Annotated in this window: 38 protein-coding genes and 4 pseudogenes; 20 read left to right on the top strand and 22 right to left on the bottom strand. The window is 62.1% G+C overall.

The features are described 5' to 3' along the window. Positions 1 to 119: 119 nt before the first annotated feature. A pseudogene (locus GR328_RS23355) lies at positions 120 to 419 on the top strand (IS5/IS1182 family transposase); the annotation flags it as partial. 233 nt (positions 420 to 652) lie between these two features. On the opposite strand, the gene GR328_RS23360 reads toward GR328_RS23355, so the two are convergent. From GR328_RS23360 to GR328_RS23370, 3 genes are all read right to left on the bottom strand, one after another. Beyond that, entirely contained in the window at positions 653 to 2167 is a 1515-nt protein-coding gene (locus GR328_RS23360; RefSeq protein WP_160888073.1) for a tripartite tricarboxylate transporter permease, read from the bottom strand. Between the two features lie 13 nt (positions 2168 to 2180). After that, positions 2181 to 2678: a tripartite tricarboxylate transporter TctB family protein gene (locus tag GR328_RS23365; protein WP_160888074.1), complete on the bottom strand. Its 498-nt coding sequence runs from the start codon at positions 2676 to 2678 to the stop codon at positions 2181 to 2183. An 81-nt stretch (positions 2679 to 2759) separates the two neighbouring features. Then, the gene (locus GR328_RS23370) at positions 2760 to 3773 is read right to left on the bottom strand and encodes a Bug family tripartite tricarboxylate transporter substrate binding protein (RefSeq protein WP_160888075.1); all 1014 of its coding nucleotides are present in this window, start codon (positions 3771 to 3773) and stop codon (positions 2760 to 2762) included. A 268-nt stretch (positions 3774 to 4041) separates the two neighbouring features. Here GR328_RS23370 and GR328_RS23375 point away from each other — a divergent pair, with 268 nt between their 5' ends. From GR328_RS23375 to GR328_RS23400, 6 genes are all read left to right on the top strand, one after another. Next, complete coding sequence (locus GR328_RS23375; RefSeq protein WP_160888076.1) at positions 4042 to 4716, top strand: FCD domain-containing protein; 675 nt, start codon at positions 4042 to 4044, stop codon at positions 4714 to 4716. Between the two features lie 123 nt (positions 4717 to 4839). Then, on the top strand, positions 4840 to 6249 hold the full coding sequence (locus tag GR328_RS23380; RefSeq protein ID WP_160888077.1) for an MmgE/PrpD family protein: 1410 nt from the start codon (positions 4840 to 4842) through the stop codon (positions 6247 to 6249). Positions 6250 to 6306: 57 nt separating this feature from the next. Further along, positions 6307 to 7395, top strand: a complete 1089-nt coding sequence (locus tag GR328_RS23385; protein ID WP_246216057.1) for an AbrB family transcriptional regulator — start codon at positions 6307 to 6309, stop codon at positions 7393 to 7395. Beyond that, positions 7379 to 8170 (top strand): SDR family oxidoreductase, encoded by a 792-nt coding sequence (locus GR328_RS23390; protein ID WP_160888078.1) that lies wholly within the window; start codon positions 7379 to 7381, stop codon positions 8168 to 8170. The genes GR328_RS23385 and GR328_RS23390 overlap by 17 nt, the downstream gene beginning before the upstream one ends. An 11-nt stretch (positions 8171 to 8181) precedes the next feature. Next, entirely contained in the window at positions 8182 to 9546 is a 1365-nt protein-coding gene (locus tag GR328_RS23395; protein WP_160888079.1) for an MmgE/PrpD family protein, read from the top strand. A gap of 10 nt (positions 9547 to 9556) precedes the next feature. Then, positions 9557 to 10636, top strand: coding sequence for an isocitrate/isopropylmalate dehydrogenase family protein (locus GR328_RS23400; protein ID WP_246216058.1), 1080 nt, complete (start codon positions 9557 to 9559; stop codon positions 10634 to 10636). 44 nt (positions 10637 to 10680) lie between these two features. Here the strand turns inward: GR328_RS23400 and GR328_RS23405 are convergent, their stop codons facing one another. The 11 genes from GR328_RS23405 to GR328_RS23455 all read right to left on the bottom strand — a co-directional run bounded on the left by GR328_RS23405 (position 10681) and on the right by GR328_RS23455 (position 23544). Continuing rightward, positions 10681 to 12273, bottom strand: a complete 1593-nt coding sequence (locus tag GR328_RS23405) for a rhodanese-like domain-containing protein (protein ID WP_160888081.1) — start codon at positions 12271 to 12273, stop codon at positions 10681 to 10683. Further along, positions 12270 to 13232 carry an alpha/beta fold hydrolase gene (locus GR328_RS23410; protein ID WP_246216059.1) on the bottom strand — a complete coding sequence of 321 codons (963 nt, stop codon included), beginning with the start codon at positions 13230 to 13232 and terminating at the stop codon, positions 12270 to 12272. The genes GR328_RS23405 and GR328_RS23410 overlap by 4 nt, the downstream gene beginning before the upstream one ends. Before the next feature lie 34 nt (positions 13233 to 13266). Further along, positions 13267 to 14316 (bottom strand): PdxA family dehydrogenase, encoded by a 1050-nt coding sequence (locus GR328_RS23415; protein WP_160888082.1) that lies wholly within the window; start codon positions 14314 to 14316, stop codon positions 13267 to 13269. Between the two features lie 161 nt (positions 14317 to 14477). Continuing rightward, positions 14478 to 15173 carry an FCD domain-containing protein gene (locus GR328_RS23420; RefSeq protein WP_160888083.1) on the bottom strand — a complete coding sequence of 232 codons (696 nt, stop codon included), beginning with the start codon at positions 15171 to 15173 and terminating at the stop codon, positions 14478 to 14480. Between the two features lie 172 nt (positions 15174 to 15345). Continuing rightward, positions 15346 to 16737: an MmgE/PrpD family protein gene (locus tag GR328_RS23425; protein WP_160888084.1), complete on the bottom strand. Its 1392-nt coding sequence runs from the start codon at positions 16735 to 16737 to the stop codon at positions 15346 to 15348. 77 nt (positions 16738 to 16814) lie between these two features. Beyond that, complete coding sequence (locus tag GR328_RS23430; protein WP_160888085.1) at positions 16815 to 18329, bottom strand: tripartite tricarboxylate transporter permease; 1515 nt, start codon at positions 18327 to 18329, stop codon at positions 16815 to 16817. 52 nt (positions 18330 to 18381) lie between these two features. Beyond that, positions 18382 to 18867 (bottom strand): tripartite tricarboxylate transporter TctB family protein, encoded by a 486-nt coding sequence (locus GR328_RS23435; RefSeq protein ID WP_160888086.1) that lies wholly within the window; start codon positions 18865 to 18867, stop codon positions 18382 to 18384. Between the two features lie 27 nt (positions 18868 to 18894). Beyond that, complete coding sequence (locus GR328_RS23440; RefSeq protein ID WP_160888087.1) at positions 18895 to 19863, bottom strand: tripartite tricarboxylate transporter substrate binding protein; 969 nt, start codon at positions 19861 to 19863, stop codon at positions 18895 to 18897. 147 nt (positions 19864 to 20010) lie between these two features. Next, complete coding sequence (locus tag GR328_RS23445; protein WP_343039465.1) at positions 20011 to 20769, bottom strand: SDR family NAD(P)-dependent oxidoreductase; 759 nt, start codon at positions 20767 to 20769, stop codon at positions 20011 to 20013. A 307-nt stretch (positions 20770 to 21076) separates the two neighbouring features. Beyond that, positions 21077 to 22174, bottom strand: coding sequence for an AbrB family transcriptional regulator (locus GR328_RS23450; protein WP_160888089.1), 1098 nt, complete (start codon positions 22172 to 22174; stop codon positions 21077 to 21079). Next, on the bottom strand, positions 22165 to 23544 hold the full coding sequence (locus tag GR328_RS23455) for an MmgE/PrpD family protein (RefSeq protein WP_160888090.1): 1380 nt from the start codon (positions 23542 to 23544) through the stop codon (positions 22165 to 22167). Before GR328_RS23455 ends, GR328_RS23450 begins: the two co-directional genes overlap by 10 nt. A 186-nt stretch (positions 23545 to 23730) precedes the next feature. Between GR328_RS23455 and GR328_RS23460 the strand changes: the two genes are divergently transcribed. Further along, a complete protein-coding gene (locus tag GR328_RS23460; RefSeq protein WP_160888091.1) occupies positions 23731 to 25107 on the top strand; it encodes an MmgE/PrpD family protein in 1377 nt (458 codons plus the stop codon). A gap of 335 nt (positions 25108 to 25442) precedes the next feature. Here the strand turns inward: GR328_RS23460 and GR328_RS23465 are convergent, their stop codons facing one another. Together GR328_RS23465 and GR328_RS23470 are read right to left on the bottom strand one after the other, a co-directional pair. Further along, complete coding sequence (locus tag GR328_RS23465) at positions 25443 to 25655, bottom strand: tripartite tricarboxylate transporter substrate-binding protein (RefSeq protein ID WP_160888092.1); 213 nt, start codon at positions 25653 to 25655, stop codon at positions 25443 to 25445. A gap of 120 nt (positions 25656 to 25775) precedes the next feature. Continuing rightward, positions 25776 to 26231, bottom strand: a pseudogene (locus GR328_RS23470) (FAD-binding protein); the annotation flags it as partial. A 420-nt stretch (positions 26232 to 26651) separates the two neighbouring features. On the opposite strand from GR328_RS23470, the gene GR328_RS23475 reads away from it, so the two are divergent. The 6 genes and pseudogenes from GR328_RS23475 to GR328_RS23500 all read left to right on the top strand — a co-directional run bounded on the left by GR328_RS23475 (position 26652) and on the right by GR328_RS23500 (position 31142). Next, positions 26652 to 27332: a GntR family transcriptional regulator gene (locus GR328_RS23475; RefSeq protein WP_160888093.1), complete on the top strand. Its 681-nt coding sequence runs from the start codon at positions 26652 to 26654 to the stop codon at positions 27330 to 27332. Between the two features lie 562 nt (positions 27333 to 27894). Continuing rightward, positions 27895 to 28153, top strand: a pseudogene (locus GR328_RS23480) (transposase); the annotation flags it as partial. 10 nt (positions 28154 to 28163) lie between these two features. Further along, the gene (locus tag GR328_RS23485) at positions 28164 to 28760 is read left to right on the top strand and encodes a substrate-binding domain-containing protein (protein ID WP_246216060.1); all 597 of its coding nucleotides are present in this window, start codon (positions 28164 to 28166) and stop codon (positions 28758 to 28760) included. 226 nt (positions 28761 to 28986) lie between these two features. Further along, positions 28987 to 29388, top strand: a complete 402-nt coding sequence (locus GR328_RS23490) for a DoxX family protein (protein WP_160888108.1) — start codon at positions 28987 to 28989, stop codon at positions 29386 to 29388. Between the two features lie 80 nt (positions 29389 to 29468). Next, on the top strand, positions 29469 to 30086 hold the full coding sequence (gene gstA, locus GR328_RS23495) for a glutathione transferase GstA (protein ID WP_160888095.1): 618 nt from the start codon (positions 29469 to 29471) through the stop codon (positions 30084 to 30086). Between the two features lie 75 nt (positions 30087 to 30161). After that, positions 30162 to 31142 (top strand): VOC family protein, encoded by a 981-nt coding sequence (locus GR328_RS23500; RefSeq protein ID WP_160888096.1) that lies wholly within the window; start codon positions 30162 to 30164, stop codon positions 31140 to 31142. A 226-nt stretch (positions 31143 to 31368) separates the two neighbouring features. Here the strand turns inward: GR328_RS23500 and GR328_RS23505 are convergent, their stop codons facing one another. The 4 genes from GR328_RS23505 to GR328_RS23520 form a co-directional block, all read right to left on the bottom strand. Continuing rightward, a complete protein-coding gene (locus GR328_RS23505) occupies positions 31369 to 31842 on the bottom strand; it encodes a nuclear transport factor 2 family protein (RefSeq protein ID WP_343039466.1) in 474 nt (157 codons plus the stop codon). Positions 31843 to 32017: 175 nt separating this feature from the next. Next, positions 32018 to 33529, bottom strand: a complete 1512-nt coding sequence (locus tag GR328_RS23510) for a tripartite tricarboxylate transporter permease (protein ID WP_160888097.1) — start codon at positions 33527 to 33529, stop codon at positions 32018 to 32020. Between the two features lie 17 nt (positions 33530 to 33546). Then, on the bottom strand, positions 33547 to 34014 hold the full coding sequence (locus GR328_RS23515; RefSeq protein WP_160888098.1) for a tripartite tricarboxylate transporter TctB family protein: 468 nt from the start codon (positions 34012 to 34014) through the stop codon (positions 33547 to 33549). Between the two features lie 57 nt (positions 34015 to 34071). Then, positions 34072 to 35040 (bottom strand): Bug family tripartite tricarboxylate transporter substrate binding protein, encoded by a 969-nt coding sequence (locus tag GR328_RS23520; protein ID WP_160888099.1) that lies wholly within the window; start codon positions 35038 to 35040, stop codon positions 34072 to 34074. Positions 35041 to 35149: 109 nt separating this feature from the next. Between GR328_RS23520 and GR328_RS23525 the strand changes: the two genes are divergently transcribed. From GR328_RS23525 to GR328_RS23535, 3 genes are read left to right on the top strand one after another with little or no spacing between them, the layout of a single operon-like run. After that, a complete protein-coding gene (locus GR328_RS23525; RefSeq protein WP_160888100.1) occupies positions 35150 to 35827 on the top strand; it encodes a response regulator transcription factor in 678 nt (225 codons plus the stop codon). Continuing rightward, positions 35814 to 37196, top strand: a complete 1383-nt coding sequence (locus GR328_RS23530) for a sensor histidine kinase (protein WP_160888101.1) — start codon at positions 35814 to 35816, stop codon at positions 37194 to 37196. Before GR328_RS23525 ends, GR328_RS23530 begins: the two co-directional genes overlap by 14 nt. Further along, positions 37193 to 38302, top strand: a complete 1110-nt coding sequence (locus GR328_RS23535; RefSeq protein WP_160888102.1) for an ABC transporter substrate-binding protein — start codon at positions 37193 to 37195, stop codon at positions 38300 to 38302. The genes GR328_RS23530 and GR328_RS23535 overlap by 4 nt, the downstream gene beginning before the upstream one ends. Before the next feature lie 315 nt (positions 38303 to 38617). On the opposite strand, the gene GR328_RS23540 is transcribed toward GR328_RS23535, so the two are convergent. After that, positions 38618 to 39061 (bottom strand): nuclear transport factor 2 family protein, encoded by a 444-nt coding sequence (locus tag GR328_RS23540; protein WP_160888103.1) that lies wholly within the window; start codon positions 39059 to 39061, stop codon positions 38618 to 38620. Between the two features lie 285 nt (positions 39062 to 39346). On the opposite strand from GR328_RS23540, the pseudogene GR328_RS23545 reads away from it, so the two are divergent. Then, positions 39347 to 39624: pseudogene (locus tag GR328_RS23545) on the top strand (CmlA/FloR family chloramphenicol efflux MFS transporter); the annotation flags it as partial. A 61-nt stretch (positions 39625 to 39685) separates the two neighbouring features. Here the strand turns inward: GR328_RS23545 and GR328_RS23550 are convergent. Then, on the bottom strand, positions 39686 to 40567 hold the full coding sequence (locus tag GR328_RS23550) for a LysR family transcriptional regulator (RefSeq protein WP_160888104.1): 882 nt from the start codon (positions 40565 to 40567) through the stop codon (positions 39686 to 39688). A gap of 100 nt (positions 40568 to 40667) precedes the next feature. Between GR328_RS23550 and ampC the strand changes: the two genes are divergently transcribed. Together ampC and GR328_RS26965 are read left to right on the top strand one after the other, a co-directional pair. Next, positions 40668 to 41852, top strand: coding sequence for a class C beta-lactamase (gene ampC, locus GR328_RS23555; protein WP_160888105.1), 1185 nt, complete (start codon positions 40668 to 40670; stop codon positions 41850 to 41852). 121 nt (positions 41853 to 41973) lie between these two features. Beyond that, positions 41974 to 42177 (top strand): hypothetical protein (locus tag GR328_RS26965; RefSeq protein WP_205790249.1); only part of this gene is annotated, 204 nt, incomplete at its 3' end.

Genomic DNA, 42177 nt, shown 5'->3' on the forward strand with positions numbered 1-42177 from the left:
CACGAGAATACGCGCGAGATCGCCGTGCCGCTACAGCGTCCAACCCGCCCTCCTCCCGCAGGCCGAGTTCGAGCCTGGCGATCAGCGACCGGATCAGCTCAATCGCTTCGTTCTTAGTGGTTCTGCGCCTGTCGCGGCGAGCATTCCCGTTCATCGCCACAGCGTCTGCCGACAGCGGCTATGCCGGAGAGGCTCCCGCTCAGGCGAGCTCGATCCGCATCGAGATTGTCAGAAAGCCACCCGATCAAGTCGGGTTTGCGGTGAACCCACGCCGCTGGGTAGTTGAAAGATTCTTCGCGTGGGTCAGTCGATACCGAGGGCTGTGGAAGGATCCTGAGGCCACGCTCACGTCAGCCCGCGCGTTCCTCTACGCCGCTTCCGTTATGCTCCTCGTCCGCCGCTTGGGACGAGGCTCATGATTTACGAGACGGACTCTTAGGATCGTCACGATGACCGCACCGTCACCTGACGGATTTTCGCCGATCCGCCGAGATCGGGAGTATGCGCCATCCATCACAGTACCAAAGTAAGTAGCTGCCAAGTGCCTGGGGCGCAGTTTGGTCAAAGACCTCCGTTAGAAGGTAGGGTTCAGCAACATTCTATTCCGGCGTCGATCGTCTCCGGATAAAATGTTCATCAAACGCCAATATCATCAAGCTGCCGTTTGCGCTGCGACGAGCTTCCTTCGCCTGGACTTCCGCCAGGCCGTAAAACCGATCGAGGCGAACATCACCACAACCACGCCCATCGCAACAGGACGCTCCAGGAAATAGAATGGGTTGCCGATGCTCAGCTGATAGGAGCGCAAAGCCTCCGTCTCGATGATGCGTCCCAAAAGAAGCCCGACCACGACCGCGGCGACAGGATACTCATACCGCGACATGCCCCATCCGATGATCGAGAAGATGAACAGCGTGATCGGTCCTGCGCTCGTGCCGTCGATGGCGAAGGCTCCCATGGTGGCCACCAGAAGCACGGTCGGGATCAGGAAGCGGAGCGGAACCCGAACCAGGGTGCTGGCGGCGAACACGAACGCCGTTCCGATAAACAGGAGCATAAAGGCCTGCGCGAAATTGCTGAGGATGATCGCGTAGACGATGTCCTTGTTCTGATCGATGAAGCTTGGCCCGCCGACCACGTTGTGCATCGCGAACGCAGCGAGAAGAATGGCCGTCGCGCCGCCACCGGGAATTCCGAGCGCCAGCATCGTTGCCATCGAACCGCCCTCGGAACTCGAGTTCGCGGCCTCAGCCGCGACAACCCCTTTTGGATTTCCCTGCCCGAAGGTGTCTCCATCATCGGCGCCACGCTTGGTCATTGCGTAGGAAAGCAGATTGGAGATTGAGGAGCCGACGCCCGGCACTGCGCCAACCAGCGACCCGATGATCGAGCCCCGTAGCACCACTCCCGGGCTGCGCAGCGCAAACGCCCCACCCGCCAGGATCCTGCGCAGGCTGATCTTGCGGTCAGACTCGTCCTCCACGAGGAAGCGGGCATTGACCAGATTGAAGAGCTGACTGGCGGCAAGAAGGCCCATCATTGCGGGAATGGTGGGAATGCCATCGAGCAGCCACGGAATCCCCATCGTGCCACGCATATAGCCCGCCGTGTTCATCCCGATGGTGCCGAGCAGGGTGCCAAAGGCCGCAGCGAGAAGACCGCGAGTCACATAGCGGCTTCCGAGTGATCCGAGCAGGATCATGCCCCAGATTGCGACGGCGACCATCTCCACAGGGCCGATGCGCAGGACTGCATCGGCCATCGGTGCGATCAGGACAAACAGGACGATGTAGCTGAACAGAACTCCCAGGCACGAGGCGAAGAGCGCAACGCCCAGAGCTTCGTTATGCTTCCCCTGACGCGCCATCGGATAGCCATCGAAGGTCGTAGCGACGGCGGACGAGGTGCCAGGAATGTTCATGAGCACAGCCGGGACGGAGCCGCCGAAGCCGGCGCCTGTATAGACGGAGGTTAAAAAGATGATCGCCGGCAGAAAGTCCATGTAGAGAGATGGCGGGAGGGCCAGCGCCATCGCCATGGAGACGGAAATGCCAGGCATCGCGCCGAAGAAGAGCCCGATCAGAAGGCCGGGAACGACCCACAGCCACGCATCCATGTTCGAGCCAAGGAGATCGAAGGCGGAACCCAATGCAGGAAAGTCGATCATGATTGAGCTTTCCTCAGAGGAAGAGTGTCGTCATCGGATACGGCACCATCATCTTGAAGCCGAGCACGACGATGATTGCGAAAATGGCTGGAAATATTGCAAGCACCCATATGCGCCGCTCGCCGCAGATCCAGAGCCCCACAACGGTGAAAACCCAGCCCGCGACATCATAGCCGATGTCTTCGACCGTGAAGGCGAAAACGCCGAAGACTGCGATCAACGCCGCAATGCGGCCGAGTCCCTTGCGCTCCTCGTCTCGCGCGGCGCGCTCATCGGGTTCAGGAGAGCGGCTAGGGACCAACGCCCCCTCGGCAACGCTGATACATTGCCGGAGAACCAGCAGATACATCAGCAGCACGAACAGAGCCGTAGGCTGGACGAGCAAGAGGTTCTGTATGTTGAGCGACGTCGCTCGGGCATCCAGAAGATATGCGATGCTGAATGCCGCGATGGAAGTGGCGACGAGAAAGTGCCCCCAATCCACCTTGTATGTTCGGTTTCCTATGCGCATTGGCCACTGCCTTGCTGAAGCCGAAGGGCGATGTGGTGGAAGCAGACCGGCTGCGGCGACGCAGCCGGTCTGTCATGTGCCTTATTGGGGCTTAAGCAGATCCCGGTGCTTCTGCATCGCCTCGAAGGTGCTCTTGTAGGCGGCGTTTGATGCCTCAGGACCGTACCAGCGGGTCGCGAGCTGCTGAGCCTGCAGCTTCGCGACGCATTCCGGATTCTTCGTAGCCCGCTCGATGGCGCTGGCAAGCTTCTGGTAGCGGTCCGGATGCTTCTCCTTGAAGCTCGTATGCACGGCCCAGCCGCGCTGGGACCCTTCGACGAACTCCCCTTGGAAGCCATTCTTCCTCCCGAACTCGACTACGTTCGTGGCATTGGGGAATTCCTCCGTCTTCTCATCGGAGAAGACCAGCAGAGGCCTGATCTTTTCCTTGATCGGCAGGAAGCCCTCACCTCCGACGAAGCCTACGTCGACGTGACCGCCAGCCGTGCCGTTCCGAGCCGGGCCGCCACCGCTATAAGTCACGATGCGCAGCTTCGAACGGTCGATACCGGCGGCATCCATGAGCAGCGCGAGATTCACGAAGTCCGCGGACGCCGGCTGCACGCCGATGCTGAGGCTCGTGGGATCCTTTTTCAGCTGCTCGATGACCTGCTCCATGCTCTGGATGTTCTTCTCGGCGGAAGTCGCCACCAGCGTGAAGTCGCGCGAGGGCAGGTTAATCATGTGGAAGTCTTCGGCCTTGTAAGGCGCATTCTGCAGCAGGATCGTTAGCGGAATGTATGGCGCTGCCGAGGTCGCCATGATGGTGTAGCCATCATCCGGCTGCTGAAGGAAGTACCTGTTTCCGAGCATCGTCCCGGCTCCAGGCTTGTTCACGATCGCGAGCGGCTGTCCAAGCTCTTTCTCGAGACATGGCGCAAAGGCTCGCGCCAGACGATCATTATAGCCCCCCGTGTCGAACGGGATCACCACGTTGACCGGACGCTCCGGATAGTTCTGTGCCTGAGCCATAGACGACAGGCCGAGGATGGCCGCACCAGCCAGCAGTGAGACGCGAAGGGCGCCGCGCCGCGTGATATTGCTTCTGCGCTTCATACACTTCCTCCATGAGATTGGTCGCCGCTCATTGGCGGCGCTTTTTTTGGGCAGAAGCCTCTTGCTCCTTACCTGCAGATCAGCCTAGTTGTGACCACAGTTAACTGTCAACAATTTTCCCAAAGTTTGTTTTTCCATGCTAGACTGCCCGTTGATCTGCAGTGAATGCCGCCTGCGGACCGCCTGACGAGAGTCCAAACCATAGTCGAGCGCTTGAAAAATGCCTGACAGTTCAGATGCCTCGCACGTCATTTCGCCTATTGAATTTTTGCGGACCCGTTCTCTGACGAACGTCGTGCAGGCCGAGATCGAGCGCATGATCGTCTCCGGCGAGCTCAAGCCGACGCAGCGGATCAACGAGAACGCGCTCGCCCAGCGGCTTGGCGTCAGCCGCGGCCCCATTCGAGAAGCCTGCAGCGCCCTCGCCGCCATGAAGCTTGTGGACGTGATCCCAAACCGTGGTTTCTTTGTCCGCTCCCTCAGCGAAGAGGAAGCCGCAGCGGTGATCGATGCCCATGCCGGCATATTCGCTTATGCCGGCGTCTCCCTGGCCGAGCGCATCACGGACAATCAGATTGCCCGCTTATGGGACATCCTGGAGCTCATGGAGCAGGCGGCCGAGACGGGAGACGTCACGAAGTACTACCCAGTCAATCTCGAGTTCCACGACGCCATTGTGGAGATGTGCGGAAATCAAAGAATCGGGGAGATCTACAGGGCGCTCGTCAGGGAATTGCACATCCACCGCTACAGAGGAGTCAGCGGCGGCGCATCCGCCCTCAAGATCTCGAATGCGGAGCACAGGGAGATCGTGGAAGCCCTAGCAGCCCGTGACCCCATGCGCACCTTCGCTGCCATGCGCCACCACATTTATCAGGGCCGAGAGCGCAATCTGGTCGCGCGCCGTGGAGAGCCTCACCAGAAAGCGAGCGTCACGAGCTAGCGTATCCCGGTTACGACGTGCGAGTGGTTGTTCACTGATAACTGTTGACAATTTTCGATCGGGCGGGCCATGTTGCGCAAAGACCGGCTGGACCGGTGAGGAACAGGAAGAGGGAACGGTTCAATGAACGAGCAAAGCGCCGCCGGGCTCACGAAGTACGTTTCGGAATTCATCTGCGACACGCAGGCTCAGGACCTCCCGGAGGATGTCGTCAGGCTCGGGAAGAAGTCCATTCTCGATGGAATTGGCCTTGCCCTCTCCGGCTCGGTCGCCAAGAGCGGCGAACTCGTTCGCCAGCACCTTGACGATCTCAACCTTGGCGAAGGCACGGCGACCGTCATCGGCAGCAATCGGCGCGTCGCCCCGCGTTTCGCCGCCTTCGCAAACGGCGTCGGCATCCATGCGGACGATTATGACGACACCCAGCTTGCCGTCGCGACGGACCGCGTCTACGGACTGCTGACGCACCCCACCGCCCCTGCCCTTCCGGCGGCGCTCGCCATGGGCGAGGCTACGCGCGCAGGCGGACAGGCCGTGATGCTTGCCTACCATCTCGGCGTGGAAGTCGAGTGCAAGATATCCGAGGCCATCAATCCGCGCCACTATCAGACGGGTTTCCATTCGACTGCGACCTGCGGCACCTTTGCGGCGGCTGCAGCGGCGGCGAAGCTCATGGGCCTCAATGTCGAGACCACGCAGCGCGCCCTCTCCATTGCCGGCAGCCAATCAGCGGGGCTTCGCGAAAACTTTGGCACGATGACCAAGCCGTTCCATGCCGGGCGTTCATCCGAAAGCGGTGTCGCGGCAGCGCAATTCGCTCAGTATGGCTGGACGGCGACCGACAAGATCCTCGAAGCTCCGCGTGGCTTCTTCAGCGCGGCGGGCGGCGGCTACGATGCGTCGGCGATCGAAGGCAAGCTCGGCGCGCCCTGGACGTTTGCAGAGCCCGGCATCTCCATCAAACCCCATCCGTCAGGCTCGCTGACGCATCCTGGCATGACCGAGATGATGCGCCTCATCCGCGAGAACGACATCCGGTCCGAGGACGTGGAGCGCGTTCGCGTGGGCACAAATTCCAACATGCCCAATGCGCTGATCCACCACCGCCCCCGCAATGAGCTCCAGGCCAAGTTCTCCATGGAATTCTGCATGGCCATCCTGCTCCTCGAGCGCCGGGCCGGCCTGAACGAGTTCGTCGATGAAGTGGTTCTGCGTCCTGACGTGCAGGCGATGATCGAACGGGTTGACTTCGTCGTGGACGAGGACGCCGAGCGTGCAGGTTATCACAAGATGACCACCATCATCGACATTGAGATGAAGGATGGCCGCAAGATTTCCGGGCGGGCCGATTTCGGCAGGGGCAGCCCCATGATCCCGATGTCCTACGACGAGGTTGCCGACAAGTTCCGGGAATGCATCGAGTACGCCCGGTTTCCGAAGGCGCGCGGCGAGGACATCATCGCAATGGTCCGAGATCTGGAGTCTCTCCCCTCGATCGGCCGGCTGACCAGCGCTCTGCTCCGCGACGCCTAACAGGGACCATTCGCCTTGCGCCCCGCCCAGGAAACGAGCCCCGCAGGCTCGCCGAAGTTGGAACGGCTGAGCAGACTTGATCCAAGGCTGCCCCGTCACCCGCTCGTGCAGCTTGCGACGGCTCTTGTCATGGGCACGGCCGGCGGCTTCGCCGCCGATGCGCTGAACGTTCCGCTGGCATGGATGCTGGGGCCGCTGGCCCTCTGCGCCATTGCGGCGATGACGGGCATCAAGCTGCGGCCCATGCCCTGGGCCCGAGAGGCGGGACAGGCCGTTGTCGGCCTCGCCATTGGACTGCGCTTCATCCCGTCGGTGCTGATCGCCACGATGGCTCTCCTGCCCGCCATGCTGGTTGCGACAATCTTCGTAATCGTCGTCACGATGATATCGGCCTTTGTCCTGCGCCCTCTGGCGCGGGTTGAACGCACGACGGCCTTCTTCGCCACGGCGGCGGCAGGGATGGCGGACATGGCGATTGTCGCCCGCGAGCGCGGCGGCGATGCGGACGCGGTGGCGGTTGTGCATGCAATCAGGATGACGGCTGTCGTCTTCGTCGTGCCGCTGCTCGTGGTGGCGTTCGGCGACGACGGCGGTATCGTGATCGCCGATGCGGCAGTACAAAGCAGCTACCTTGTCCTGGCTCTGGTTCTGATCCTTTGCGCCGGCGCCGCCCTCCTGCTCAAGCCCTTCAAATTTCCCAATCCCTGGCTCGTGGGACCGATGCTTCTTGGTGCGACCATCGGGGGCACGGAGGTTGTCACGGTCACCGTGCCGCCGGTCCTCATCATTCTGGCGCAGCTGATGATCGGCATCGCTCTCGGGAGCCGCTTCCAGAGGGACCTGATTTTCCGTCTGCCCCGGGTCGTCATGGCCGCCACCGTCACGACCGGCCTTCTGATCGGCGCGGCGGCTCTCGGCGCGGCGGTCCTGTCGCATGCGACAGGCCTTTCCTATGCCACAAGCTTTCTCGCCCTCGCCCCGGCAGGGGTGACGGAGATGGTCATCACCGCCAAGGCCATGCACCTCGACACCGCAGCGGTCACGGCCTTCCACATGATGCGGATCGCGGTGATCGCCGCGACTATCCTTCTGACCTTCGGCATTTACGAGCGCATTACGAGGTGGATCCATGGATCTCGAGCTTGAAGGCCGCCGCACGCTGGTTATCGGAGCGAGCTATGGAATTGGCTTGGCCTCCGCCCGAATGATGGCGGCGGAGGGAGCGGACCTGATCCTCTCCTCGCGCAGCGCCGACAAGCTCGACGCCGCAGCATCCGACATCGGCGCAGCCTGCGGCCGCACTCCCCGAACTGCGACCGTGGACCTGACTGTTCCTGGCGATGCGGAGCGCCTGCTGAATGAAGTCGGCGCCCAATGGGAAGGCCTCGATTGCCTCGTCACCGCTGTCGGCGGATCCATTCGTTCAGGGTTCGAGGGTCTCTCAGACGAGGACTGGCTCGGGAACTACACCTTCAACGTGCTCTCGACCGTGCGCGCGGTCAGGGCCGCCCTGCCCCTTCTCAGAAAAGGGCGTACGCCAGCGGTCGTTCTTCTCGGCGCGGCAGCGGCCAAGATGCCTTATGCCCACCAGATCGTCTCCAACGTTCACAAGGCCGGTCTTCTGGGCCTTTCGAAGACGCTCGCCGGTGAGTTCGCCTCTGATGGCATCCGCGTCAATCTCGTCGGGCCCGGCCGCACTCTGACCCCGCTGTGGATCAATCGCGCGGACAAGCTAGCCGCGGAGCGGGGTGTCACGCGCGACGAGGTGATCGACGAGTTCTCAAAGGATATTCCGCTCGGCCGCTTCGCCGGGCCGGAAGAGGTCGCGGTCATGGTCACGTGGCTTGCCAGCCCTCGGGCTGCATACGTCACGGGCCAGGCCATCAATGTCGACGGCGGCATCGCCCGCGGTTTGTTATGAGGTAAACGATAATGTCAGATCAAGGTGTTACACGGACGCTCGCCCGCTGGGCGGTGGAGTGCAGGCTCGCGGACATCCCGCAGGATGTCCGCGATCAGGGCGTGCGGACATTCGTCAACTGGCTCGGCTGCGCCGTCGGCGGCGTTTCGCATGAGACGGTGGATCGTGCGCTTGATGCGGTCCGGCTCTTTTCGGGCCCGGCGCAGGCGACCGTGATCGGACGAGGCGACCGGCTCGATGCGCTTCACGCCGCACTTATAAACGGCGTCAGCTCGCACGTCCTCGATTACGACGACACACACCTCAAGACGATCATCCACCCTGCCGGTCCGGTAGCTTCGGCTGCTCTCGCCGTGGCGGAGATGCAGCCCGTGTCCGGCGCGGATCTTCTGGCCGCGATGATCGTCGGAGTGGAGGTGGAGTGCCGGATCGGCAACGCCGTCTATCCAGATCACTATGATCGTGGCTGGCATATCACCGGAACGGCTGGCGTGTTCGGCGCCGCCGCCGCGGTGGGCCGGCTGCTCGGCCTCGACGAGCAGCGCATGACATGGGCCCTCGGCATCGCGGCGACCCAATCCTCCGGTCTGCGCGAGATGTTCGGGACCATGTGCAAGAGCTTCCATCCCGGCCGCGCGGCCCAGAACGGCGCCCTGGCGGCGTTCCTGGCGAAGTCCGGTTTCGACAGCTCCGAGCGCGGCATCGAAGCCCCGCGCGGCTGGGCCAATGTAGTATCGACGAAGCAGGACTACACCGAGATCACCGAGGGCCTCGGCAAGACCTGGGAAGCCGGTCTCAACAGCTACAAGCCCTTCGCCTGCGGTATCGTCATTCACCCGACCATCGACGCCTGTATCCAGCTGCGCGAGGAAATCGGGGATGAGGTCCGCAACATCGAGAAGGTCGAGCTCAGGACTCATCCGCTCGTTTTGGAGCTAACCGGTAAGACGGCGCCTCGCACCGGGCTCGAGGGCAAGTTCAGTGTTTTCCACGCAGCTGCAACGGCACTGCTGCGCGGCGACGGCACACCTACCGCCTTCACCGACGAGGCCGTGAACGATCCATCGATCGTGGAGCTACGCGGCCGCGTGAAGGCGGAAACCGATCAGTCCATCCATGAAGATCAGGTCGAAATGACGGTGACCTTTCACGACGGACGTCAGGTGAATCGGCGCATCGAGCACGCGATCGGAAGCCTCGACCGCCCCCTCACCGACGAAGAGCTGGATCGCAAGTTCATCAAGCAGTCCGAGGCAATCCTCGGCAAGGAGGGAACGGAGCGCCTCCTCTCGGCAGCATGGCGCTTTGCGGAAATGGATGATGTCGCGGAAATCGCGCGTCTCTCCGTTCCGAACGGCACCGCCACGAGCGCGTAAGGATTACATGATGGCATCGGCCCACCTCATTCTCGGAATCCTCAACGGGGACGATATCGGTCACGAGATCGTCCCGGCATCGGTCGAAGTGGCGAAAGCTGCGGCGGAACGGACCGGGCTGCGGATCGACTGGCGGCCGATGCCCATCGGCCGGACCGCGCTCGACACGCACGGATCGACCCTGCCCGAGGGCACGCTCGAAACGCTTGCCACCTTCGACGGCTGGATCCTGGGGCCCATCGGCCACCGGGACTATCCCAAGGTGCCGGGTGCGATCAATCCCCACCCGATCCTGCGCAAGCACTTCAATCTCTTCGCGAACGTGCGCCCGACGCGGTCCTATCCGGATCTCGGCGGCCTTTTCGAAGGCGTGGATCTAGTCATCGTCCGTGAGAACAACGAAGGCTTCCAGCCCGACCGCAACGTGGTCGCGGGCTCGGGCGAGTTCCGCCCTACGGAAGACGTCACGATCTCCGTCCGAGTCATCACTCGGGCGGGCAGCTACCGCGTCGCCAAGGCTGCGCTGGAAATCGCCCGCTCGCGCCGGAAACGCCTGACCCTCGTGCACAAGAACACCGTGTTCAAGCTCGGATGCGGCATGTTCGTGGAGGAGTGCTATCGCGCCGCGAAGGATTATCCTGATGTCACCGTCGACGAGGTGATCGTCGATACCTTCGCCATGCGCCTCGTTCGCGATCCGCAAACCTTCGACACGGTGGTGACGACGAACATGTTCGGCGACATTCTCACCGATGAAGCCGCAGGCCTCGTCGGCGGCCTCGGCATGGCTCCGGGCCTTTCGATCGGCAACGGCAACATTGCCATGGCTCAGGCGACTCACGGGTCGGCTCCCGACATCGCCGGCAAGAACATCGCCAACCCTTATGCGATGATCGAGTCCACCCGCATGATGCTCGACTGGCTGGGACGTCAGCGCAATGTTCCCGAAGCTGTCGCGGCGGCTCAACTGATGGAGCAGGGCATGACGGCGGCTCTTGGCGATCCTGCCACGCGCACGCCGGACATTCGCGGCACGGCCAGCACCACGGGAATGACTCAAGGCGTTCTGAAGGCAATCGCGGCAGCCTAAGCGTCAGGGCGCGGGAAAAGAAGCGATCCTTTCCCGCGCCATGTTTAGAAAGGCTCGGCAAGCTTGAACTCGGCACGTTCGTCCGAGTCTAGTTGCCTGACGAGCCCGGTCTCCCATTCAAGGTAACGGCGGGCCGCTTCGAGATTGCCGTCGTGCCGGTCATGCACGAAGAAGAGAAAATCGATAGCCTCCTCGTCAGGCGGCTGTTCCGGCGATGCCACCAAGGGCAAGCCCGCGTCTCGCCACCCTTCTATGCCGCCTTCGACAATGCCGACATCGGCCATACCGATTGCAGCGAGATCGACGGCAGCCAGCTGCGCGGTCATCGCATCCGTTGCAATGAGCAGCACGGCTTTCCGTGGGAGGACCGCCTGCTCCAAGCGCGGGCGAATGGACCACAATGCGCCTTCCGGATGGCTCTGGCGATACGCCACCGACGGCCTGAGGTCGATCAGAACTGCACGTCCCTCCTCCACCGACGCCGCAGCTTGCTCGGGTGAAACGCTGCGAAGCGCTCCACGCGCACCAGGATGGGGAAGCGGCCTCATCCTCAGCCAGCTCTCGTCGAGGTCAACCGCATCGTCGCGGCGAAGCACGTATACCTCGTAACCGAGCTGCCGCAGCCAGAAGGCGGCGAGGACCGCGCGCAAGCCCGTATCGTCGGTCAGCACAAGGCGGGAACGGCGCACGCCGACCCACTCGTCAGTCGCCTGCACGATCTGGACGCAAGGAGCATGGAGAGCTCCCGGCAGATGCCCCTGCGCATATTCCTCGGCGCTGCGTACATCAAGGAGAGAGAGGGTGCGCGACGTATCCCGGGCGAGATCCTCGAACGTCTTTGAATCGATGAATGGGATCGCTGTGCTCTCCCTGATCCGGTCCGCGCGGGCTCTGCTTTCAGCAGCTCCCTCTGTCTCGAGATCGGGCAAGGGATCGGGATTGCACCCGCGCGCCAGATCGAAGCCGGCGAGCGCCCATCCCTGCGTGCCGTTCTCAAGCGCGTAGACCGGATTCGGAACGCCCGCCGCCCGCAATCCGATTGCTCCAACAAGGCCGCGCGTCCGCCCGGCGCAGGTAAGCACGATAGGAGCATCGCGGTCGGCGACCGCGCTAGACATGCGGTGCAGCAACTCCCCGTTGGGACCGGAGCGCGCGCCTGGAACGGTCATCTTCCGGTATTCGCTCGGCGGGCGCGTGTCGAACAGGACGTGTGGTCGGCCCTCCTCCTGCCATGCGCGGAGCGTCCGCGCATCGATCATTTTGGGGTGCCAAACCATCTCGACGAGTTCGCCGAGCGTTTTCGAAGGCACGTTGACGCCCTTGTAGAGGGCAAAGCCCGCAGCGGCCCAAGCGGGAGCGCCACCCTCCACCGTTGAAACATGGATGTAACCCAGTTCTTCAAGCCGCGCGGCAGCGCGCTCGGCGACGCCATCGCCGTCATCGAGCAGAAGAAGCTGGACGAAACGGTTCGGAACCAGAACCGGCACGACTGCCTCAAGGCGACTGTAGGGAGCACTGGTTGCGAGGAGCGGATGCCCCTCGCCGTATTGCCCATGTTCACGCACGTCCAGGATTGCGATTTCCCCTGGCCCATGAACGAGGCGTTTCGCGTCGGCAGGGTGCAGTCTCGTGCTCATTGCGCAGGCCGCACAGGTTCGCCGCCGCGGAAGAACGTCCAGAAGGCCGGGTAGATGAGATCGGGGCGGTGTTCGGCAGGGTAATGTCCAGTAGGGACATCGAAGCCGCGCAGATCCGGAGCCCATGGCGCCCACGCCTCGAGCGGCTTGAAATGCCGGCCGCAATGGCTGTTCGCCCCCCAGATGACGAGGGTTGGACAGGCGATCTGCTTCTGGCCGAAATCAGCCGTGTCCATCTCGAAGTCGATCGTCACCGTGGCACGGTAATCCTCGCATACGGCGTGGATCTGCTCAGGCGTGGCGCAGCGGATGTACTCGGCGATGGCCTCGGGCGTAAAGATCTCCAGGCCTACGTCCTTCTTGTTGAGCTTGTAGCGCATGTAGTAATCGAGATCCGCCGTCAGCAGCTTTTCCGGGAACGGATATTTCTGCGCCATGAAGAACCAGTGATACGATTCCAGGCCCCAGCCCAAACTGACATTGCTCAACACGTGATGAGTGGGAACGATGTCGAGGGCCGCCATGCGCTCGATCCGATCTGGATGGTCGAGCGCCATGCGGAACGCGACGCGTGCGCCCCGATCATGACCCGCAACGCTGAACCGCTCGAAACCCAGCGACGACATCAGTTCGACATTGTCCTCCGACATCGCGCGAAACGAATAGGCCGCATGGTCAGGTCCGCCATCCGGCTTTGAGCTGTCGCCATAGCCGCGCAGATCCGGCGCAACGACGGTGAAGGAACGCGCGAGCGAAGGAGCGATCTTGTGCCAGCTGACCAGCGTCAGTGGATTGCCGTGCAGCAGCAAAAGCGGAGGCCCCCTCCCAGCGATCGCCACGTTGATCTCCGCGCCCGATGTTCTGATCCGCTCGCGGCGAAAGCCTTCCATGAGAGTGGGGCCGTGCGGGATAAGCGGCGGCGGACTATTTGTTCCAGATTGCGTCGTCTGCGTGCTCAAGCCAGGTTCCTCCCCTCAGAGCCTCCGATCAATCTCAGGCTGCGGCGGTGTTTTCCGTCCTCTTGGCGGCCGAGGCATTGCCTGCGAGCTGCGCCGCGAGGCGCAGGGCATTCTCGAGCGCGCCCGTGGACGCCACGCCCTTGCCGACGATGTCGAAGGCCGTTCCATGGGAGGGCGTCGTGAAAACGGTATCCAGCCCGGCCGTCACGGTGACACCGCGGTTGAAGCCACGGATCTTCGTCGCGATCTGCCCCTGGTCGTGATACATCGCGACGACGCTGTCGTATTCGCCCGCGAAAGCCTTGACGTAGATCGTGTCAGCCGGGAACGGCCCGCGGCAGTCGACACCCGTAGCCGCAACCTTCGCGACGGTCGGACCGATCAGCTCGATTTCGTCTCTGCCAAACAGCCCCCCCTCACCCGCATGCGGGTTCAGCGCGGCGACTGCGATGCGGGGCTTGGCAATGTTGGCGCGCCGCATCGTTCTGTCGACGAGGCGGATCGCATCCTCGATGGATTCCGCAGTAATCAGGTCGAGTGCCTCGCGCAGCGAGACATGAGACGTCACACGGGACATCCATTGCCCGTCCAGCACGTTCATCTCAGAGAAGTAGCCTTCATGTCCTAGGAGATGAGCAAACATCTTGTGCTCGTCCGGGAACTTCCAGCCGCCTGCCCAAAGAGCTGCCTTGTTCAACGGTGCAAAAGTGATCGCATCGACCTCGCCCCGCTTCGCCATCTCGATGGCGAAAGCCAGCGTATCGCCGGTCAACCGGCCGGATTCCGCAGAGACAACTCCCCGTTCCAGGGTGACCGGATCAGTATTGCCGAGATCAAGCACCGGAACGGAGGACGCCGACCAATCGACGGACTGGGCGCTCCCGACACGGTGCCAGGCGAAGGACACGCCGGCATCCCTCATGCCCTGCTCCAGAACGCGGACATCGCCGACGACCAGAAGGCGAGCCTCCCCCGCCAAGGCTCCTGAATGCAGGATCCGCGCGGAAATCTCAGGTCCAATCCCCGTATAGTCTCCAAGGACGAACGCAATGCGCGGGAGGGTGGATCCGTCTGATGTGCTCATGGCGCCAGTTCCTCGAATAGGAGCGGGGCCAAACAACCGGCCCCAGATGCTGGCAGCATCATCCCTAGACCAGGAACTCTCGTCAACAGACAACTGTTGACAATTCTGCCGTTAAATTGACCCTGACGCTTTCGGTTTCGGCTGGCTGGCCTTGAATCAGTTCAGCCAACCACCTTGCCTTCAGCATGCACGACGGCGAGCAGACGATCCTTGGCGAAGGCCACGTGGCCCCGGTGCGCCTCGTAGGCTCGGCCCGGATCGCGAGCCGCTATGGCAGCCAACATCTCGCGGTGCTCCTTGTTGGAAACGGCAAGACCGCCGCCCTGGACGAGGCTCCGGGCCCTGAAAAGGTGCAGCTTCTTCACGAGGCTCCGGTAATGCTGGGCAAGCGTGGTGTTCCCAGCCGAGTCGACGATGAACTCGTGCAGCGCAAGGTTCAATGGGTAATAGGCCTCGAAGTCCTGTTTGCGCGAGGCCTTCTCCATACCCGCAACAAACTCTCCCATCTGCTTGATCTGCTTGTCCGTCACCCGCATGGCCAGAAGTTGCCCCGCCAGCCCGAACAAGACCGAGCGGACTTCGTAGATCTCCAGGGCCTCCTCGATGGACAGGCGGCGGATGAAAGATCCCCTGTTCGGGATCGACACGACAAGACCCGAACCTTCGAGCGCGCGCACGGCCTCTCGGATGGGCCCCCGGCTGGTCCCAAGCTTCTGGGCCAGCTGGTTCTCGTTGATGCGCTCACCCGGCGCGAAGCTGCCGCTGAGAATGAGACGCTCGACCTCGCGCTCGATTGCCGTTGCAAGCGAGGAGGTCTGCAGGACTGCGAGTTCTTGGGAAGGGGTGCTCGGGATCATGCCGGGAGGTACAACCTTTCCCGTGCAAATTGTCAACACTTTTTACGTTACAGAAAAACAGAGGGCAGAAGCGGGCCAGTGCTTCTCCAGGCCCGCTTGCGTGTCGAATAGAGCTGGCCGCGCCGTCCTTTCCTGAAGCGCTGCCCCAGGAGAAGGACCGCGCCTCCCGGCGTTATGCCCGGAACTCCTCGATGCCGTCGAGATTCGGAGCCCCGAAGAGGCGTTCGCACCACTGCGCCAGGGCCTCGGCCTGGTGGTCGGTCCAACCGCCATACCGGGTGTTCGCCCGGAACTTGTCGAGGATCTCCGCTCGCGACAAGGGCTCGCGGGCACCGCCGCGCATATGCGGCTGGTGAGCGCTGCGCGTGCTTCCGTCCTTCAGGGTCACGATCACGGTTCCGGTGTAGTTCCGTGGGTACTCATCGTTCGGGTCGATTTCGTAGTGCACCTTACCGGCGAGCTCGAGAACGTCCGGATCGGTGATGCGCTCATCCGTGAACTGCCCCAGGCCTGCAGCGCGATTGACGAAGCCTACGGCAACGCCGAAGGGGACGCTGAACTTCGCCGAATAGGGTGTCGAGGGACGACGCTTCTCCGCAAGCGGCTCCCACAGCCGGTGCACGGTCCCCTCGCCGACCTTGCAGAGGACATCCTCGATCTGATCGGCTCCGACGCCCTCGCGAGCCAGGCGAATGGCGCAGTCGATAAATGGCTGGACCATCGTGCCGCACGCATAGGGCTTGAACGCGATGCGCGCCGCCTTCCACTCATCCCCCAGCCCGGATGTGATGCGCGAGAAGTCCGCCGCAATCTCCGGAACGCCGAAGGCGTAGAAAAAACCGTGCTCGCCCTCGAAGACGGTACGCGGCCCCTTGAAACCGGCGCGGCCGAAGAGTGCTGCTCGTAGCCCCGCTTGAGCGGCCCATCCCGGATGGATGCGCTTCGTCCAGGTGCCTTCAGCGAGATATTCGATGATGCCCGACGCGAAACTTGCCGCAACGCCGAGGGAGTCGACCATCTGCGTCGGGGTGAGGCGGAGTGCCGTACCAACGCCTGCGGCAGCGCCAAGGGCTCCGATAATCGCGGTCGGATGGAAACCGGCCCGGTGCTGGGCCGTCGGCGCGACGATCGCCATGCGGCACATCAGCTCCGCGCCAACTGCGATACCGCGCAGCGCGTCCTCTCCGCTTCGTCCGTAGCGCTCGCAGGCAGCAAGGACGGCCGGCACGATCACCGCGCTGGTGTGTACGGGCGTTCCTTCGAAGGTATCGTCGTAATCCTCGCCGTGGGATGCGGTTCCGTTGACCAATGCAGCGCCGGCGGCATCGAAGCCTTGCGCATGGCCGAAGGCCGTGCATCCGCCCTTGCCTTCCCAAGCGGAGACGATGGCCTGCACGTATTCCTCGTGGCGGGCCGACACGCTCAGACCGGCATGGTCGATGAGCGCGGATGTCGCTATCTCCCGAAGTTCGCTGGGGAGCGAGGCTCCGTCCAACGCGCAGGCCCACGCAGCGAACTGCTCCGCAATCGCCTGTCCGGGCGGGGGCGCATTCTCTTTAGCCATTTCGTTCTCCACATGAGCAGGCGCGGGAATACCCCATGCATCCCCCGCGCCGACGGATCGGATTGTCAATGATCCTGCTACTGGGCCTGCGGTAACGCGATCACCAACGGCTTCCTCCAGCGACGGATCTCTCTCACCGCCGAGACGCCGATGACGAGAGCCGCGCAGGTGAGAAGGCCGAGGCTGACATTGTCCTGCAGGAAGACGATGTGATCCCCGTTCGTCATCAGCAGGGCGCGCCGATAGTTGGACTCGATCATGTAGCCGAGCACGAGGCCCAGGATCAGGGGCAGGTGCGGAAAGCCGAGGACGCGCATGACATAGCCGACGATGCCCGCCGCCAGGACGATCCAGAGATCGAACAGGCTGTGATCGATCGAATAGACGCCGGATACGACGAGACCGAAGATGGCCGCCATCAGGTAAGGCTTAGGCCGTTTCACAAGCCAGATGCACGGCCCGAGAATGACCATGCCGAGGAGGAACATCAGCAGGTTGGCCGTGAAAAGACCACCGAAGAGTCCATAGACGATTTCCGGATTCGACGTGAACAGGAGCGGACCGGGCTGCAGGCCATGGATGAGGAAGCCGCCGAGAAGGATGGCCGTCGAATTCGACCCGGGAATGCCGAAGCTCAGAGTGGGAACGAGCGCAGTGGCGGAGACGACGTTGTTGGCGGTCTCCGGAGCGATCACGCCCTCCTCCGAGCCATGGCCGAATTTTTCCGGCTCTTTCGACCACCGCCGGGCCTCGTTGTAGGACAGGAAGGCTGCGACCGATCCGCCTGCACCAGGAATGGCTCCTTCGACAGCACCCAGCGCGCAACCGATGCCTTGCGCACGACGCAGGCGCCACAGGGTCTTCAAGCTCGGGAGCTTGAGGGTCGCCTTGCCTGCTTCTGACACTGCCCCTTCCCGCCACCTGCTCTCGCCCGCCTGAACCATAAGTTCCGATAACGCGAAGATGCCGAGCATAATCAGGATGAAGTGGATGCCCTCGAGCAGATTGGGATCGCCGAAGGTAAACCGACTGACTCCTGAGATCGGATCCGTTCCGACGGTCGCAATCATCATGCCGAGCACGCCTGCGATCAGCCCCTTCAGCAGAGCTCCTTCCGACAGCGAGGCAATGACGCTGATGCCGAGAATGCCCATCGCGAAATAAGCAGGCGGCGTAAAGAGAAGCGCGAGGTTTGCAAGAGACTCGGTGAGTGTCGTGAGCAGGATCAGCCCGAACAAACCGCCGATCGTGCCGCCGACGAGAGAAAGGCCGAGGGCCTCGCCACCGCGGCCCTGCAAGTGCATGGCATAGCCGTCGATCGTCGTTGCCGCAGCAGAATTCGTTCCCGGCGTGCGAATGAGGATGGCCGGAATGGAGCCGCCGTATTCAGCGCCGACATAGACGGAAGCAAGAAGGACGACGGCGACAAGAGGCGGAAGGCTGTAGGTGAAGGGAAGCAGCAGGGCCATCGCGATCGATGGCGAGACACCCGGAAGCGCGCCGCCCAGAATACCCCAGAGGACGCCGCCGCATGCCGCCGCCAAAACGGGCATTGAAGACACGGCATGCCACGCGTAGGAGAGGCCTTCCATCTTTACGCTCCAATCACAATTAAATGAGTTCGCAGGCGCGCCGGTTCGGCGCTCAGCCTACAAGCGCCGGCCAGAAGCCCGCTGGCAGGGGGACATCCAGAAGGCGGACGAACATCAGGTAAAAGAATCCCGCACCCAGAGCCGCGAAAAGCAGGAGCCCGAATGATGGACGCTTTCCGTTGTAGAGGGCTACCGTGAGCAGCAGCAGGCCTACCGAGAGCATGTAGCCGAGATAGGGAACTACGATGAGGTAGACCGCACCGATCGCGATCATGCCGGCGGCCCAAAGATGGCGGGCAATGTTCCCGCTCCTGCGCTTCGGCTCGGCAGGAACGGCGGGCCCTGCTGCCTTCATCGCCAGAAGCGATTGGACAATCAGGCCCGCCGATAGAACGCCGAGTGCTATTGCAAGCAGCTTCGGCAGACCGTCAGCCCCTACGGTACCACCAAGTTGGCTTTTCGGAATGGCGTCGGCTGCGAACCAGAAGACCACCGCAAAGATGAAAAGCAGGATCGCAGTAATCAGAGTGCCTCGCATGGTCGCTCTCCCGAAAGGCCCGTGACCTTAGTCCGTCGTAATGCCGTACTTCTGGAAGAAGGCTTTTTGTCCTTCGGCGAACTCAGCCGTGAACTTCTTGTACTCTTCCTGACTCATGTAGTCCGGCACGAGAGCATCCTTTTCGTACCAGGCTTTGAAGTCCGGCGCCTCGAGAACCTTCTGGATTCCGCTCTCCCACGCAGCGACGACATTCTTGGGGAGGCCTTTGGGGCCCGCAATGCCGCGGAACTTGCGCACGACGAGGTTAATGCCCTGCTCCTTCGCGGTCGGCACATCGGGGAACTGCTTGAGACGCTGGTTGGTGTAGCTTGTAATCAGCCTGATCTTACCCGCATCGATCTGTCCGCGCAGTTCCGCAATTTCGCCGATGCCGACATTGGCCGTTCCGTTGAGGACACTGAGCATTACATCACCACCGCCATCATGGGTGATGATCGTCATCTCGGCGCTGGTCTCGGCCTTGAGCTGCTCCATGACCTGCCGGTCGAGAGAGCCCGGCGTGCTCACGCCGACGCGAACCTGGTTGGGGCGCTTCTTGGCGTCTTCGATGACATCCTTCAGCGTCTTGTACGGGCTGTCAGCGCGCACGAAGACGATCTGCGGATCCTGGAAGAGGTTCACGACCGGATCGAGATCCTCGTAAGTCTTTTCAGGCTTGCTGAGGAGGGACGTGTTGATGTAGCTCGGCGTCGTGCCGTAGAAAATGCTGCCGTCGGCAGGCGAGTTCGCCAAATGCGCGACTGCCTTGGCGCCGGCGCCGCCGCGGACGTTCTCTACCGCGAACGTCACGCCCATGATGGGCGAGAGATGCTTCACGAGTTCGCGCAGAAAGACGTCGGTTCCGCCGCCCGGGCTGGAATGCGTGATGAGTTTGACCGTCTTGTGCGGATACTCGGCGGCCAATGTTGGCTGTGTCATCAGGCTGGCTGCGGCCAACCCGGCACAGAGCGCCAATTTGATCTGGGTGAATTTCATTGCTTCCTCCTGTCACCGATGAAGCTGCCTTAGCGGCAGTCTTAGTCGAGAATGTTTTTGTATACTGTCGACAGTTTATAATCGACCATTCTGGAACGGATATCAAGTGCCCTGACGTTCAAGCCTGTAAATAATCCTGTAGGCTGCTCACGGCATGAAGAGACCACCGCTGACATGAATGGTTTGGCCCGTGATGAAGCCGCCTGTGGGAAGGCAGAGCATACGAACGACTTCCGCTACATCCTCTGGGGCGCCGTCATGCCCGACGAGCGGCTGACCGCCTCCGGGAAGGGAGACGCTGTGCCCCGAGGTCTCCGAGCGCTTTCCGCCGATCTTGCCCGGAACAACACAATTCACTGTGATCCCATGTTCGGCGAATTCGACGGCGAGAGCACGTGTCATTCCAGTCAACCCGCTCTTGGCCGTTGCGACATGTGCACGGTTGTAGGCTCCGGTGTGAGCGCTTACTCCGCCGATGTTGATGATGCGCCCATGCTTGGCCCTGACCATGTGGGACAGAACGGCCCGGGATCCTAGGAAAGCTCCCTCGAGGATAACGCTGGTGATCTCCCGCCATTCAGCCAGGGACATCTGCGTGAAGGGGACTTCCCGCCTAATGGCTGCGTTATTGATGAGAATGTCGACATGCCCGAAAGTCTCGATCACCTTCGTGACCATGCCTTCGACATCAGCCTCGTTGGTGACATCCGCGAGATGAACCAGAGCCCGACCGCCAGCAGCCTCCACTTCCTTCGCAGTAGCCTCGGCCTCATCACGGGACGACTTCGCGTTGATGACGACTGTAGCCCCCTCACGAGCCAAAGAAAGAGCCATGGCCCTGCCAATGCGCCGGACCCCTCCGGTTACGATCGCCACCTGCCCGTCGAGCGTCTTCCTATCGTCCACGACTTTCTCCCGTATCCCTGATCCGCGCAATGCCAGGGTCTTGTCGGCCACATGATTTGGAGGCCTGGGCTCTCCAGCAGTCAGCTCGGCGAGAAGGCTTTGCAACTTAGTTGCCATTATCCATCTGCCATCTCGTATCCATCTACCGTCTCGCGGTCATTGCAGTCAGTCTGAAGACCCCGACCCAAATTTTTGTATACGATAGTGCACAGTATCTGCATTCGATCAAGTTACAACCGCGAACTCTACTTTCACCGGAATACTGGGATACGCACCGAAACTGCTCGGATGCACCTGAAACGCTGCGTCAGCTGCGTGACTGCTTGTGTCCGAAGATGGCGTCGAGAAGCCTGAACAGGCCGAGCCTCGTGAAGAGATTGTAGAAGTGGAGCGTGAAACCGTTCACGAGGAAAGCGCGGACCACATGGAAGGCGGTCACGAGGGCGACATTCAGGTGCAGCACCTGGGCTGTAAGAGCCATCTCCGCCATGCCGCCTGGAGACGATCCCAGAGCTGCGCTCGCGACATCGATTGCAGTCGCAATGGATAGGAGCCAAGCATAGCCGAAGAGCAGTGCAGCCAGCAGGATGGTGAAGGCGGCGCTGATGGCAGCCAGGCGCGGCAGGCGCTCTAGGCTTTCGCGACGGAACCTCGATCCGATCGAGATGCCGATGAAGAACTGACCCAGGGAGAACAGCACACCCGGCATTCGTCCCGCGAGAAGCCCGGTTGCGGCAACGACGGCCGCGCCGATGATGGCTCCCACAGTCCAGGGATTGTTGACGCGCAGGAGCCGCGTGAGAGCCACACCTGCCAGCCCAGCAAGAAGAGCGAGGCCAGCATGCAGCCATGAAAGACGGACCTGTGCGACCTGGTCATTCATGCCGCCGTCAATTCCCAGCGCGATGATGAGGGGTGGCATCAGGCAGACAAGCAGCGCCACGCGGAGAGCCTGGGAGAGCGCGATCGGCTCCGCCTGCGCCCCCACCGACGTGCCGACATTCGCCATTTCGGACAGACCGCCTGGGGTGAGGGAGAAAAATGCGGTCTTGTGGTCGATCTTGCCGAGCAGCGCGAGCGGCACGGACAGGGTCGCCGAGAGAAGAATGGCTACGAACGCCGTCAGGACCATCAAGGGCGCCCACAGCATGATGACTTGAAGAGCCGCCGCGGTCACGTTGAGGCCAACGCTCGTTCCGACGACCGCCTGCCCCAGCCGCCTGCCCATCGTCGGTGCAAAGACTGGGTATCCGGCAGCGGATGAGAGGGCTGTTGCGATCAGGGGACCGAGGACCCAGGCCAGGGGGACATGAGCCCAGGACGCCAGGAAGCCCAGTCCGAGGGCCAGTAAGAGCGTCAGAAGAGCTGGCGGCGGCGGAATGCGCCATTTGGAGATCAGGCGCATAAGGCGAGCAGATCCCGAACGTCTTCCAGCCGGTCGAGCGACCAAATCGCATCGCGTGCTCTCAGCGCCCTCTCCTGCCCGATGACGGGCGATGAGTTTGCGAGAAACTTGCTCTCGATTGCGCTGTCGGACATGGGATTGTCGACCGTTCCGCTCGCATGATCCACCAGGTGCTCGTAGCGTGCGCCCGATTGCGTCACGACGGCAGCCCAGGCCTGATCCTTGCGCAGGCTTTCGTCCATCCGGGCGCTGACCCGCTCGCGGAGCGCGGCCACATTCGGATCGAACGCTCGTTTGTCGGTATACTGCGCGACGCCCGCGGCTCCGTCGAGGAACGACACCGCTGCGGTGTGGGAAAGGCTGAACTTGGACTTCAGGCCCGTCTTCGGGTTGGCCACGCCTGTGATCGTGACCGCCAGCGGATTGACGCGCAGTTCGATGGCGACCACATGCTCATTCTTCGGTACCTTTGCCGCCAGCGCGATCATGGCGTCGATGGTCGGGTGAAGAACGACTCCGCAGGCATAGGGCTTGTGGCCGTTGCGCGTGATCTCCCACCGCTCTCCCAGCTGATCGAGAATGAGCTCCGTCGCAGCGTCCTTGCTGTAGATCCGGCAGAATCCGCGCTTTCCCTCGAGGATTTCATCGGAACTGTCGAAGCCGCGTTGCGCAAGCAGCGCCGCCAGCACGCCGCTGGACCCGGCCTTGCCTGCATGGAACGACTTGCACATCGTCCCGCGATTCTGCTGCATTCCCGCAGCTTGGGTCGCCGCAATGCCGAGCGCATTGGTCAACTGCTGCGCATCGAGGCCCAGCAGCTTCCCTGCCGCGGCTCCGGCGGCAATGGAGCCGAGCGTTCCGGTCAGATGCCAGCCGCCTGCGTGATGCCCAGGCGCCCCCTGCCCGGCACGCACGCCAGCCTCAAAGCCGGCACAATAGGCCGCGATGAGATCCCGGCCGGTGAACGGGCTTCGCTCCGAAAGCGCGAGGAGCGCGGACAGAACCGGCGAACTTGCGTGAAGGACAACCCCGCCCATGTGGGTGTCGTCGAAATCGAGAACATGCCCCATCTGACCATTGGCGATGGGTGCCTCAAGGAGGCCTATTTTCATCTGCCGGCCGAGCACGGTGGCCTGGGAAGCCCCTCCGAGATCGGAGAGAACGCCGACCAGTTTCGTGATGGTCGGATGCTGGCTTCCGGCGAGCGCGCAACCGATCCAATCCATCACGCCGCGCCGCCCCTCATGAACAGCCTTCTCGGGCAGGTCTTCGAACGTGAAGGATGACAGGAAAGAGCATAGGTCCTTCGTGACGTTCAGGTCGAGGGCGGCAGCCCCATAATCCATTTGAGTTGCGAACTGGCTGCTCATCCTGGCCTCCCGAGCCAATGATCGTTTCAAATTGTTCTCTGGCGCTTTGTCCTTATTTGTATACGTTAGCATCCAGAGAATGCAACAACAGCAATCCTCCAAAGAGGATCAAGAATGCGGGAAAGTCTGTGCCTGCCACCGAAGCAGGCCGGGCGATTTCAGCGGCAATGCAAGAGGAAGCCTCCCATGAAGGAATATCCCAGCAGCGGGGTCTCACAGCAGGTATCGTTCCTGGCGGAATACATTGCCGGAACTCTCGACCGTGAGCTGCCGCCGGAGGTAGCCGCCGAGACGAAGCACCATGTTCTGGATACCCTTGCTGCCATCCTGTCGGGGTCGCGCCTGCGGGCTGGCCGACTCGCGGCTGCCTATGTCGGCCCCATCGGCGGCGCGCCGGAGGCCACCGTCATCGGGACATCGCTGGCTGTGCCGGTGGTCAATGCAGCCCTGGCCAATGGCATGGCCGGTCATGCGGATGAAACGGACGACTCGCATCTCGCGGGCCGGTTTCATCCGGGCTGCGGAATTGTACCGGCTGCGCTCGCGATTGCAGAACGGCAGGACTGCAGCGGAACGGATCTCCTCCGCGCGGTTACGCTCGGCTATGACATCGGCGCGCGCGTGACAATCGCCCTTGGGCTTCGCAAGCCGGATACGTCGCGGCACAGCACCCATAGCCTTGGTCCCGCCTTTGGCGCTGCCGCCGCAGCAGCCGCGCTCCTGCGTCTTGATCCGACCCAGGTGCGTCACGTCCTCTCCTACTCAGCGCAGCAGGCATCCGGAATTCCTTTCTGGCAGCGCGATCGTGAGCACGTAGAGAAGGCATTCGATTTCGGTGGCATGGGCGCACGCAACGGAGTGGCCGCCGCGACGATGGTCGCGGCTGGTTTCTCGGCGGTCGACGATCCGCTATCGGGAAAACACAACCTGTTCACGGCCTTCGGCGAGGACCCGGATCCATCACTGCTGACGGCGGATCTCGGAGCGAGGTTCGAGATCATGCGGGCCTCCATCAAGAAATGGTGCGTGGGGTCTCCGATCCAGGCGGTGCTGGATGCCATGACGGCGCTCGTCGAAACCTACCGCCTGAGCGCCCAGGATGCGAGACGCATCATCATCACGATGCCTGACGATCGCATTCACATCGTCGATAACAGGACCATGCCTGACGTATGCGTTCAGCACCTCGCCGCCCTGGCCCTCGTGGATGGAACCGTCACCTTCGAGAGCTCGCACGATCATGAGCGGATGAACGATCCGGTCATTCAGTCGGTTCGCCGTCTCATCGAGCTCGTCCCGAGTGCGGAGCTCACGGCAGCGGTGCCGGCAAGGCAGGCTATCGTCGAAGTCGAGACCCTCGACGGACGCAGGTTGAGGCACCACGCGCAGGCGGTGCGCGGCACACCGGAGAACCCGATGGACCGGGGTGAGATCGAGGCGAAAGCCCTCGACCTGATAATTCCCATCATCGGCTCGGATCGAGCCAAAGCCATGGTCGAAGCAGTCACGCATCTCGAGGACGTGCAACGCATCCGCAATCTGCGGGAACTGCTGACGGTTTGAGACTGCTCTGTAAGTTGCAGGACAAATAGACAGGGCACTCTTTCCAGAGCGCCCTGCTACGTTTGAGTTTCCGTGCCGCACCTACTTGCTTCGCCAAGCCGACTCCTTGAGCAGTCCGGCGATACGCCGCCTGCTCCTTCTTGGCGGATTCGTCGAGAGCAGGACCGGCAAGGAAGATGTTTTCCCAACCGCGGGTTTCGAGCACCTTCCTTCATGCGTCAGACTTCACGAGGTTCTCGAACATCGCCGTCAGCTTGGCCTTGTCCTTGATTGAAATGCGGGGCAGCGCGACGATCATGTGCCAGTCGAGAATTCGAGATCGATGCCGTCTTCCTTCAGGGCGGCGCCTCGACTCCCGGAAGGCGCTCCGGCGAGGACACGGCGAGAAGCCGAAGCTTGCCTGCCTCGATCTGGCTCATGAACTCACCAAGCGAGTTGATGCCTGCCGTCACCTTCCCGCCCAGAAGCGCGCCGAGCGATTCACCACTGCCGGAAAAGGCGATGTAGTTGGTCTTCGTCGGATCTGCGCCGAAATTCTTCGTAATCAAGGCCGCCAGGATGTGATCCGGCCCGCCGGCCGACCCGCCCGCCCGCCCAGGTCACCTTGGACGGAACGGACAGGAACATGCCGTCATGAATGTCAGCGCTGTTACTTCCTTATTTTAGAGCACATCGACGCCGAGGCGCGCGGCCGTGAGATAGAGCGCGTTTAACATCGACCGCCCTGCCCGAGAGAGAGAGAGAGAGCGAGTTGGTGCGTCCGAGGCTCAGCGTTCCGCCGCGCGACGGCTGTCAGCGAACTCCCTGCTCGGCGCTCCAGTTCAGGATCTCCTTGAATCCGCGGACCATGAAGCGGGCGAGTTCGTCGTCCGTCCGCCCGCCGGTGCCCCGCAGGCGATCTTCCCAGAACTCTTCCTCGGTCTAGAGGCCCGTCAGGATATCCGTAGCCGCACCATGGGCGCAGCGCATATTGCGGATGTGGCGTGTATTGCCGCCGCGATAGAATTTGGGGCTGCACCGAGGACCAGGACCGAGGCCCCGGAGTGCCTTGCGCTGATTGCTGCGCAAAGAGCAGCATTCCCACCGCCTACAACGAGGACATCGTATTTTGGGCCAGAAGGGATTTCGCCTTCTCGACATGGCCCGTCGCATCGGGCGACAGGCTTTTGTGCTCCAGAGGCGTGGAGCTTCTCGACAGCGCAGCGGCTACATTCATCTGCTCAATTCTCGACGATCATTTTCACGGACTCACGGCGTCTTGCAAGGTTTGCGCCACAGGCCCGAACTTCCGGCGGCCGTTGCTTGTCCACACGCTAGTCGCGAGTTCTTCCAGCGCCTCGACCCTCACCAGAGTTGGCAGGCATCCTTCCCCTGCCGGCGTTGATTCAGTGCGCCTTTGCGCTCTCATTCCGCGGCACGTGCATGCCCCGGCACCCGAGGCGCAGCTTCGCGTACGGTTGTATACGAAATTATTCGAAAGTGCGCCTTGGTCAAGGGCTGTTTAAGGGTATCTCTAGTAGGGTGCATGGCCCGGCGGAGCGTGAATGTCAGATCAAATGTCGAGCGGCTTGGAACTGGTGGGCCGGGATTCGGGAATTCCCTTGAGCGAGGCGGTCTTCCGGTCCTTATGCCAAGCCCTTTGCGCCGGCCTGTACCGCCCTGGCGACAGGCTGCGGGAGGAAGAAGTCGCGCAACGCCTGAAGGTCAGCCGCACGCCGGTCCGGGAAGCTCTCGGACGCCTCATGGCGAAAGGGTTCGTGGAGCCCGCGAGCGGCCGCGGCCTCGTCGTCAGGAGCCTCGATGCGGCCGAGGTGCTCGAACTTTACGCCATGAGGGAGATCCTTGAGGGTGCAGCGGCTCGCCTTGCGGCCCAGCATGCCTCTCAGCCGGAGATCGATGCGCTTACCGACCTGGAGAACGCTTTCGAGGCGCAGGCCGGGGACACCGCAGAGATGGCGAGGTTGAACCGCGCTTTTCACGAGACGATCTTCAGGGCGGCCCGTAATCGCTACCTGGATAGCGCCCTGCAGGAGCTCCAGGATGGCATCGCCCTCCTCGGCATCACGACCTTCAGCATCGAAGGGCGCCCCGCAACAGCGGCCGAGGAGCACAGAAACCTTATCGAGGCGATCGCATCCCGCAACCCGGACCATGCGGAAAAGCTTGCCCGGATACACATTCAGGAAGCCCTCCGTTCCCGGCTTAGGCTCCTTCAGGAACGCTAGCGGGATCGGCAATTGATGTGCCATAGAGCTCGCCATTCAGGAGAGCTACGTTATGGCAAGGCCGAAAGCCTGCTATGCGTCTTCGTCCATATGCCAACGCAGCAAATATGATAAAGCCAAGTCTTAGTATCTTGGCGTTCATCCACATTAGCAATTATGGTTGCACTCGCTTTCCAATTTATCTCTGAGTTTTTGGCTAGCGTGCGGGACATGCATACATTTCTTAGGCGGGACTACCCCTGTCTTGTTGAGTAGATTGAGCAGTTTGTCGCCCCATTGCAAATAGCAGCACCGGAAGTTTCGTAGTTTACAGGGCCTAATTCAGAGCCTTGTATGACGGCTCGTCTACTGCGCTTAAATGCAGACGTCCTTAGGAGCTCCTCTTATGGCTGCCTAGCCGATGTCGAGTGCGGCAGCCGACAACCGATGGGCAAGGCTCGTGATCATGCTCAATGGCAATTTCGAGGCGATTTGAGCTGGCCTATGAGCCCGTCGCGAAAAGGGTTGAGTACCGAGGCCGCTATGATTCCAGGAGGGTGCTGAAGCCTGATCTGGAAGCGCAATGTGGACCCCGACCACCCGGCGGCAGTATAGCCGCGACGGCTTGCGTTACGAAACCGATTTGACCGATGCCGAATGGGCGCTGATCAAGCCACTTCTGCCCGAGCCCCACGCCCGAGGTCGGCCACGACGCCGGCCGGTCCGGGAGATCCTGAACGCGATCTTCTATATCCTACGCGGCGGCATTGCCTGGCGGCTGTTGCCCTCTGATCTGCCACCCAAAGAGCACCGTCTTTCGCCGGTTTCGTCTTTGGCGGGATGGAAGCCCTGATGCCAATGGCGCCGCTGCTTCCGGTCATCGGATCATTTGCCGAGACCTATCCTGCGGTCGATCTCAGGGTGATCGTTGATGCCGTGACCTCGCCCTTGGCCTCGGTGCTGGAAGGAACAAGCATGCTCGGCATCACGGGGCCGCTTGCGCTCCAGCACCAGGAGATCGTCACTGCCCCGATCCTCACGGTCCAACGTGTCGCTGTTGCCGCTCCCTCGCATCCTCTTGCCAGGAGCAATCAGCCGCTTACCCGCAGGGCAATCACGGAGCATCGACAGATCGTCACGTGGACCCGCGATCAGACGGGTGGCAGCCACCCGTTCAGACCCACCTCGACGCGCGCATGGCAGGCGAGTGACATCGGAGCGAAGCGGGAAATGCTGCTAGCGGGCCTCGGGTGGGGCACCATGCCCCTGCACATCGTCGAGGATGACCTTGCATCAGGAAGGCTCGTGCAGCTTCGGTTGCCGCCTCAGATCGCGGCTCCCTGGTCGACGCCGTTGCCGCTCTATCTCATCCGCTCCGTCCATCACCCTCAAGGTCCTGCCGGCCGTTGGCTGTTCGAGCGGATCGTCTCTATTCTCGGCCAGCACTAGGGATCTCGTTGCCTCCTATGGCGAAACTCAGGTTCGAGCCGCTCCGCAAAACAATGCGGCACTAGGCGAGCTTTGCAGTAAAGCAATTGTGACCACGCATCTATGCGAAGCAAAGTTTGCTCCATTGCAATTTGATGCTGCGGCGGGCCAGGTAAAAGGAGCGCACCGCAACAACGAGGATGCTACTGTGAACTTCGACAAGACGCTCGACCCCTTTGCCCCTCTCATGCTCAGCCTGATGCGTGTGGTGTTCGCCATTACATTCTTCGCGCATGGCACCCAGAAGATCCTCGGCTTCCCAGCCAGCAACATGAATCCGGCTGCATTCTCCCTGCCATGGATTGCAGGGGTCCTGGAACTCGTCGGTGGCGCGTTGCTCATCGTCGGTCTGTTCACCCGCCCGGTTGCCTTCGTGCTCTCAGGCTTGATGGCCTTCGCCTACTTCATGGCCCACGCGCCGAAGAGTTTCTTCCCAGCGCTTAACGGCGGCGACGCAGCCATCCTGTTCTGCTTCGGTTTTCTGTATCTCGTGTTCGCCGGGGCAGGCTCGATCAGCCTCGATGCCTTTCGCAAGCGCACGTCCACAGCTAACGACACCGGCCTGACCGGCGCTCCTCGCAGGGCGTAAGTCTTCCTACCTCGAATGGCCGCGTCCAGGCATGCACTCTCCCGGAATGCCATCCAATCACATCGCACCAGGAATTGAAGATGAAACTCTACTATGCTCCGGGAGCCTGTTCTCTTGCCCCGCACATCGTCGCTCGTGAGGCCGGGCTCTCCCTCGACCTGATCAAGGTTGACCTGCGTGACCGCACCACGGAAACGGGACAGTCGTTTGAAGAGATCAACCCGAAGGGCTATGTCCCGGCGCTCAGGGTGGAGAGTGGCGAAGTTCTGACAGAGGTTTCTGCCATCATCCAGTATCTCGCAAGCCAGGCTCCGCTGAGCAATCTCATGCCCGGCCATGATGGCTTCGATCGCTTTCGCTTTCTGGAGTGGCTCGGGTTTATCAGCACCGAAATTCACAAGGGGTTCGGCCCGCTGTGGAGGCCGAACTTCCCTGAGGATGTGAAGCAAGCGGCCAGAGACAGGCTGTTCCAGCGCTTTGCCTATCTCGACAAGTATTTTGCCGAGAAGCCCTACATCATGGGAGAGAGCTTCACGATTGCAGACGCGTATCTCTTCACGGTACTGAACTGGGCTCACGTTCATAAGCTCGACATGTCGGCTTACTCGAACATCGCTGCCTTCGTGAATCGTATCGCGGCTCGGCCGAAGGTTCAGGAAGCCCTCGCAACAGAAGGCCTTCTCCAGAAGGCAGCCTAGACTTACGATTTCGCTTAGGAGGAGCTGCCCGACCCGGACAGCTCTTTTCATTCCCGCCCGTCTTTCGTTTCCGATATGACCTTGCCCCTGACCCGCCGTAGGCTCCTCCATCTTGCCGGCGCCTCCTGTCCCGCTATCGCGATGATCGGCGCCGTAAAGGCGGAAGGCGGCACGACCATCGGTGCAGTGCAGGCCGAGGCACTTCTCGCGAACCGGACACCAATCCGCATCGGCTCGGTCGCCCTGCGAGTCCGCGACCTTGAGAAGATGACGGCCTTCTACCGCGACGTGCTCGGCTTGGCTGTTCTGGAGAGAACTGGCTCGCAGGTACGGCTCGGGGCTGGAGGTTTTCCTCTCCTGGCACTGGAGCACAAGCCATCTGCGACGCTGGAGCCTCCCACCAGCGCGGGCCTCTATCACACCGCTTTTCTCATGCCATCCCGCAAGGATCTTGCGCGCTGGCTCGTCCATGTGGCCGTGAACCGCGTACCGCTGGCAGGTTTCGCCGATCATCTCGTCAGCGAAGCCGTCTATCTCGACGATCCGGAAGGCAACGGGATTGAGGTCTACTCAGACCGTGACCCCAATCAGTGGAAGTGGAGTGACGGGGCCGTGATCATGGGCACCGAGCAGCTCGACGTCGACGGCATCCTGTCCCTCACAAACATTCGGGTGAACGATTACGCCCAAGCCCCTGAGGGTCTCCGGATCGGGCATATGCATCTGCGCGTCGGCGGTCTTGAGTCCGCGGCAGCTTTCTACCGCGATGCGGTCGGCTTTGCGCCGACCCGGCAGCGCAACGGCGCAACGTTCCTGTCGTCAGGCGGCTATCATCACCATGTGGGCATGAACACGTGGCGAAGCGCCGGCGCCGGGATGCGCGACGAGACGGCGACAGGTTTGGCTTGGTTCTCGCTGCACGTGGCGGACTCGGCGATCCTGGAGCAGCAGGAACAGCGCCTTCGCAAGGCCGGAGCTGCGGTTGCCACCATTACGGGCGGCATTGAGACCGCCGATCCGTGGGGCACGAGGCTGCGCCTTCTCCGCACAGACTGATGCGCAGCTGTAGCTCCTGAGGTCTACTCCTGAGCGGACGAGGGCGAGCCTTCAAAACCCGGGAGCTCCAACGCAGCTACGTGCCGAAGGTGCCCTAAGCTCGTCAGAAATGCAGGCGGCGATCACCCAGGAACATCAGAGGACGGGCGGACTAAGCCCCCGTTCCCGTTGCCCAGCATCGCCAATATGATGATGATGACCGACCCCAGATAGCCGGCCTTGCGTTCTATGCCTCCCCGCTGGGACCCGCAGCCGCGTGCGCGGCTCCGTGGAGGTGGCGGTTGCCCCAACTCCGGAGGGCATTCTGCACGATGCTGGTTATCCTCCACGAGCCATCCACCTTGCCGAACATGAACTCATAGGCCCCGCAAGAGTGGTAGAAGTCCTCGCCGGCTCCGCTGAAGTCACGGTCAAATCTCAGGATCAGGTAATTGCAGCGCCCGCGGACGACAGCCGCCTCACAGGACAGCAGCAAGTTCGAGAAGCTGTGATGCTTAGTGAGGGTGTCAGTGACACTCTGCCGGCGCTGAACGAATTCAGAGTTGGTCATCGTGCCGGGCTGCTCGCGCCCTGATGTGGAGTAGTCGATGAAGACCTCCGGTGCGAGGCAGTCCGCCATCGACGCCCAGTTCCGCTCATCGAACGCAAGGAAAAAGCGGCAGAGCAAGTCATTGATGGAGATGTGATCGAGAGCGTCCACGACTGCAATCCTCATCATCAAATAGGGCCCGTCACGCCGGGCATCACCAAACCGCATGCCGCGGGTCTTCAACGGCCGAGACACCAGGACGTTATGGATGGCCACAGCCCCTCTCCGGTAGCCGTGTCATGCTGAACCCCGCAGGAGGCTTCAGCTTACGGATCCAGAAGCGGGTTCAGGGTACTTGTGGCGCTGCCGCCCTCACCTGCCTTGCGCGCCAGGACAGGACGAACGGAAGAACGGCAACCGCCGCAGCCATGATCCACAGCACGATCGAGATGCTGCTCTGGAAGAGAATGGAGAGATCCCCACCGCTGATCGCCAAGGCGTTGCGCAGGTTCACTTCCATCACACGCCCAAGGACGAACCCCAGAATGATCGGGGCCATGTCGAAACCCAGCTTGCGCAGGAGCCACCCGACCACACCGATGCCGAGCATCATCAGGATCGACAGCATGCTGGCATGGGTTGAGTAGACGCCTACGATGGACAGCACCAGGATTCCAGGAACCAGGATCCAGTTCGGGAGTGTCAGCACCCGCGAGAACAGGCTCACGAGGGGCAGGTTCATGATCAGCAACAGAACATTGCCGATATAGAGCGACGCAATCAGCCCCCCGACCAGCTCAGGCCGCTCGGCGAAGAGTTGCGGCCCGGGCTGGATGTTGTAGAGCATCAGAGCCCCCAACATCACCGCAGTCGTGCCACTGCCCGGAACGCCAAGGGTCAGCATCGGAACGAATGCTCCGGCGGCCGTGGCGTTGTTCGCCGCCTCAGGAGCGGCAAGCCCGCGCACGTCGCCCTTGCCGAAGGTGCCGTCCCGGTCCGAGATCCGCTTTTCTGTCGTGTAGGAGACGGCACTGGCGACTGAGGCCCCGGTTCCCGGCAGCACGCCGACGACGAACCCGATGACGGAGCCCCTGAGCGTGGCCCCGGTGCAGCGGACGATGTCAGCCCAACGGGCGAAGGTGCGGCCCGCGATCCTGATGACCGATCCCCCGGACGCCTGATGCTCGAGCATCAGCATGGCCTCGGAGATGGAGAACAGGCCGATCACGAGCACGACGAACTCGATCCCGTCTCCAAGTTCCGGCTCGTCGAAGGTGAACCGGTAGGCGCCGGAGGTCGCGTCGAGGCCGACGGTCGCGAGCATCAGTCCGATGACGCAGCCGATCAGGGTCTTCACCGGCTGGCTGCCCACCATCGACCCAAGGGTCACGAAGGCGAAGATCATGAGGACGAAGTACTCGGCAGGACCGAAGCCAACGGCCAGGCCGCTCAGAAGCGGGGCAAAAAACGTCAGGCCCACGACGCCCAGAATGCCCCCGACGAAGGACGACAATCCGCTGATCATCAGGGCTTCGCCCGCCCGGCCCTGGCGGGCCAAGGGATTGCCATCGAGAGCCGTCATGACGGCGCCAGCATCACCAGGGACGTTCAACAGGATGGACGAAATCCGCCCACCGTATTCGGCGCCGGAGTAGATCCCGGCCAGGAGGATCATCGTGCTCTCGGCCGGCAGTCCCATCGTATAAGCGATGGGAAGGAGCAGTGCGATCCCGTTGATCGGACCGATCGCGGGCAAAGCGCCGATCATGGTGCCGAGGAAGCATCCCACGAAACCGATGACGATGTTCATGGGGCTGAGCGCGACCGAAAATCCGGTCCAGAGATAGCTAAGGTCCATGTTCGCAATTTCCTATCTCAGAAACCGAAGACACTTCCGCCCGGCAGGTAGACCTCGAGCAGGTAACGGAACAGCACGAACCAGAGAGCGGCCTGCACTGCCCCGGAAATGAGGGCAAGGCGCCAGGAAGCCCCGAAAATCCGCCCCACTCCGGTCACCAGCAACGTTACCGCAAGGGCGAAGCCGAGGGGCTCCATGAGGATCGTAGCGACGAGCACGAGCCCGGGGACGGCAATCGAGCTTGCGAGCAGCCTCCCCTTGGGCCATGGCTCGGAGCCGCCAGGCCTGAAGAAATAAATCAGCGACAGCAGCGCAAGCACACCCGCCAGGATCAGCGGGAACACACGAGGCCCGAGAGGATCCGACGAGAACGAGTATGAAATACGGCTCGCATCGAGCCCATACAGAACAGCAAGAGCGAAGAGGACGACCGCGCCCACGCGATCACTCCTCACCGCTCCACGAGGACCGGTTGAGGTTGTCATGACTGGCTCCGATACAGAAAACGCGACCCCATTGCCTGGGGCCGCGTGGTTGGTGGATCAGAGACCCGCTTCAGCAGCGAGGGTCTTGAACTTCTTCACATCGTTCTTGACGATCTTGTCGAAGTCCGCACCAATCACCGTATAGGGATACAGGCCCCGCTCCTCGCGCTCCTTGGCGAATTCGGGCGATTTGGCCAGCTTTTGGAACGTGTCGACCCAGGACTGATAGTCCGCGTCTGAGACCTTGCCGCCGAGGTAATAGCCGCGCCAGACAACCCAGTCGAAGTCGAAGCCCTGCTCCTTCGCGGTCGGCACATCCTTCAGGTCACCGGGCAGCCGCTCCGGAGCCATGACCCCGAGGATGCGCACCTTACCGGCCTGATGGTGCTTCGCCATCTCGGAGGCCTCACCGGCGCCGATCTTGATGTGCCCGCCTTGTAGCGCCGTCAGCACTGCACCGCCGCCCTCCAGGGCGACATAGCGGATCTTTTTGGGATCCTGGTCGGCGCTCTTGGCGATGATAGCCGCCTTCATCCAGTCCTGGCTTCCGACCGCCCCACCGCCACCGATGGCGAAATCGTTCGGGGCCTTCTTGTAGGCCTCCACCAGGTCCTTCATGGTCTTGTAGGGAGAGTCTGCGGCCACGACGATCACGCCGTAGTCCGCTCCGAGAGCGCCCAGCCACCGCACGGCGTTCTCGTCGTACTGTCCGAACTTACCCTGGGCCAGGAGCAGCGCGGAACCGGTGGAAGCGGCAGTAATCAGCGTGGGATCGCTGGAGCGCTTGCCGACAACATGGTTGTAGGCGACAGCTCCGACACCGCCCTCCATGTAGGTGACCGGCATCGGCTTGTCGATAAGCTTGGCTGCCAGGAGCGAGTTGGCTGCAAGGCGGCAGGTCACGTCAAAGCCGCCGCCCGGCTTGGCTCCCGCCAGGCACTCCGTCTTTTCCGGAGCAGCCAGTGCGGCACCTGCCAGAACACCTGCGACGCCAAATACAGCCGCCTGCAATACGAGCTTCTTCATTGTTTCTTCCCTATACAATTGTGGACGTTACGCTCTGTCTGTACCGAGCTTGCCGCACACGTTAGGGTCGAAACCTGTCATTCACCTGTCATTGAAGGTGACGGAAGGCATGCGCATTTTTCTGGTTGAGGACACGCGTGACGTCGCGGAGGCGATCATCGAGCAATTCGCCAGGATTGGCCACGCCGTGGATTGGGAGGCGGACGGTGAGGCCGCTGCGGCCACGCTCGGTGAAACGGCATACGACCTTGTCATTCTGGACGTGATGCTTCCCGGCCGGAGCGGGTTCGCCATCCTGCGGCATCTTCGCTCCATCGGCAGCACGACACCTGTCTTGATGCTCACCGCCCGCTCCGAGGTGGACGACCGGGTGAGCGCGCTCGACATCGGTGCCGACGATTACCTGGTGAAGCCCTTCGACTTTCGGGAGCTGGAAGCCCGCGCCCGAGCCTTGCTGCGCCGACGCCAGGGCAATGCCACCAACCTCCTCGCCTGCGGGGACATCTGCATCGATCAGTCCGCGCGCACCGTGCGGGTTGGCCAACGCGAGGTCCACCTGACGCGCCGCGAGGTGACTCTGCTCGAGATCCTGGCCTCGCGGCCTGGCCGTGTCTTCAGCAAAGACGACCTGCTGGACCAGGTCTTCGGCTATGACGAGGAGGCCCCCTCCTTCAACGCCGTGGAGCTTTACATCGGCCGCCTGCGAAAGAAGCTACAAGGCGCAACGGCCCAGATCGTGACGGTCCGGGGCTTCGGATATCAGTTGGTCCCCCATGGCTCGTCGTGAACCATCTCTTTTTGCTCGGCTGATCGTCCTCATCTCGCTGGTGCTGACGCTCGGGGCGGCCGCGCTCACGACGGCAGCCTGGTACTACGCCCGGGAGGCGGCGAACGAGGCGTATGACCGCCTTTTGGTCGGCGCTGCCTACCAGATGGCGGAAGCAGTCAATGTGCAGGGTGGAGTGCTGACCGTGGAGTTGCCGGTGTCCGCCTTCGAGTTGCTGGCGCTCTCAGAGCGGGATCGCATCTTCTACAAGATCGTCGACACCCGTGGGCGCACGCTGACAGGCTACGGCGATCTTGCTACTCCGGAAAGCGAAGCCCCCGCTCTTGGTGGCCCGGACGTGCAGGATGGAAAGTTTAAGGGTACGGCCGTTCGCATGGCAAGGACGGCCCGCCACTTTTCCGATCCGTCGGTACGGGGGCGTGTTGACGTGGTTGTGGCGCAGACCACCGAGGCGCGGACGACGCTCGCCCGCGAACTGACCCTTCGGGCCGTGGCGTTAATCATGGTCATGAGCGCCCTGGCACTTGGCGGGGCCGTCTTTGCGATCCGCTACGCCCTCCGGCCTATCGGTCGGGTCGGCACGGCGCTGCTGGATCGTGATCCCCACGACGTGACACCCGTATCCGTCAGCACTCCGCGGGAGCTGCGCCCGTTTGTGTCTGCGACGAATGAGTTCATCACGCGGCTCAGGAGCCGGATGGACCTGATGCAGCAATTCATCGCCGATGCGGCCCACCAGATCCGCACCCCCCTCACCGCTCTAAAGGCCCAACTCGAGCTCCTGTCCCGCCAAGCCATGGACCCCCAGGGACGACAGCACCTCTGTCGGGTGCAGGAGCGTGTCGATCAACTCTCACGGCTGGCGAACCAGTTGCTCAGCCATGCCATGGTCAACCACCGCGCGGGAGCGGTGCCGTTCGAGTCTGTCGACGTCGTCGAGGTCGTCAGGCGCGCGATCCGCGAGGCCGTCCCGGACACCCTTGACCGTGACATCGTGACGGCCCTGGAGCTGCCTCCGCTTCCCGTGGAGGTGGAGGGTGACGCGATCAGCCTGAAGGAAGCGGTCAAGAACGTGATCGACAATGCGGTCCGCCATGGGGCTGCCACGCAGCTCACGCTTCGCGTGCGCGAGCAGCCGAGAATGGTGGAAATCGAGGTTGAGGACGACGGGCCCGGCATTCCGCCGGAGCTATGGTCCCAAGTCACGGAACGGTTCGGATCGTCGTCGTCCGCTGGATCCGGCCTGGGCCTCTCCATTGCCGCCGATGTCCTGTCCGCTCATGGGGGAGGCCTCGGTTTCCAGAACCGGGCTGGTGGCAGCTTTGCCGTGATCATGCGCCTGCCGAATGAGATGAGGCAAAACCGATGAAGAACCGAGGAACGTTACTTCACCACGGCATCGCGGGCCTATGTCTGCTCTGGTCGCTGATCATGGTGATGGCTAGCAAGGTACATGCCGAAGAGCCCAAGACTTTCCCTGCCTTGCTGCCCGAACAGGAGGCCCTGTCGGTTCACGCAGCAACCGACCTGTTAGCCATGGAGCCGCTGATCCGCGGTTTCCAAAACCTGTACCCCAACACCAGGGTTGAGTTCGTTGAATATGTCACGAATGACCTCTATGCCGCTGCCGCAGAGGCCTGCCAGGGTGGGCAGGCCTTGGGAGACGTCTTCCTGTCGTCGTCCGTTGATCAGTTGGTGAAGCTTGCCAATGACGGCTGTGCCCGTGACATCCGCTCACCCGAGACAGTGACGGCGCCCCCCTGGGCCAACTGGCGGAATGAGGTCTTCGGGTTCACCTTTGAACCGGTCGTGTTCGTCTACAACCGTGGGAAATTGCCCGCTGAGGATGTTCCGAGCACCCACCTCGAATTGGCCGACCTGCTGCGTTTGAGGCCTGAGGCCTACCGCGGCCGGGTCGGGACCTACGACATTCGCCAATCCGGCATCGGCTATCTCCTTGCATTCAATGACTCGCAGCAGACGACCACCACCTATGGCCGCCTTCTTGAAAGCCTCGGACGCTCCCAGGCCGTCGTCCGGTGCTGCACGAGCGAGATCCTCGATGAACTTGAGGCGGGGCGGATCCTCATTGGTTACAACATGCTGGCATCCTACGCCTACGCCCGCGTGCGCGCCGGAGCGGACCTCGGGATCGTCATGCCAGCCGACTACACCCTTGTGCTCAGCCGGGGCGCGATGGTTCCGTCCCGAGCCCGGAATGCCGACGCCGCAGCGAGATTCGTGAGCTATCTCCTGTCAGCGCGCGGACAGGAGGTGGCACAACGGGAAGGCTTCTTTTTCGGCTTTGGTGGCGAAACCCCACCCGGCATCGAGGGGGCGTCCTCAATCATTCAAACCGGCGTTGCCCGTCCGATCACGATCAGCCCAGCGCTGCTTGCGGTCCAGGACGACGAAAGGCGCAGGCGCTTTATTGCGGATTGGAGCCGCTCACTCGTGGAGATGTCCCCGGAGTAGCAAGAACTGGTCTATTAGGGGTGCCGTGCGCCTAACGTCCGAGGCGCCGACCATCCTGCCAACAGGCGTCAAGATCTCACCCTCCCAGGTTTATAGCCTGATCCAAATTTTGAACCCTGCGTCGATCCTGACTACGGGAAGGTCTGCGTTAGGTCAGGCCGTGACATTCGTTCACTGACGGGAACCTCCGGTATTCCTGTTCAATGCGGAAGTTCGGCCCAGGTCCGGAAATGCCAGGAGCGGTCATTCTGCATCCGCTACATCGACCTCACGCTTCGATCCTCTACGGACACACGACACGCATTGCCCACGTCCTCACGGGGTGCAGGCCTGGGCAATCGAAAGGCTGTTCTCGCAGAGGCGGTGCCGGGTAATCCGGCCGTTCTTGACGGTCAGCTGCAGGACGAACGGCCCCTCGAAGGACTTTCCCGTTGCGCGCACGGTGCCCGACACGTGCCCCATCAGGACAGCGTCGGCGCCGTCGACGAGGAATGTGTCGACGGAGGCGCGCGCGTCCTCGGGCACGGTGTATTCCATCAATTCCGTGAACTGAGCGGCGCATTCGGCGGCGGTGGAGCGCGGACGGATCCATGGAGCGGCGGGGTTCTCGGCAAGCACCCAGTCGACCTCGTCGGCGAAGAGCGTGACGAGCCGCTCGGTGTCACCAGCCAGGCGGGCGGCCAGGAACTCTTGCACGACGGCTCGGGTGGTCTCGGCGGCGGGTGCTGAACTCTCCGTCATGGCGGACTTAAAGGTCATGGTGCTCTCCTCGCTGTTGTGGCCGGATCCCGGCGGGCTCCGTTGATGAGCTTGATCCTGCATCAGGAGGGGAAGGCGGTCGATTACGCCGGAGGTAATGAGCGGCAAACATTCGGGGGACGCACGATTTTCGGTGGAGGTCCGGGGAGAACGGCGTGTCACGGCCAACTCGCACCAAAGTGACGGTCTACGTTGTCGCCTGATTGCCATTCGTCGCCGACGTTCAACCGAACATCCCCGGAGGACCGCAAAGGATCAGGCCGAGAGATCCCGTGCCGTTGAATCTTCGTGTTCTTCTCGACCGCCCCCGCGTCCTCATCGACAGGGCCGGGTTCAGCGAACTGGAGTTCAGCTTCGCCTTCGCGACGGCAGCGATCGTGATGATCATCACGACACGCTTCGCCAAGCGGTTCGTTGCCCGTTGGGGAAACGCCGGCACTCTCCTGAGAGGCATGGTGATGCTACTTGTGGGCGCCGGGCTCCTGAGCATCGGGCAGGTTTTCGGGACCCCATCCTTTTGGACGTTCCTCGCTCCCGTGTGGGTCATGGCCATCGTCGTCCTGACCGCACTGGGATGGTTGCGTTATCGGAGCCCTCCGCAGACATGATCGAACCCCAGGAAAATCAGGAGCCTCGATCGCAGCCCAACTTCAGCATGAGCCAGTCCCGGAAGGCCTCCATTCCCGGCGTCAGGGGCTTGGATTTGAGCCATGTCAGCCAATATGAGCCCGCAGAAACCTCGACCCCGAAGGGCTGCACGAGCCGCTCTGCCGCAAGGTCGCGCTGGAACATGCAGACCGGAACGAGAGCAACGCCTAACCCCTGTGCGGCAGCCTCCGCCATCGTCACGGAACTGTCGAAGATCGGCCCGCGGATGGTGGAGCACGGGGTAGCTGTCATCTCGAACCAGAGAGGCCATTCCTCAACACGGTAGGAGCGCAGCAGGGTTTCCCGCGCAAGGTCTGAGGGATGGCGCAGGCGCTTGGCCGTCGCAGGCGCACACACTGGGGATAGGGGTGCCGACAGGAGATGAACGGCTTCGGTTCCATGCCACAATCCGTTACCGAAGCGCAGGGCGAGGTCGAGGCCATCACCCGCGACATCGACCCGGTTGTTGTTGATCAGAAGACGCAGATCGATCAGAGGGTGCCTGGCCCGGAACTCATCCAGGTGCTGGAGCAGCCATCCGTTTGCGAAAGTGCTGTTGCACCCGACCGTGACGACCTCCTCGATCTGGCCATGCTCCAGCCGATCAAGAGTCGCACTGATCCGCTCGAACGCCTCCGTGAGCACGGGCATGAGCACCAGCCCTTCATCCGTCAAAGCAAGACCCCGCGGCAGTCTGCGAAAGAGGCTGACACCCAGCATCGCCTCAAGGCCCTTCACCTGATGGCTGATCGCAGCCTGGGTCACGCGCAACTCCAGCCCGGCCCGGGTGAAGCTGAGATGCCGGGCCGAGGCTTCGAAGGCTCTCAAGGCGTTGAGGGGAAGATACGGCTTGGTCATACCGAAGACCAAATTTTTCTAATGGCTCCATCGAGAATTCCTCGTTTGCAGGAATGCAGTCCGTCGGTCAAGTTCCGCCGGTCAACGGAGGAAAGATGCCATGATCACACGGCGACGGTTCGGGATTCTTGCAGGCGCTTCCCTGTTCTTTTGCCCATGGGCTCATGCCACTGAGGGCAACAGCCACGACCGTCTCGCGCAGATCGTGGATGAAGCGATCGGGCCCGTCATGGAAGGGTACAACGTGCCGGGCATGGCTGTGGCCGTCACGGTTCAGGGCAAGCGCTCCTACTTTAATTATGGCGTCGCCTCGAAGGAGAGTGGACGGAGCGTCACCGAGGATACGCTTTTCGAGATCGGTTCGATCAGCAAAACCTTCACCGCGACCCTTGCGTCCTATGCGCAAGTGACCGGAGCCCTGTCGCTCTCCGACAAGGCGAGCCGTTACATGCCCGCTCTCGCAGGCAGCAGCTTCGACCAGATCAGCCTCCTTGATCTCGGCACCTATGCGGCGGGCGGCCTGCCCCTGCAGTTTCCCGACTATGTCACCGATCAGGAAGCGATGATTGCCTACTACCGGAACTGGCGCCCGGCCTATCCCCCTGGCACTCATCGGCAATATTCCAACCCAAGCATCGGCCTCTTCGGCCATCTTGCCGCCATGAGCATGGGCAAGCCCTTCGACGACCTGATGGAGCACATGCTGTTCCCGGCGCTCGGCCTGAAGCGCACTTACATCAGAATTCCCCAGGACCGGATGAGTGACTACGCCTACGGCTATTCCAAGGATGGGAAGCCTATCCGGGTGTCGCCGGGCATCTGGGACTCGGAAGCGTATGGTGTGAAGACGTCGTCGGCTGATCTCATCCGCTTCGCCGAAGCGAACATGAACGGCTCGACCTTGGACGAGACGTTACAACGCGCGATCAGGGCAACGCACACCGGATACTACAGGGTCGGTGACATGATACAGGGCTTGGCCTGGGAGATGTTCACCTATCCGGCAGACCTTGAGCGCGTGCTCGCAGGGCACTCGGTCCAAGTGTCTTTCAAGCCCAATGAAGTGACGAGGTTTGACGCGCCACTGCCTCCCCGGGAAGACGTGCTGATCAACAAGACCGGGTCGACGAACGGGTTCGGGGCCTATGTAGCCTACGTGCCCGCCAAGGATATCGGCATCGTGATGCTCGCGAACAAGAACTACCCCATCCCGGCCCGAGTGAAGGCCGCCCACCAGATCCTGACCGCGCTGGACAGCCACTCCGGCGTGACGAGCGCACGCTGAGAAAGCGCCCCCTGTATGGAGCGATCCGAGAGGCGCCGGAAACAGCCTGCCACGCATATGGCATGCACGTGAGTGCCCCAGGAGATTGCTGCAGCATTGCGTGACGGGGACGGGACAGGCGATGAGAAACATGCTTCGAAAGTGGAGTGCCGTTCTTCTCACGCTGACGGCAATCACAACGTCGTTCAGGGCCGTATCGGGGCAGGGCAGACATGATGACAGCCCGTTCGCCCCTGCCGAGATGATACCAGAGCGGCCCGCCCGCTGCCATGAGATCAAGGAGGCGGTCCGGGACGTTCCCACGCCGGCAGGGCTGGATCGCATC

The sequence above is a fragment of the Microvirga makkahensis genome (assembly GCF_009830105.1).
GTDB lineage: Bacteria > Pseudomonadota > Alphaproteobacteria > Rhizobiales > Beijerinckiaceae > Microvirga > Microvirga makkahensis.

Bases quoted from the DNA above. Each gene is read 5' to 3' on its own strand.
- GR328_RS23360 (WP_160888073.1), bottom strand. From the start codon at position 2,167: ATGATCGACTTTCCTGCATTGGGTTCCGCCTTCGATCTCCTTGGCTCG.
- GR328_RS23365 (WP_160888074.1), bottom strand. From the start codon at position 2,678: ATGCGCATAGGAAACCGAACATACAAGGTGGATTGGGGGCACTTTCTC.
- GR328_RS23370 (WP_160888075.1), bottom strand. From the start codon at position 3,773: ATGAAGCGCAGAAGCAATATCACGCGGCGCGGCGCCCTTCGCGTCTCA.
- GR328_RS23380 (WP_160888077.1), top strand. From the start codon at position 4,840: ATGAACGAGCAAAGCGCCGCCGGGCTCACGAAGTACGTTTCGGAATTC.
- GR328_RS23390 (WP_160888078.1), top strand. From the start codon at position 7,379: ATGGATCTCGAGCTTGAAGGCCGCCGCACGCTGGTTATCGGAGCGAGC.
- GR328_RS23395 (WP_160888079.1), top strand. From the start codon at position 8,182: ATGTCAGATCAAGGTGTTACACGGACGCTCGCCCGCTGGGCGGTGGAG.
- GR328_RS23400 (WP_246216058.1), top strand. From the start codon at position 9,557: ATGGCATCGGCCCACCTCATTCTCGGAATCCTCAACGGGGACGATATC.
- GR328_RS23405 (WP_160888081.1), bottom strand. From the start codon at position 12,273: ATGAGCACGAGACTGCACCCTGCCGACGCGAAACGCCTCGTTCATGGG.
- GR328_RS23415 (WP_160888082.1), bottom strand. From the start codon at position 14,316: ATGAGCACATCAGACGGATCCACCCTCCCGCGCATTGCGTTCGTCCTT.
- GR328_RS23420 (WP_160888083.1), bottom strand. From the start codon at position 15,173: ATGATCCCGAGCACCCCTTCCCAAGAACTCGCAGTCCTGCAGACCTCC.
- GR328_RS23425 (WP_160888084.1), bottom strand. From the start codon at position 16,737: ATGGCTAAAGAGAATGCGCCCCCGCCCGGACAGGCGATTGCGGAGCAG.
- GR328_RS23430 (WP_160888085.1), bottom strand. From the start codon at position 18,329: ATGGAAGGCCTCTCCTACGCGTGGCATGCCGTGTCTTCAATGCCCGTT.
- GR328_RS23435 (WP_160888086.1), bottom strand. From the start codon at position 18,867: ATGCGAGGCACTCTGATTACTGCGATCCTGCTTTTCATCTTTGCGGTG.
- GR328_RS23440 (WP_160888087.1), bottom strand. From the start codon at position 19,863: ATGAAATTCACCCAGATCAAATTGGCGCTCTGTGCCGGGTTGGCCGCA.
- GR328_RS23450 (WP_160888089.1), bottom strand. From the start codon at position 22,174: ATGCGCCTGATCTCCAAATGGCGCATTCCGCCGCCGCCAGCTCTTCTG.
- GR328_RS23455 (WP_160888090.1), bottom strand. From the start codon at position 23,544: ATGAGCAGCCAGTTCGCAACTCAAATGGATTATGGGGCTGCCGCCCTC.
- GR328_RS23460 (WP_160888091.1), top strand. From the start codon at position 23,731: ATGAAGGAATATCCCAGCAGCGGGGTCTCACAGCAGGTATCGTTCCTG.
- GR328_RS23475 (WP_160888093.1), top strand. From the start codon at position 26,652: ATGTCAGATCAAATGTCGAGCGGCTTGGAACTGGTGGGCCGGGATTCG.
- GR328_RS23485 (WP_246216060.1), top strand. From the start codon at position 28,164: ATGCCAATGGCGCCGCTGCTTCCGGTCATCGGATCATTTGCCGAGACC.
- GR328_RS23490 (WP_160888108.1), top strand. From the start codon at position 28,987: ATGCTCAGCCTGATGCGTGTGGTGTTCGCCATTACATTCTTCGCGCAT.
- gstA (WP_160888095.1), top strand. From the start codon at position 29,469: ATGAAACTCTACTATGCTCCGGGAGCCTGTTCTCTTGCCCCGCACATC.
- GR328_RS23500 (WP_160888096.1), top strand. From the start codon at position 30,162: ATGACCTTGCCCCTGACCCGCCGTAGGCTCCTCCATCTTGCCGGCGCC.
- GR328_RS23510 (WP_160888097.1), bottom strand. From the start codon at position 33,529: ATGGACCTTAGCTATCTCTGGACCGGATTTTCGGTCGCGCTCAGCCCC.
- GR328_RS23515 (WP_160888098.1), bottom strand. From the start codon at position 34,014: ATGACAACCTCAACCGGTCCTCGTGGAGCGGTGAGGAGTGATCGCGTG.
- GR328_RS23520 (WP_160888099.1), bottom strand. From the start codon at position 35,040: ATGAAGAAGCTCGTATTGCAGGCGGCTGTATTTGGCGTCGCAGGTGTT.
- GR328_RS23525 (WP_160888100.1), top strand. From the start codon at position 35,150: ATGCGCATTTTTCTGGTTGAGGACACGCGTGACGTCGCGGAGGCGATC.
- GR328_RS23530 (WP_160888101.1), top strand. From the start codon at position 35,814: ATGGCTCGTCGTGAACCATCTCTTTTTGCTCGGCTGATCGTCCTCATC.
- GR328_RS23535 (WP_160888102.1), top strand. From the start codon at position 37,193: ATGAAGAACCGAGGAACGTTACTTCACCACGGCATCGCGGGCCTATGT.
- GR328_RS23540 (WP_160888103.1), bottom strand. From the start codon at position 39,061: ATGACCTTTAAGTCCGCCATGACGGAGAGTTCAGCACCCGCCGCCGAG.
- GR328_RS23550 (WP_160888104.1), bottom strand. From the start codon at position 40,567: ATGACCAAGCCGTATCTTCCCCTCAACGCCTTGAGAGCCTTCGAAGCC.
- ampC (WP_160888105.1), top strand. From the start codon at position 40,668: ATGATCACACGGCGACGGTTCGGGATTCTTGCAGGCGCTTCCCTGTTC.